Origin of the sequence: Peribacillus sedimenti (assembly GCF_046237635.1) — a bacterium.
Lineage (GTDB): Bacteria > Bacillota > Bacilli > Bacillales > DSM-1321 > Peribacillus > Peribacillus sedimenti.
On sequence record NZ_CP143547.1, the window covers coordinates 3047059 to 3104729 of the forward strand.

General features: G+C 39.3%; 58 protein-coding genes and 3 pseudogenes (1 of these 61 running past the window's edge). 20 read left to right on the plus strand and 41 right to left on the minus strand.

Annotated elements, in window-relative coordinates; genetic code table 11:
• Positions 1-1173: 1173 nt before the first annotated feature.
• The 5 genes from V1500_RS15055 to V1500_RS15075 are packed head-to-tail and all read right to left on the minus strand — an operon-like array spanning position 1174 to position 5740.
• On the minus strand, positions 1174-2190 hold the full coding sequence (locus V1500_RS15055) for an MFS transporter (RefSeq protein WP_409300430.1): 1017 nt from the start codon (positions 2188-2190) through the stop codon (positions 1174-1176).
• Between the two features lie 56 nt (positions 2191-2246).
• Positions 2247-3620, minus strand: coding sequence for an NAD(P)-binding domain-containing protein (locus V1500_RS15060; protein WP_409300432.1), 1374 nt, complete (start codon positions 3618-3620; stop codon positions 2247-2249).
• 17 nt (positions 3621-3637) lie between these two features.
• Positions 3638-4132 carry an arsinothricin resistance N-acetyltransferase ArsN1 family A gene (locus V1500_RS15065; RefSeq protein WP_409300434.1) on the minus strand — a complete coding sequence of 165 codons (495 nt, stop codon included), beginning with the start codon at positions 4130-4132 and terminating at the stop codon, positions 3638-3640.
• 15 nt (positions 4133-4147) lie between these two features.
• Positions 4148-4597, minus strand: a complete 450-nt coding sequence (locus V1500_RS15070) for a MarR family winged helix-turn-helix transcriptional regulator (protein ID WP_409300436.1) — start codon at positions 4595-4597, stop codon at positions 4148-4150.
• Positions 4598-4609: 12 nt separating this feature from the next.
• Entirely contained in the window at positions 4610-5740 is a 1131-nt protein-coding gene (locus tag V1500_RS15075) for an NAD(P)-binding domain-containing protein (RefSeq protein ID WP_409300438.1), read from the minus strand.
• A 455-nt stretch (positions 5741-6195) separates the two neighbouring features.
• Between V1500_RS15075 and V1500_RS15080 the strand changes: the two genes are divergently transcribed.
• A complete protein-coding gene (locus V1500_RS15080) occupies positions 6196-6642 on the plus strand; it encodes a YaiI/YqxD family protein (protein ID WP_409300440.1) in 447 nt (148 codons plus the stop codon).
• A 35-nt stretch (positions 6643-6677) separates the two neighbouring features.
• Positions 6678-6869 carry a hypothetical protein gene (locus V1500_RS15085; RefSeq protein WP_409300442.1) on the plus strand — a complete coding sequence of 64 codons (192 nt, stop codon included), beginning with the start codon at positions 6678-6680 and terminating at the stop codon, positions 6867-6869.
• A 408-nt stretch (positions 6870-7277) separates the two neighbouring features.
• Here V1500_RS15085 and V1500_RS15090 read toward each other — a convergent pair whose 3' ends face one another.
• The gene (locus V1500_RS15090; protein ID WP_409300444.1) at positions 7278-7706 is read right to left on the minus strand and encodes a hypothetical protein; all 429 of its coding nucleotides are present in this window, start codon (positions 7704-7706) and stop codon (positions 7278-7280) included.
• Positions 7707-9409: 1703 nt separating this feature from the next.
• Here V1500_RS15090 and V1500_RS15095 point away from each other — a divergent pair.
• On the plus strand, positions 9410-9517 hold the full coding sequence (locus V1500_RS15095; protein ID WP_409300446.1) for a YjcZ family sporulation protein: 108 nt from the start codon (positions 9410-9412) through the stop codon (positions 9515-9517).
• A gap of 192 nt (positions 9518-9709) precedes the next feature.
• On the opposite strand, the gene V1500_RS15100 is transcribed toward V1500_RS15095, so the two are convergent.
• From V1500_RS15100 to V1500_RS15135, 8 genes are all read right to left on the minus strand, one after another.
• Positions 9710-10126, minus strand: coding sequence for a hypothetical protein (locus tag V1500_RS15100; protein WP_409300448.1), 417 nt, complete (start codon positions 10124-10126; stop codon positions 9710-9712).
• A 198-nt stretch (positions 10127-10324) separates the two neighbouring features.
• Entirely contained in the window at positions 10325-10591 is a 267-nt protein-coding gene (locus V1500_RS15105) for a hypothetical protein (protein ID WP_409300450.1), read from the minus strand.
• Positions 10592-10653: 62 nt separating this feature from the next.
• The gene (locus V1500_RS15110) at positions 10654-10962 is read right to left on the minus strand and encodes a hypothetical protein (RefSeq protein WP_409300452.1); all 309 of its coding nucleotides are present in this window, start codon (positions 10960-10962) and stop codon (positions 10654-10656) included.
• Between the two features lie 370 nt (positions 10963-11332).
• Positions 11333-11755 carry a DUF1801 domain-containing protein gene (locus tag V1500_RS15115; RefSeq protein WP_409300454.1) on the minus strand — a complete coding sequence of 141 codons (423 nt, stop codon included), beginning with the start codon at positions 11753-11755 and terminating at the stop codon, positions 11333-11335.
• Positions 11756-12329: 574 nt separating this feature from the next.
• Positions 12330-13607: an OFA family MFS transporter gene (locus tag V1500_RS15120; protein WP_409300456.1), complete on the minus strand. Its 1278-nt coding sequence runs from the start codon at positions 13605-13607 to the stop codon at positions 12330-12332.
• Between the two features lie 66 nt (positions 13608-13673).
• Positions 13674-13856, minus strand: coding sequence for a transcriptional regulator (locus V1500_RS15125; RefSeq protein ID WP_409300458.1), 183 nt, complete (start codon positions 13854-13856; stop codon positions 13674-13676).
• Positions 13857-14237: 381 nt separating this feature from the next.
• Positions 14238-15764 (minus strand): aldehyde dehydrogenase family protein, encoded by a 1527-nt coding sequence (locus tag V1500_RS15130; RefSeq protein ID WP_409300460.1) that lies wholly within the window; start codon positions 15762-15764, stop codon positions 14238-14240.
• 13 nt (positions 15765-15777) lie between these two features.
• The gene (locus V1500_RS15135) at positions 15778-16953 is read right to left on the minus strand and encodes an LL-diaminopimelate aminotransferase (RefSeq protein WP_409306006.1); all 1176 of its coding nucleotides are present in this window, start codon (positions 16951-16953) and stop codon (positions 15778-15780) included.
• A gap of 738 nt (positions 16954-17691) precedes the next feature.
• Here V1500_RS15135 and V1500_RS15140 point away from each other — a divergent pair.
• Positions 17692-18231 (plus strand): HXXEE domain-containing protein, encoded by a 540-nt coding sequence (locus V1500_RS15140; RefSeq protein ID WP_409300462.1) that lies wholly within the window; start codon positions 17692-17694, stop codon positions 18229-18231.
• Positions 18232-18511: 280 nt separating this feature from the next.
• On the opposite strand, the gene V1500_RS15145 is transcribed toward V1500_RS15140, so the two are convergent.
• Both V1500_RS15145 and V1500_RS15150 read right to left on the minus strand, forming a co-directional pair.
• Positions 18512-19090 carry a TetR/AcrR family transcriptional regulator gene (locus V1500_RS15145; RefSeq protein ID WP_409300464.1) on the minus strand — a complete coding sequence of 193 codons (579 nt, stop codon included), beginning with the start codon at positions 19088-19090 and terminating at the stop codon, positions 18512-18514.
• Between the two features lie 330 nt (positions 19091-19420).
• Entirely contained in the window at positions 19421-19825 is a 405-nt protein-coding gene (locus V1500_RS15150) for a VOC family protein (protein ID WP_409300466.1), read from the minus strand.
• A gap of 649 nt (positions 19826-20474) precedes the next feature.
• Between V1500_RS15150 and V1500_RS15155 the strand changes: the two genes are divergently transcribed.
• Positions 20475-20714: a hypothetical protein gene (locus V1500_RS15155; RefSeq protein ID WP_409300468.1), complete on the plus strand. Its 240-nt coding sequence runs from the start codon at positions 20475-20477 to the stop codon at positions 20712-20714.
• Between the two features lie 425 nt (positions 20715-21139).
• A complete protein-coding gene (locus V1500_RS15160) occupies positions 21140-21277 on the plus strand; it encodes a DUF4083 domain-containing protein (protein WP_409306007.1) in 138 nt (45 codons plus the stop codon).
• A 113-nt stretch (positions 21278-21390) separates the two neighbouring features.
• Here the strand turns inward: V1500_RS15160 and V1500_RS15165 are convergent, their stop codons facing one another.
• The 9 genes from V1500_RS15165 to V1500_RS15205 all read right to left on the minus strand — a co-directional run bounded on the left by V1500_RS15165 (position 21391) and on the right by V1500_RS15205 (position 30252).
• Complete coding sequence (locus tag V1500_RS15165) at positions 21391-21591, minus strand: hypothetical protein (RefSeq protein ID WP_409300470.1); 201 nt, start codon at positions 21589-21591, stop codon at positions 21391-21393.
• A gap of 440 nt (positions 21592-22031) precedes the next feature.
• The gene (locus tag V1500_RS15170) at positions 22032-22808 is read right to left on the minus strand and encodes a nucleotidyltransferase domain-containing protein (RefSeq protein ID WP_409300472.1); all 777 of its coding nucleotides are present in this window, start codon (positions 22806-22808) and stop codon (positions 22032-22034) included.
• A 436-nt stretch (positions 22809-23244) separates the two neighbouring features.
• Positions 23245-23781 carry a type II toxin-antitoxin system HicB family antitoxin gene (locus V1500_RS15175; protein ID WP_409300474.1) on the minus strand — a complete coding sequence of 179 codons (537 nt, stop codon included), beginning with the start codon at positions 23779-23781 and terminating at the stop codon, positions 23245-23247.
• A gap of 694 nt (positions 23782-24475) precedes the next feature.
• Positions 24476-24943, minus strand: a complete 468-nt coding sequence (locus tag V1500_RS15180; RefSeq protein ID WP_409300476.1) for a DUF3291 domain-containing protein — start codon at positions 24941-24943, stop codon at positions 24476-24478.
• Positions 24944-25720: 777 nt separating this feature from the next.
• The gene (locus tag V1500_RS15185; RefSeq protein ID WP_409300478.1) at positions 25721-26848 is read right to left on the minus strand and encodes a right-handed parallel beta-helix repeat-containing protein; all 1128 of its coding nucleotides are present in this window, start codon (positions 26846-26848) and stop codon (positions 25721-25723) included.
• 372 nt (positions 26849-27220) lie between these two features.
• Positions 27221-28051: a glycerophosphodiester phosphodiesterase gene (locus V1500_RS15190; protein WP_409300480.1), complete on the minus strand. Its 831-nt coding sequence runs from the start codon at positions 28049-28051 to the stop codon at positions 27221-27223.
• A gap of 281 nt (positions 28052-28332) precedes the next feature.
• Positions 28333-28650, minus strand: coding sequence for a HupE/UreJ family protein (locus V1500_RS15195; RefSeq protein WP_409306008.1), 318 nt, complete (start codon positions 28648-28650; stop codon positions 28333-28335).
• A gap of 99 nt (positions 28651-28749) precedes the next feature.
• Complete coding sequence (locus V1500_RS15200; protein WP_409300482.1) at positions 28750-29715, minus strand: alpha/beta hydrolase; 966 nt, start codon at positions 29713-29715, stop codon at positions 28750-28752.
• An 18-nt stretch (positions 29716-29733) separates the two neighbouring features.
• Entirely contained in the window at positions 29734-30252 is a 519-nt protein-coding gene (locus V1500_RS15205) for a helix-turn-helix domain-containing protein (RefSeq protein ID WP_409300484.1), read from the minus strand.
• Between the two features lie 708 nt (positions 30253-30960).
• Here V1500_RS15205 and V1500_RS15210 point away from each other — a divergent pair.
• On the plus strand, positions 30961-31197 hold the full coding sequence (locus V1500_RS15210) for a hypothetical protein (RefSeq protein WP_409300486.1): 237 nt from the start codon (positions 30961-30963) through the stop codon (positions 31195-31197).
• Positions 31198-31476: 279 nt separating this feature from the next.
• Positions 31477-31755 carry an HU family DNA-binding protein gene (locus tag V1500_RS15215; RefSeq protein ID WP_409300488.1) on the plus strand — a complete coding sequence of 93 codons (279 nt, stop codon included), beginning with the start codon at positions 31477-31479 and terminating at the stop codon, positions 31753-31755.
• 393 nt (positions 31756-32148) lie between these two features.
• Here the strand turns inward: V1500_RS15215 and V1500_RS15220 are convergent, their stop codons facing one another.
• Together V1500_RS15220 and V1500_RS15225 are read right to left on the minus strand one after the other, a co-directional pair.
• Positions 32149-32652 (minus strand): GNAT family N-acetyltransferase, encoded by a 504-nt coding sequence (locus tag V1500_RS15220; protein WP_409300490.1) that lies wholly within the window; start codon positions 32650-32652, stop codon positions 32149-32151.
• Positions 32653-32895: 243 nt separating this feature from the next.
• On the minus strand, positions 32896-33213 hold the full coding sequence (locus V1500_RS15225) for a hypothetical protein (protein WP_409300491.1): 318 nt from the start codon (positions 33211-33213) through the stop codon (positions 32896-32898).
• 364 nt (positions 33214-33577) lie between these two features.
• On the opposite strand from V1500_RS15225, the gene V1500_RS15230 reads away from it, so the two are divergent.
• The 5 genes from V1500_RS15230 (at position 33578) to V1500_RS15250 (ending at position 38711) form a co-directional block, all read left to right on the plus strand.
• Positions 33578-33952, plus strand: coding sequence for a MerR family transcriptional regulator (locus V1500_RS15230; RefSeq protein ID WP_409300493.1), 375 nt, complete (start codon positions 33578-33580; stop codon positions 33950-33952).
• A gap of 47 nt (positions 33953-33999) precedes the next feature.
• On the plus strand, positions 34000-34761 hold the full coding sequence (locus V1500_RS15235) for an SDR family oxidoreductase (protein WP_409300495.1): 762 nt from the start codon (positions 34000-34002) through the stop codon (positions 34759-34761).
• Positions 34762-35312: 551 nt separating this feature from the next.
• On the plus strand, positions 35313-36530 hold the full coding sequence (locus V1500_RS15240) for an IS110 family transposase (RefSeq protein WP_409300497.1): 1218 nt from the start codon (positions 35313-35315) through the stop codon (positions 36528-36530).
• Between the two features lie 252 nt (positions 36531-36782).
• Positions 36783-37355 carry an MEDS domain-containing protein gene (locus V1500_RS15245; protein ID WP_409300499.1) on the plus strand — a complete coding sequence of 191 codons (573 nt, stop codon included), beginning with the start codon at positions 36783-36785 and terminating at the stop codon, positions 37353-37355.
• Positions 37356-37814: 459 nt separating this feature from the next.
• Positions 37815-38711: a PhzF family phenazine biosynthesis protein gene (locus V1500_RS15250; protein WP_409306009.1), complete on the plus strand. Its 897-nt coding sequence runs from the start codon at positions 37815-37817 to the stop codon at positions 38709-38711.
• A gap of 47 nt (positions 38712-38758) precedes the next feature.
• Here the strand turns inward: V1500_RS15250 and V1500_RS15255 are convergent, their stop codons facing one another.
• From V1500_RS15255 to V1500_RS15280, 6 genes are all read right to left on the minus strand, one after another.
• Positions 38759-39628 (minus strand): LysR family transcriptional regulator, encoded by an 870-nt coding sequence (locus V1500_RS15255; protein ID WP_409300501.1) that lies wholly within the window; start codon positions 39626-39628, stop codon positions 38759-38761.
• A 435-nt stretch (positions 39629-40063) separates the two neighbouring features.
• Entirely contained in the window at positions 40064-40537 is a 474-nt protein-coding gene (locus V1500_RS15260) for a GNAT family N-acetyltransferase (protein ID WP_409300503.1), read from the minus strand.
• Between the two features lie 192 nt (positions 40538-40729).
• On the minus strand, positions 40730-41224 hold the full coding sequence (locus V1500_RS15265) for a VOC family protein (RefSeq protein WP_409300505.1): 495 nt from the start codon (positions 41222-41224) through the stop codon (positions 40730-40732).
• 1278 nt (positions 41225-42502) lie between these two features.
• Positions 42503-43777 carry an IS110 family transposase gene (locus V1500_RS15270; RefSeq protein ID WP_409300507.1) on the minus strand — a complete coding sequence of 425 codons (1275 nt, stop codon included), beginning with the start codon at positions 43775-43777 and terminating at the stop codon, positions 42503-42505.
• 323 nt (positions 43778-44100) lie between these two features.
• Positions 44101-44397: a phospholipase gene (locus V1500_RS15275; RefSeq protein ID WP_409300509.1), complete on the minus strand. Its 297-nt coding sequence runs from the start codon at positions 44395-44397 to the stop codon at positions 44101-44103.
• Positions 44398-44572: 175 nt separating this feature from the next.
• Positions 44573-44845, minus strand: a complete 273-nt coding sequence (locus V1500_RS15280) for a hypothetical protein (RefSeq protein ID WP_409300511.1) — start codon at positions 44843-44845, stop codon at positions 44573-44575.
• Positions 44846-45428: 583 nt separating this feature from the next.
• On the opposite strand from V1500_RS15280, the gene V1500_RS15285 reads away from it, so the two are divergent.
• The 4 genes and pseudogenes from V1500_RS15285 (at position 45429) to V1500_RS15300 (ending at position 48957) form a co-directional block, all read left to right on the plus strand.
• On the plus strand, positions 45429-45593 hold the full coding sequence (locus tag V1500_RS15285; protein WP_409300513.1) for a hypothetical protein: 165 nt from the start codon (positions 45429-45431) through the stop codon (positions 45591-45593).
• Positions 45594-47085: 1492 nt separating this feature from the next.
• Positions 47086-47696, plus strand: a pseudogene (locus V1500_RS15290) (methyl-accepting chemotaxis protein).
• 586 nt (positions 47697-48282) lie between these two features.
• Entirely contained in the window at positions 48283-48480 is a 198-nt protein-coding gene (locus V1500_RS15295; protein ID WP_409300515.1) for a hypothetical protein, read from the plus strand.
• A 330-nt stretch (positions 48481-48810) separates the two neighbouring features.
• A complete protein-coding gene (locus tag V1500_RS15300; protein ID WP_409300517.1) occupies positions 48811-48957 on the plus strand; it encodes a Spo0E family sporulation regulatory protein-aspartic acid phosphatase in 147 nt (48 codons plus the stop codon).
• A gap of 196 nt (positions 48958-49153) precedes the next feature.
• On the opposite strand, the gene V1500_RS15305 is transcribed toward V1500_RS15300, so the two are convergent.
• The 5 genes and pseudogenes from V1500_RS15305 to V1500_RS15325 form a co-directional block, all read right to left on the minus strand.
• The gene (locus V1500_RS15305; protein WP_409300519.1) at positions 49154-49309 is read right to left on the minus strand and encodes a DUF3934 family protein; all 156 of its coding nucleotides are present in this window, start codon (positions 49307-49309) and stop codon (positions 49154-49156) included.
• 35 nt (positions 49310-49344) lie between these two features.
• A complete protein-coding gene (locus V1500_RS15310; protein WP_409300521.1) occupies positions 49345-49677 on the minus strand; it encodes a DUF3784 domain-containing protein in 333 nt (110 codons plus the stop codon).
• Positions 49678-49995: 318 nt separating this feature from the next.
• A complete protein-coding gene (locus V1500_RS15315; RefSeq protein WP_409300523.1) occupies positions 49996-50874 on the minus strand; it encodes a hypothetical protein in 879 nt (292 codons plus the stop codon).
• A 112-nt stretch (positions 50875-50986) separates the two neighbouring features.
• Positions 50987-51642 (minus strand): annotated as a pseudogene (locus tag V1500_RS15320) (HAD family hydrolase).
• Between the two features lie 140 nt (positions 51643-51782).
• A complete protein-coding gene (locus V1500_RS15325; protein WP_409300525.1) occupies positions 51783-52238 on the minus strand; it encodes a hypothetical protein in 456 nt (151 codons plus the stop codon).
• Positions 52239-52748: 510 nt separating this feature from the next.
• Here V1500_RS15325 and V1500_RS15330 point away from each other — a divergent pair.
• Both V1500_RS15330 and V1500_RS15335 read left to right on the plus strand, forming a co-directional pair.
• Positions 52749-53654, plus strand: coding sequence for a phosphatase PAP2 family protein (locus V1500_RS15330; protein WP_409300527.1), 906 nt, complete (start codon positions 52749-52751; stop codon positions 53652-53654).
• Between the two features lie 413 nt (positions 53655-54067).
• A complete protein-coding gene (locus V1500_RS15335) occupies positions 54068-54280 on the plus strand; it encodes a hypothetical protein (protein WP_409300528.1) in 213 nt (70 codons plus the stop codon).
• Between the two features lie 516 nt (positions 54281-54796).
• On the opposite strand, the gene V1500_RS15340 is transcribed toward V1500_RS15335, so the two are convergent.
• The 3 genes and pseudogenes from V1500_RS15340 to V1500_RS15350 all read right to left on the minus strand — a co-directional run bounded on the left by V1500_RS15340 (position 54797) and on the right by V1500_RS15350 (position 56517).
• Positions 54797-55372, minus strand: coding sequence for a dihydrofolate reductase family protein (locus V1500_RS15340; protein ID WP_409300529.1), 576 nt, complete (start codon positions 55370-55372; stop codon positions 54797-54799).
• 298 nt (positions 55373-55670) lie between these two features.
• Positions 55671-55785: pseudogene (locus V1500_RS15345) on the minus strand (damage-inducible protein DinB); the annotation flags it as partial.
• Between the two features lie 126 nt (positions 55786-55911).
• On the minus strand, positions 55912-56517 hold the full coding sequence (locus V1500_RS15350) for a dihydrofolate reductase family protein (RefSeq protein WP_409300531.1): 606 nt from the start codon (positions 56515-56517) through the stop codon (positions 55912-55914).
• A gap of 600 nt (positions 56518-57117) precedes the next feature.
• Between V1500_RS15350 and V1500_RS15355 the strand changes: the two genes are divergently transcribed.
• Positions 57118-57671: the 5' portion of a hypothetical protein gene (locus V1500_RS15355; protein WP_409300533.1), read on the plus strand. Its footprint extends 28 nt past the window's final position; the window shows 554 of its 582 coding nt (coding positions 1-554); the start codon lies at positions 57118-57120; the stop codon falls past the right edge of the window.

A 57671-nucleotide genomic window follows, 5' to 3' on the forward strand; every position in this document is an offset into this window, starting at 1 on the left:
GAAAAATAGCCTTTATGTCGAACATAGGAGATACAGGAGATTATCCAATGAAAAAGTTGAGTTATTTAAAAAAACACTAAATTGCAGTCGAGGTAATATGTTTTCATTAGAGATTCCTACTACAAAAGAAAATCAAAAAAAGATTGAAGAATTGATTAGGGTATTAGAAACAGAAAAAAGAATCAAATTAAGAGAATACGAACAGAGAGAATACTCCGTTTATTTACATGGAATAATTAAGTATGCATCTGAATAATGGGATGCTTTTTAATAGGATGAATCACCATCGGAATCTTCAAGTATACAGTAAACCAAGATGGCCATAAAATTAGGAGTTTTAGAAATTTTAAACCGTTATAATCCGCAGAGCCAATATATACCTTGATCATCTATTTTCCTAAATTAACCAGATCCATTACATAAAATACAAATTCCTTTTTAAAGTAAATGACCCTTTAGTTAAAGTAGGAAGAAAACATAGGATTACACAGAGCCTTTAAAATAAGTGTAGGTTAATGTTTTATTTATTTAGGTCTAAACCACTTGGGGAGGAAGTGAATCGATATGAACGATCAACAATCTGAAGAAATGATTAAGCAATTAGGAAGAATTGCGGATGCTTTAGAACGTATTTCACCGCCACACCCAAAAGACCCTGTTACAAAAGATTAGGAGAAATAAAAATATAAGTCGCTTCCTAAAGCGGATTTTTTTATATGCCTTGGTACGCAATAATGTTGATAATACATCAAAAACAACAACTTATATACGAGCTCTCTCTTCTTCAACTAACAAGAAAATCAACAATATCCTTTAACAGAGCCAAACAAAAAAAGCCGCAAGAAGCATCTCTGCATCCTAATCAAGGAACAATACCACCTTCCCCTCTTCGTATCGTGTTTTACCGATGTTATTAAAAGGAAGAACATAAACATGTAGTTGATGAAGAAAAATCATTTTTATATATGATGACTTCTTATCGATTTATTGCTATTTCCTTTAGCAGGCAGCATCCATACCAACATCAGCAAGAAGCAAATGAGAGATGCGACCCAAAACACATTTAAAAGCCCTATAGCTGCCTCCAACGAGTATCCTGCAATGGGCCCCAATGCGGCTCCCAAGTCGACAATCACCGTGAAGGCCGTCATGACAAAAATTTTGTTCGAGACCTTAGAGGCATATCCCGATGATAGTGATGATGGTTGTTAAACTGGATGAAACCAAGAGATGCACGAGTAGGACGGGTAACCAGATGATAAGCGGAAGATCTAATGGAATCACTGCGAGCAGGATAAATGCCAGTATGAGGAACCCCGTTAAGATTCGATTCTTATTTTCAGTGTTGTCCAGTGCCAGGCCCACTTTGGAGACAACATAAGGAGCAACTCCCCAGCGAATGGCCTGCATCACTCCAGCCAGTGTGGCGGCCCCAATTATAAAGCCAGATATAGTAACCCGGTCACTAAATTTCACCTGGATCACATGGCTAAGGTTCGCAGTCAACATCCCATCCAGCAACATGATGACAAGAAATGCAGTAGTAAATGTTTGAATGAGCTTTCGGTCCTTAAACACCCGAAAGTGAGTCAGCAAGGTAGGTGAGTTCACTGTGTTTACCTCTTGAACTAATGATTGCGGTAAATACTTATACAAGATAGGAATACTTGTGAAGGCTAGCATTCCAATGACCACACTGATGATGGTTACTCCGAACCAGTCCGCGAACAATCCGCCGATCAGCATCCCAAATAGGCTGCCTAGCCGGTAAAGGCCATTGTATGTTCCCATAAAACTTCCCCTGTCTGCATCGGTGGCAAGCTGTAAGATCAATAGATACGCCCCCAGTTTCAATAAAGACCAGGAAAAACCCCAAAGCGACCGCAGCAAGATCCAAATCTCAAAGTCTTTTACAAATCCATACCCGATGGTGGTGAGCCCGCTAAAAAGAATCGCAATCAAGATTCCCGTACGAAAGGGAATCTTTTTATAGATGAAACCGATGAGTGGATTCAAGGGCAGTCTCACAAACCGGTTAACAGAGAGCAGGACACCAACCTGGATGAGCGAAATGAGACCCACCTCTTTCCAATGGGTGGGCAGGACGATGTAAAGCATGGAATCCCCGGCCATGCATATCGCGGTAATGAGGGCCAAAGCGATCACAGGCTGTTTCTTTTTTCCCTTCATGCGTCACCTCTTTTTTAAAAGGCCAGACTGAAATAAGTCAGTCTGGCCATTGCTTGTTATCCGCAGCAGGAATTCTTTTTTATTTCCAACTTGATTGGCACCGGGCCGCCACAGCACGAGTTCACTACAGGGGCAGCTTCGATTTCCTGTGTATCAGGAACACAGCAGTTGGATGAGGAAAGGTTAGTTCTGCACACTCCCGTTTCCGGCAGTTCAAGCTGCACTTCTTTTGCAGCCGCAAAATCGCCTGTCAGATAAGCTACAACCGAACGAACCTGCTCGTAGCCGGTAGCAAGAAGGAACGTCGGAGCCCTTCCATAGCTTTTCATGCCAACTATATAAAAATTCTTCTCAGGTTGCCTCAGTTCTCCTTCTCCGTGAGGTCGCACGGTTCCACAGCTATGGAGGTTTGGATCAATCAGCGGGGCAAGAGCTTCCACGCTTTCCACGGCCGGATCCAGATTTAGACGGATTTCATTTAGGAAGGATGTATCAGGCCTGAACCCGGTGCTGACTACGATTTCATCGATACCTGTTATGTTTGATTCTTCGCCATTTAAATCGCCCAAGATGCGGATAGCACCGTCTTTGAGGCCCACACTGCTGATGTGGAAAGGAGTTAGGATATCCAGTTTCCTAGTCTCCACCAGCCTCTGGATGCGGATGCCAAGTTCCCCGCGTGCAGGAAGCCCGTCATTCTCCTGGCCGCCGTAAACCTCCGCGATATGGCTTTTCCGGAGCACCCAGTAGATTCTCATTTCTGGGTATTTCTCCTGTAAGGCCGCCAGATCCAGCAGGGCGTTGATCGCAGAGTGGCCGCCACCCACCACCATAACCGACTTGTTCCGGTACCTTTCTTCCTGTTCACCGACATTTGGGATACCGTAAAAAATCCTGCTCTGCAGTTTCCGCTCGGCGTTGGTCCAAAGACCGTTTGACATGATAGGATTCGGATTGGTCCAAGTGCCTGATGAATCTATCACGGCCTTTGCTTCGAATACCCGTGTGTCTCCATCCACTTCCATATACAGCTGGAACGGTACTTGGTCTCTATTTCCCGTTTTCAATTTATCGAGTGCTTTCCTTGCGACACCGACCACTTTCGCGTTTAGGGTTATATGTGCTTTTATTTCTGGCAGGTTGCTTAGAGGCAAAAGATATTCATCCACCATTTCTTTCCCTGTTGGTAGGTCGTCTGCTTTCGGTGATGACCAGCCTGATTGCTCCAGCAGTTCTTTAGCGGCTTTATCGATATTATACTGCCATGGCGAGAACATCCTGACATGCCCCCATTCTAACATGCTTGCTCCTACAGAACTGCCTGCTTCAAATAGGATAAACCTCTCGCCTTTCTTTATGAGATGGGCTGCAGCCGCTAACCCCACTGGGCCTGCCCCAATAATTGCAACCGGTAAATCTGTTTTCACCATTGTATTTACCCCCTTCGTTATAATAATTTCTCCATGGCCATGACATCCACAAATGTTCCATCCAACTTGCCCTGGTTTTTGAAAACGCCTACTTCTCTGTAACCCTGTTTTCGGTATAACCCTTGCCCCAGTTCATTAAAGGGGAATGTGAAGAGGACGATTTTAAGAAAATCATTTTCCTTTGCGAGCTTTTCAATTGCAGAGAGCAGTTTCCCGCCGATGCCTTTTCCCCTCGCTGTCCCTTTGATATAAACGGATAGGTCTGCAACACCTCGATATGCTTCCCGTACGCTGTATGGGTTCAGGGAAGCATATCCAAGGGGTTCACCATGTTGTTCCGCTACGATGATTTTGTATCGGTCGGTGTGAGAGGCAAACCAGTTGACCATATACTCCATGTCTTTCGTGTCAGTCTCTAACGTGGCGATCCGGTCTATGATGCCTTCGTTATAGATGGTAAGGATGCTTTTGATATCTTCAACTCTTGCCTCTCTAATCAAAATCCCGTCCATTGTCATTCCCCCAGGTTAAAAACTTCCATTCGTTTTAGTGCCACAGCAGATTGGTGACCTTGTCATGATTCCAGCCAGCTGCTTGATGGATCGCTGGATAATCTCCCTCTCAAAGTCGTTCATCTGAGAGAACAATTCTTCCAGATATCCATTGACCTGCCTGTCAATGCCTTTGGCCACCTTCTGGCCCTTTTCCGTAAGAGCCAGCACGCTCGCCCGTTTATCTTCCTTCGATGGCTGTTTCTCCACTAGTTCCATCTTGATGAGCGTCTGAATCTGTCTGGAGAAGGTGGCGATATCAACCCCTAACAAATCGGCTACTTGTTGCATCGTCGGGGTGCCGTTTGCCTGAATCTCATACAGGATATGACTTTGGATGGCGGATACATCCACCCCATCCACCGAGCAGCACACTTTGTTTAACAGTCCAAAACTTCTGGTGATAGCTTGGAAAGATTCTCTCATGATGATTCCTCCTTAATTCGTAACTAGGCTCTTCTCCATTTTTTGCATAATAGCCGGGATAATGGTAAATGCCGTTTTCCTCAACCCTAAGATGAAACGGAATGTAGGACCGTGGCTGTGTGAAGATAATGGTCCTGCAAAATATAATCCCGGCACACTGGATTCAAAGGATTCATTCAATTTCGGGAATTGTGTATATCCTTCTTCCCGTTCGATTAATGACAAGATATCATTTTTAAAGAATGGAGAATTGTCCATATTGATATGAAAACCGGTTGCAGCGATGAGGTGATCTACGTGCCTTACTGTACCGTCTGAGAGGGAAAGCTCTACTGTATCCCCCATCTCTTTCACACTTGTTACCTGCACATTCCCTGTTTCCGGGACGAGACCATCCACATACGGCTTTAAGAAATGAGCAACACTCCCAGGCGATTGCCCCCATGCTTGCTTCTTCATTTCTGTTGGGAGGGTATAAAAAACTTCACCAAGATCCCGCAGTTCGATTTCGTCCGCTACTCCGCCTGCGTAATTCGCACCATACCTTCTGTAGACCAACTCAACGTAAGCTCCATCCTTGTGCAACAGGCCGGCAGCTTCCCATGCACTCTGTCCGCTTCCAAGTACCACGACCTTCTTCCCTTTGAATTGGGAGAAGTCGGTATATCCGGTTGTATGGGATACCAAGTGCTCCGGGAACCCTCTCAAGAAGTCTGGAAGGTGCTTATAATGCTGTACGCCTGTTGCCACAATCACGTTTTTCCCCTGATGTATGTCTCCTGTTTCAGAGATCACTTTGTAGACGCCCTTTTTATAAGAGACACTGGTCACCAGTTCTGTGGTAAACGTGATGCCTGCTTTTTCAGCGAACCATGAGGCATACTGGACGAAAATGGGTCTTGGAAGTGGAGTAACAAGCTGCACTCCTGTTTCATCAGAAAACTTGTGGATCGTAAGTTCATCCTTTGCATCTGAAAAACTGACAAAATCATGCGGTGTACGGATGAACATATCCTGCGGCATGGTATTTTTCCAAAAATCCATCGGATAGCCAAAAATCTTGTATTGCAGGTTATTCGATACCGCATGGGCAGCCAGGGAAATACCGAATGGTCCTGAACCGATAATAATCACATCTAACATTTCAACCACATCCTTTTTGTTGAAAAATTCAAGTTAGTTTATCCTTTATTTATTATTTGTTAATTAATTTATAATCCTTTTAATTGATTTTTGCAAGTGATTTTTTAATAATTTTTTCCAATTAAAAAAGCCAACCACAATGGGTTAGCTAACGAAATACATTTACAAGTAGCACGGGAAGCCTCTTTCTTTCAAGAAGCCTGTACATTTATCCTTTTTCTATTACACCTATAAAATGTGTGACATTCTAATCAAGTATTTAGTTGTAAGTTATCTTTTGTTGGCAATTGAACGACCATTTGCCAACACAATTCTATAAAGTATAATATGAGGATAGAAAAATAGAGCAAAAGGAAGAACCCTTTATTATTTTTAAACAAAAGTCACCAGTCCCTTTTATAGTTGAACAAGATCAAGTTAAATAGTAAGTCGAACTTCTTAACAGGAGGGGAAAGATGAAAGTTTATGTGGATGCAGATGCTTGTCCGGTGAAAGATATTATTATTTCTGAAGCAAGCGATTTTGAAATTCAGGTTATCCTTGTTACAAGCTTTTCTCATTTTTCTAATGCAGAACAGCCATCAGGAGTGAAAACCATTTATGTTGATTCTGGAGCAGATGCTGCAGATTATCGGATTGTGAAGTTAGTGGAAAAAGGAGATATTATCGTTACGCAAGATTATGGTCTTGCGTCACTAGGTTTAGCAAAAGGAATTATCGTCCTCCACCATAAAGGATTTAGATATACAAATGAAAATATTGACCAATTATTACAAACACGTTATTTAAGTGCAATGGCTAGAAAAGGCGGACAGCGAACAAAGGGACCAAAGCCTTTTACAGCAGAAGACCGGGAGCAATTTAGGAATCTTTTTAAAGAGGTTATTTCTGTTAAAAATTAGGCAAAACTCAGAGATTTAGAAAGGAGATAAATATTTTGAAGTATTCAAAATCGCAAATGCAACAACTAATTAAGGAAAACAAAGAACTGCATACACGCTTTAAAGAACTAAAGGCTGAGCATGGTCTTGAAAAAAACAATGCCCTCAAGGCCTTGTACCATTCAGAAGTTGCGGATGGAGGAAAGTATCAGGTAGCTTACCAAGCACTTGATCAGCCCAAAAAGTAGACTCTTATTATCTTATTTACACTTAGTAAAAATCCTGTGATAAACGCTGGATGATATAAGTGGATTAAGTTAATGATCAAAATAGGAAGTAAGTTGCTGGGTAGTACAAGGAAAATGTGCAATAAAACATTTAGAGATCTGGATAATATCCAAGATCTATTTTATGGTAAAAAAAAGCAACAATCTATACGAAAACAGCCAAAAAAAAAAGATGAAAAACCTACCGTCGGTAGGTTTTCTTTTTACTGTAACGCCGAAATTTTGAAACACCAACTGAATATGCTAGGAATTTTCCATTAATATATCCACCCTGTATTTCATCGAATTGTCATATTCATTTCGACAAAATAGCTAAAAATCCCTGTTTTACCCTTAGCTAGCCTGCATGGCAGAAACCTATACAGCAGATTAACTGGGATGGACTCCTTTGCCGGTAATAAGGAAACAGGTCACAAATGCCACCAGCGCTACGAAAATCCCCATTTCCAATCCCAGATATGCCATGAAGAGATCATCACCCGGATAAGACGGCTTAATCGTGAAGTATCGGTAAACGAAAAGAAGTGCCATGACAAGATAAAAACTGCTTCCTATAAATGACATCTTCCGTTTATCTTTTTGGGTTCCCTGCCATTTAACCGTTAAATACGTCCACGCAAGCATACTGCCTGCCAGGCCTATGAAAGCAAGGGCAATAATAGGTATATTTATGTGAGAAAGTAATGACCCGACAATTGATCCAAACAGGATGAAGTTGATGCCGAACAATACAATTCCACATTGCCAGGGACGGTGGAACAGGCTGATGGCAGAAACTCCTGCACCCTTTGAATGCACCTGCCTGTTCACCTTTGAAACATTCCTTATAAAAAGCGAGACAATGATCAACGATAGCAAAAATGCTGCAAATAATACCTTTATAATAACGGTTATTGTAATCCCCCCATTTTTATATCAGAACTATAAAAACTATAATATTAATCTCCGGACGCCCCTCTTCTATTTCAAACAGAATATTTCCACAACTTTCCAATGCCTGATAACAGTATTATAACTCAAGATCCTGTTTACCCAGAAGCTTCTTATCTATTAGTCGCCCAATATTATGTTTAAAGCTTTAATCTGTATAGATATGAAATAATCTTTTTTATGTCAAACTGCTATGATATCTTCATGTTGCTTAAATATCTCATCACCTGTAAAAATAAAAAAAGAAAAAGCCGCCTATAAAAGCAGCTCCGAATGTTAAACTCAGTCCTTCATTCAAAAAGAAATCGATTTTTCATGATCAGGCTAGCTATATCTCGGAGTCCAATAATTGACTACTCCTGTTTGATGTCCATTGTAAAGGTGGTTAACTTCACAGCCACAATTACCAGTCCTGCAAAGTCGATTTACATATATTATGCCTCTCTGCCGTTCCTCATTTAGTCTGATTAGGTCGTCCACGGATAGGCCTGGAACTCTGCTTAAAGGAACTGTACAATTACATTCATTCCTTACTGTCCTGCTAGAGTGCGGATTTTGAAGCCTGCTTTGCCGCTCTTGCTGGAATGTGATCAAGTCACGTATGCCGGTGAATTGACTTAATCGATTATTTACACATTCGCGGAAAACACAGCAATGACACATATCTTTATCTCTCCTTTCTCTCATATTAGATTATAATATGAGAAGAAAGATATGCAGACACGGCTTGTATCATATAATTTATGAAACGAAAAGACCACATTTGGAAATGCACTCTCTGGAAATAGTTAAAACTTCTTTTAATTTCTATTCAGGTTGCTTGCCGCTATAAAAATTCTATATATACTCTTTAATTGGCCATCCCTGGAATTTCGATACAAACTAAAAAACCTGCTTTGGTCTTCAGACCACGAAATCGAAAGTTCATAGAGCATCTTGCAGGGAAAGCGATTATATGATAGCTAAGTTTTACCATGATAAATACTTATATACTAATAATGGCTTCTATGATAAGGTTGCATTACGCTTATTATTATAAGGGAGCGTTTTTGACTTTTCTTAGTCCCTTCTCTCTATCAAATGGAAGGGGGTTAAGATGTTTAAAGAAAGCACTAGATGCATGCTAAGCACCGTTAAGCAGTATTCCGCTTCTGACATTTCACTAGTTTTCAACGACCTTAACAATTTGCCGGTGCTTTCTGTCTGTTACAAAAACTTTTGCTTTGAAATAACAAACGTCAGAAACTTAATGATCACATCTTGCAATGATATAAATTCCACCATTTTGTTTATTGAAAAAGAACTTCAAATCAATGCTCGATAAACCTCTAAATAGTTAGGGGTTTTTTGTTGCTGTACCTCCTTTCCCAAACAAGGTTTTATAAAGTCCCGCAAAATAATATTTGGCACTCAATGTCCCGATATTATTTCAGCAATGCTGGCACATTCTTGTAACTTCCCTTGCTTAGTATATAAATTGGATAAATTTTTATATAAAGGGTTGATAAGCCCTGTCCCTTGCCTTGCTTGTACATAAGATAAACTAAGAATACGGCAAAGGGGTGAAAGTTATGTCAAACGGTGGAAATGGTGGATATGGCAACAGCTTTGCTCTAATCGTTGTATTATTCATTTTATTAATTATTATTGGCTGCTCTTGCTTCATGGGCGGTTACTAATAACCAGAATAAAACAAGCCTATGAGGAACCGTCAAAACTTCTTCGTAGGCTTTTTCATTATTGTTACCATCCAGACACCGAACTGATTTCCGCTTTCGGTGGAAATACGATTGTGTTTACAAAATACCTGTCAATGTCGATGTGTGGTCGTTCTGTTTGGGCGGCTTATCCTCCCCCCAAGAAGCTGCTTTCTAATCCCAAACATAAGAGGAATACTCCCTGAAGGTTTCCTTGCAGCAATCATTATTTAAGATAAGCATCTGTTTCAGCGCACTTGCGACATTCTTGATTCCACCCATCATATCATTCCTGGCATCTATTACATGCCAGCGGCCTTGTTTGAGCTGCGCCTTGAAATTGGCAGCGGAAGGGTCAACGATGGCGCCCTTTTTCAGTATGCCATTCACAAATCTCTTAAGGTCCTGGCTGTGTAGTCGTATTGTTGTTCGTAAATAAAAATGCGATCCGTAGATGTATAATGCCTCTAATATTCGTTCTTTAAGGACCCTGCAGGACTGTCCGATGAACCAGGCGAAAAAAATGGCACGGCCGCGTCCAGATGCGACCGTGCCTGGCGATTCTCCTGGTTTCCATGCAAGAGAATCCATTCACAATAGATGTATATAAAATATAACATGCGGCAAGGTAAACTGAAATAGATTAATTGCAGTGTTAAGAATATTTAATATTTACCCGAGGAGGCTGTCTTTTGCACTTTCACAGTTATCCTCCCTATAAGATTCATATATTTTATTATTACGTGCCCGGCTTAATAGAATAAGAAAATGCCATCCTGCATGCGGCTTTCATTTCCTTTCTTCCATTCCTCCAACTTGATCTTTCTTTTCGATCTTAGACTTCGCTTTTTCGATATCAAAGTGCTCCTCAATCCTGATCAGTGTATCGATTAGCTCATTATCTGCTTCTTGCGAAATAGTTTCTAATCGTTTTAGGATTCTTTCCGTTGCCTGCACGCTCATGCCATGATCCTCTTTTGTTGCTGTAATATATAATTTCAGACTATTTACTTCCTCCAATATTTTTCTCATTAAGTCAAACAGCTCTCGATTCATACGCACCACTCCTTAGCGACCCATTATTAGCCTTGACCATAAAAAAACAGATAAAGGGGGATTTAAACTCCAGTATCTGTAATGGCTTCATGTAATTTTGCTAATAATTGATCTTGTTCACTCTCGTTTAAACTGGAAAATTCCCAAAATATTCGCTTACAAAAAATGAGTTTCCCATAACTTCCCAACACGTTTGGCCGCAAATGTAGTGATATGGCATCTTCGTTAAATAACACAACAATATTTTGACCTAATTCAGCAAAGTCAACTGCACCCATTAGTTCCGCTTCCAATGCCAATTGGCTGTTTTCAACAGATGTTTTTTCAATGAATGGACCATCTATGACAATGCAATTTATATAGTCCGTCATACAAAAATCATCATCCATTTCACTTTAAGTCTATTCTTTATACCCATTCTAGGCCGAAAGGAAAACTCATTACCGATTAGAAAAAAATGTAAATTTTATATTGTTATAATTTCTTCTGCCATAAACTTCCTCCTTGGGGAAACAAAACAAAACCACCAACAAAGGCAGCTCCGAATTCTTACTCAAGATTATGATGGCAGATAGGTATTCAAGGCTTTTTGCGGAAGCCTCTTAAAATTCTACCCCTCATATACTCCCTTCAAAATATTTAGGTTAATTTTTTTCATATGTAATATAATCTTTTCGCATTACAGAGTTAAACTGCAGGTTTATCACTGGTGAAATTACTGCTGCGTAAGCCGAAGAATTTTTATGTACTCGGATAAAGTTTATTTAAATAAGCTACCGATTGCTGTATTAATTTCTTTAAAACTTCAACATCGATATCTGCAACTTTGTTGATGTATACACACCCTTTCCCAGTTGTATGCTTCCCAAAATTCAGTAATAATTCATCACGCTGTGGCTCATAAGGCGCCAGATATAAGCTGATTTTAGCCTTTCTTGGTGAAAAACCGACAAGCGGAGCATCCCCTTCATGGCCGCTCTTATATCTATAATGATAGGACCCAAACCCTATAATACTGCTGCCCCACAATTTCGCCTGGAAGCCGGTTGTTTGAGTGAAAATATCTAATAATGTATAAGCATCCCCCCTCTTTTTTGGGTTTTCGATTTTTTCAATAAATTCTATAACACTGTGGTCATTTTCTTTGGTTTTTAATTCGTACATATCGCTAGCCACCCTTCTTTACTATCCTTTTCTTCATTATTACCTTCAAACCCTTCATCAATGTCGAGCAAAAAATCCCCCATCCGTAAAGATCAGGCTGATGTAGCCACTTCTACCTCGATAATGGCCTTAAAGAAGAATCTTAGACCGGTTCAATAAGGTCCAGGTGGCGAGTATGGGCTGCTATGGACTATGTAAAATAGTCCGGGATAATTAAGTTAATACACCCGGTTTTCTAAAAAAGTACGGAACAATACAATAAAAAATATCTCAAACTTAATAGACCATTAAGAGAGTGCCATTTTAGTTCAATTCATTTCTTTTGTTGACAAGTGATTGTTATACTAAGCAACGGATCATTCATGTTAACATGGAACCAATTGCGTAAGCTGTTGCAGATTAGTATTGTTACTAAGTCTATTGCGTCAATTTTTTCAAAAAAAAAGCAAACATACCGGTAAGCACGGAATGTTCGCTTTTAAAAATTGTGGTTGTTCTTTATATGATTACAAAAGACGATAAATTGTCCCTTATTCCTACACGGTTTCCAATGATTTTGTATATCTTGGAATGATTAACCCGCCTTGGTATAAGCTGAAGCAGTCCCATTTTGCGTGTTGAGTTTGCGTAGTCTGCTAATATCTTTACGAATAAGAAGGGAAACAATCAATGCTACAACAAATAATCCTGCAAAGAAAGTCAAACTTGTTGCATAGCTGCCTGTAGTATCTTTTATCCATGCTGCAAACATTGGACCCGCCAAACCAGCTGCCGCCCAGGCGGTAAGGATGTAGCCATGGATGGCACCAAGCTGTTTTGTTCCGAAGATGTCACCGATATATGCCGGGATGGATGAAAAACCGCCACCGTACATTGTGTAAACGACTGCTAGCATAACTTGGAACAATAACGCATGTGTTGTATGAGGTAACACAGCAAACAACACGATTTGAGTTGCAAAGAAGATCGTATACGTATTCGGTCTGCCGATGTAATCGGAAATGGAAGCCCATCCAATACGGCCAAAGCCATTGAACAACCCCATTACCCCGACAAGTGCCGCAGCTCCTGCTGTTGTCAGCCCAATGCTTTCCTGTGCCAACGGTTTTGCAGCAGAAAGAATTGCAATTCCGCAAGTTACATTGATAAATAACATGATCCACAAATAATAGAATCTTTTAGTCTTAATTGCTTCATTTGCAGTTAACTGGGCTAAATCTTCTTTTAAAGCCTTCTTTCCTGATTTAGCTTTTTCCTTAAACCCTTCTGGTACCCATCCTTCAGCAGGTTTCTCTAAATATAAAGAAGATAATGTCATGATGATAAAATACGCTGAGCCTAAAATAAAGAATGTATTACCTGTACCAACAGACTTAATTAATGAATCCATGATTGGACTTGCGATGGCTGCAGCAAAACCAAACCCCATGATGGCAAGTCCAGTTGCCAGTCCGCGACGGTCAGGGAACCATTTCACCAGGGTGGAAACAGGCGCAATGTACCCTACTCCCAATCCAATTCCACCGAGTACCCCGTATGTAATATACAATAATGGCAAAGAACCAAGGTTTACAGCCAGTCCAGACCCAATGATCCCAGCCCCGAAGAAACCGGCTGCCAAGAGACCAGCTTTTCTCGGGCCATGCTTTTCAACGAAGTGTCCAAGGAATGCCGCTGATAAACCTAGAAATAAAATCGCTAGACTGAATGTGAACTGCACTTGTTTAGTAGTCCAGCCAAATTCATTAATTAGTGGATTGGTAAAATTGCTCCACGCATAAACGGAGCCAATGGAAATATGAATGCCAACTGCAGATAATGCAATCAGCCAACGGTTTTTTGTCTTACTCAAAACTATGAACCTCCAGTTAGTAAAAATATGTGAGAATAATAAAATGAAAACTATAGTAAACTTTTATTACCATACCGATGAAGTTGCGCGATGTACTACTTTTGCAAAAACTCCATAAATATATCCGCATTTATCACAGTAGGCAACATTGAACCATGGGTCTTTTGTCTCAGTCGCCTCTTCACTGTCCTTAGAAACAATGTGCTCAATCCCCGTTACTTGACACTCTGGACATTTAGGTTCTGTCATATAAATTCGCCTCCTTTCTTTTATTTTCGACAATTCCAGAATAATATTAACACTTTGTGAAAAAAATGTATACGTAATCATTTCCTCTTTTGTAAATCGAAGTATTAATGTACACAGTAAGACCATCTGGTTATTTTTTACCACAGAAGAAAAGTTGCTGCAGCCTATGTTTTCTTAAATGCAGTACATTAGAACTGTGTTTAGTTTTTTTCACCCTGAATAGTCCCCTTGTTGACAAGGGGACCATACATGCTTTTTTATGAACTTGTTTCTTCATTTTTAGTCTATTTGCTTTAACATTGGGACGCCCCTGATGATTCATTACCCCACAATCAATGTATTCCTCTTCGTATTTATCCTGGCAAACTATGAAACAAGCTACTATTTATTATCGATCTGCGCCCGCTGCAGTGTACCGCTGTAATCAACATAGATGGATTTCCATTCTGTATAAACATCCAGAGCAGCAACGCCGGAATCACGGTGGCCATTTCCAGTTCCCTTTGTTCCGCCGAAAGGAAGATGAATCTCGGCCCCGGTAGTACCAGCGTTAACATAGACAATACCGGTATCAAGATCTCTCATCGCCTGGAATACCCTGTTGACATCTCGTGAGAAGATGGAGCTCGATAGTCCGAATTCCACACTATTATTTATTTCAATCGCTTCCTCCAAGGTCTTAACAGCGATGATGGATGTAACCGGCCCAAATATTTCTTCCTTCGCAATCGTCATATCAGGAGATACATCGGTGAAGATCGTCGGCGCATAATAATTTCCTTTTTCGAACCCGTCTTCTGCGAGAATTTTGCCTCCGCAGAGCAGCTTTGCCCCTTCTTTTACACCGGTTTTAACATATTCATCGATTTGTTGTAAGGCAGATTGGTTAATGACAGGACCTATATTCACTTCCTCATCCAAGCCGTCTCCAATCTTCAATTCCGCAACTCGCTCTAAAAGCTTGGTTTCCAGCTGCTCCTTCACAGCTTCGTGAACAATCACACGGCTGCAGGCTGTACATCTTTGGCCCGCTGTCCCGAACGCACTCCAGATGATGCCGTCAACGGCAAGGTCGATGTCTGCATCCTCAAGCACTGTGACGGCATTCTTCCCCCCCATCTCAAGTGATGTCCGCTTTAACAGGCTTCCTGCACGTTCATTGATTTTGCGCCCGACTTCATTAGAACCTGTAAATGATACCAAATCCACGTCAGGATGCTCAACGATTGCATTCCCTACCTCTCCGCCGCTTCCAAATACAACATTAAGCAGCCCTTTCGGCAGGCCAGCTTCTTCATAGATCTTTGCAAATTCCGCAGCCATGAAAGGCGTTTCCGTAGCCGGTTTCCAGACAACTGCATTACCTGCAACAAGTGCGGGGAGCGATTTCCATGAGGCAATCGCTATCGGGAAATTCCATGGCGTGATCAGTCCGGCAACGCCAACAGGTACGCGTACACTCATGGCAAACTTGTTCCTAAGCTCTGACGGGACAGTGTCGCCAAACAGCCTGCGTCCCTCTCCCGCCATATAGTACGCCATATCGATTGCTTCCTGGACTTCGCCGCGAGCCTCACTGATCACTTTCCCCATCTCACTTGTGAGAATATGCGAGAGGTCTTCTTTTTTCTCCTTTAAAAGTCTTGCTACTTCGTAAAGAACATCCGCTCTTTCCGGAGCCGGAACAAGCCGCCAGGACTTTTGAGCCTGCTTGGCAGCGAGCACGGCTTTTTCTATATCTTCCTTCGTGGACTGAGGCACTTCCCCCAGAACTTCACCGGTCGCTGGATTTATATTGACCGTGAACCTTTCTGAAACAGACGGTACCCAATCTCCCGCAATATAATTTAAATACCTCTTCGCTTTCACATTTGCCTTATTTTCCTCTTGGATCGTTTGCTGATTCATTTGTATTCCCCTCTCACTTGGCACTGATTTTAATATTATTTTTTATTCGATTAACCGCTTCATATAAGACATCATTAGGCAAGGAAAGGGATATTCTGAAATACCCCTCTCCGGAAGGGCCAAATGCATTGCCAGGCGTGACTATAACTCCCGTTTGTTCGAGGACAGCATCTGCAAATTCAGAAGAAGTATAGCGTTCAGGTGTTGGTGCCCATATAAAAAACGATCCCAATGGAGCTTCAGCATGGATATCGATTGCTTTTAGCCCTTCCAGCATAAACCTCATCCGCTCCCAATAAATTTCATTTTGTGCTTTTATGCAGTTTTGATCACTATTTAAAGCGTGCGCGGCAGCCAGTTGTATGGGAGTGAACTGACCGGTATCCGTATTGCTTTTATAAACGGATAAAGCCTTGATCACTTCCTTGTTTCCGACTGCATATCCAATCCGGAAACCTGTCATACTGTAGGTTTTTGATAAGGAACCAAATTCAACTGCAACTTCCTTTGCTCCTTCTGCTTGCATAATGCTTGGAGCCTTGTACCCCTGGAATGTCACCATATTGTAAGCTGCATCATGTGCAATCACAATTTGGTGTGAGGAAGCGAACGCCACAGCCTCTTTGAAAAATCCAAGATCCACAGCGGCCGCAGTCGGATTGCCTGGAAAGTTTAAAAACATGAGCGTTGCGGCATGCTTTACATCTTCTGGAATCTCCGTAAACAAGGGCTGAAATTGGTTTTCCTTCAATAATGGCATACCGTGGACTTGTCCCTGGGCGAGATAGGCTGCCATCCGGTAAGGAGGGTACCCAGGGTCAGGGAGTAATACATAATCCCCCGGATCAATAATTGTCGGAACAATATGTGCGATTCCTTCTTTGGAACCGATTAAAGCAAGAATTTCCGTATCAGGATCCAAATCCACATTGAACTGCCTTTGGTAAAAGTCAGATACTGCTTTTCTAAACTCCGGATGCCCTAAAAAACTTGGATATTTCAAGTTTTTGGGATTGCCGCTTTCTTCTATTAATTTATCTACAATATGCTGCGGAGTTGGCAAATCCGGGTCACCGATACCCAAGTCAATCACATCTATGCCATCTGCTATCATCCTTGCTTTTTTTCTCGCAAACTCAGCAAACATATATGGAGGTATTTGATTCATTTTGCTGGATTGGAAACGCAAATCCACCTCACCCCCTTTATTAACAAATTTGCGCCTTATGTACACTGTATAATTTTCGGAAAATTTATACTATGTGGCTTTTATACAAACATAAAAGTTAATCGGTCAAACTATTTTGTTTACTTTAAACAAACGAAAGAAATACGCATGTTCAATATGGATCACAAAACCCTGCGAGGAAAATATTGACAAAGAAACAGAGCTGTTTATAATTGAGTATATACTCAAATATTGCCAAAAGACCTCTATACATTTGAAAGCTAAACTGTTCTTGTTTAAAAATATTTTGAAACTATGCACTTTATTTTTTGCATATTTTTGAGTAATTACTTAACAAGAGGTACCATGAATGATTTTGCATCAAAATATGGGGCCGCGTGGGCAATGGTTACAGTGGCAACTTCGGGTACAGGTTTTCAGTTTATTAAAATGCTGACAAAACAAGGTATCATATTGACGTTTTGACTGTTTGTCCGGGAGCAATGAAGACTGGTTCCAAGGAGCGACCTGGTGTCCTCAATAATTGCGCATTGGACCGTGAGCTTGTGGCAAGAACGCCAATGGAAGCACTTGGCCATAAAGTGACGAGACCGTGCCGGGATTTCCAAACCTCTTATTATATAAAGCTGTTGGCCAATTTCATCCGGGAAGTTTCGATTAGTGGTATTTCAAAAGGTCATAAAAGGATTTTAAGTAAAGAATTGAGTATGAAATCTGAATTAGAGAGGCGATGGAATTATGAATCAACCATTATTCGATGTCCAAACCCTTATCTGGCTGTTACCCATCATGTTTATCCTGCATGACTTTGAAGAAATTATCATGTACGAATCATGGATGAAAAAGAACTCAGGCAAAATGATTAGTAAACTTCCTAAAAAACTTGCAAATCAGATAAGCAAACATTTTTCCATGACAACTGCTCAAATGGCAGCAGCTGTTTTGCTGATCTTCTTAATCATCAGCAGTGCCGCTTTATTGGCCAACCAATATGTTAACGATAAGCCGTTAGCTAATATTCACGTTTTTACAGTTATCATCTTGACTTTTTTCCTTCACGTATTTACACATGTTGGCCAGTCCATTTTCTTTCGTTCAGTAACTCCTGGCGTAATCACTTCCATATTCATCGTTCTTCCATACAGCTTGATCACTCTATATGCCCTGTTAAGCGTTGATATCATAGATTGGAAAACAATTTTAAAATGTTTACCCTTTGTTTTGCTAGTGGTTCCTATAGTTTTGCTGGCACATTGGTTTGGCAAAAAGATTGCATAGAGATCAACTAACCCTCGGGTATCTTCTCTACCTCACGGTATTTTCATTTTTAAGAACTAAAAAATAAATATATATGTAATCTTGTTAAACCTTCGAATTAAAACACACAGCAGCTCTTCATTATTTAGATTTTTTGTACAATAAAAATGTACTGCAATCCAGATAATGTTTTGCGTTTTGAGCCATTATAATGTTTTGTTGCCGGAGCTTGGACGAGCTGACGTAAATATTTTACAACTGTTGCGTATTTACACAAAATAAAAAAATACCTAATTCATCATTAAGTATTTTTCAAACCATTTATAACTAATGTTGCGAGATTTTTTATATATTCTCCATCATCAAAATCCTTAGCGTCTCTATCTCTGGTTAATCCATATGTCAATATGCTTGACAGAAACATTTCCCCTCCCATTTTAATCTGGGAACTCGAAATTGACGAAGAAACCAATTTTTCCAACAAATCAGCACTCTTTTGAGACATTGAATCCAGCAATTCGGTTACTGTACTTTGAACATTTTGGTTTCTTCTCATTTCCGGTGACCAAATAAAAAACAAGAAATTTTTGTTACTATACAGAAATTCTAAATAAAGGAGTCCAAATTGAGTTAGAGCTTCCAAAGGGTTTAGGTGGGAAAATTTCTTAAAGGTCTCCTGCATAGAGCCTACAAAGGATAATCTTTTCGTAAGCTGTGTCAATAATTCATTTTTATCTTTAAAATAATAAAAAATAAGGCCTTCTGCTACACCGCTTCTATTAGCAATTTCTTTTGTTGTCGTTGCATTAAATCCTCTTTCGATGAATAATTCGAAAGCAGCCTTCAGTATTTTTTCGCGTTTGGCATTCAGACAAATCATCTCCGCATATCATTGAGTATATACTCAATTATAGTTGAATGGAATTTACATTCAAGTACCTTCCAGTTGAACATTTTCAATAATATTAAATGCCAGCACAGCCGCATAATAAAAAATATTGTATATTTTACTCCAGTGATTGTATATAATGCAGTCTTTCAGAATGAGCTCATTTATCACTGGTTTTCTTTCATGGCTCTTCTAATAGGAATTTCTATGGTGCCGAAGCAAAAAAAAACGGCCTAAAAACAGCCGAGAAACATTCTTATTTATGATGATGGTGAATAAAATCGGCACAACTTAGCATATCTGACAGCTTGAAAAACAGAATTACTGGTTCATATCCATATACATAACTTCCCAATAATGCCCGTCCAAATCGTGATAGCTCCGATAATACATAAAACCTTCGTCATGCGGCTCGCTTGCTTCCCTGCCGCCAGCCGCCACCGCCTTATCCACTACTTCATCCACTTGTTCCCTGTTTTCAGCGGATAATGCAACAATCACTCCTGTCGTTTTGGACGTGTCAGGCAACTCTCTTTTCGTAAATGATTGAAAGAAGGGTTCGACCAATAACATGGCATAAATATTTTCGCCGATAATCATGCAGGCTGCATTTTCGTCCGTGAATTGAGGATTGAATTCATATCCGATTTGCTTGTAAAATTCCATAGACTTGTTTAGGTCTTTCACTGGCAGATTGACAAAGATTTGGCTTGATTGAACTCCCATTTTTTGCCACCTCCAATTTTTCTTTATCTTATCACCCTCCCATATGCCTGTCAAACTTCATAATGCAACTATTTATTTTCTTTTCCTTTCCTTTAATCCAGCTTTAGCACCCTCATTTTCTCTGACTTCCAATGGTAAAAGTTTTTGTATCAAAACGGTTATCGATACATTGTTTTGTTTGATCAGCACATTGTCAGTATTGCCAACGATTATTTTTCTTTTTGAAAGAATACTTGTCAAAGAATAAGCACGAAAACGGAAAGATGCTTTAACAGTTAAACATCCATGATCGAAAACTGCCAGGTTACAGAACTCGGCATTTCTGCTTTCAACGAGTCACTTGGGGCGTAAAGGCAGCTCCGGCCATCAGTTTAGCGACCGTTAAACACTCAAGCGAAAGGCTGTACTTCTGTTTTGCTAATTTAAGGTCTGGTCTATGTTTCTGTATTATTCGCTTCATTCAAACGAGACACAAGCTGCTGCCCCAGATTCCGGATTTATATCAGGTCCACCTTTACTGATTTCCATGTTTTAACAGGAAATCACAGAGCATTGTATGTTATGATTAACATGATAAAAATAAATTACTTTGGGTTCTTTTAGACTTTTCTTAGTCACTTCCCTTGTATGGAAGGGAGAGTAGAACGGAATGTCAGCAGAGCACTTAAAAAAAATGTTAAAAACATTAAGTGAGTACCCTAACAGCGAGATCACTCTAACATTCAACAACAGGTATGAGGTACCCATATTGTCTGTGAACTATCTAAAACTCGGGTTTCACCTTACTTATTTGAATAACCAAACTGTGGAAACATACTATGATATTGAAACAACCGTGACAGCCATAAATATAGCAATTGAAAATAATTTACAAACAACCTCTAAATAATGCAGAGGTTTTATTTTGTCCTTAACTTCTTCCTGCAGTAAATCATGAGTCCTTCTTCAGCACTGCTCTTACTCCATTCCTATTAAGCAACGCAGATGTAACACTGCCGTCTTTAGTTATTCCTCTCAGTATTAATCTCTCTGATTCTAGAAAAGGAAAACATTTACACGATCCCCCTTTTATTTATACATGCTCTAATATCAGCCCGCAATAATAACCCCCCCTCATCTGAAAGGAAGCGAATGCATTAAAACGCATGGAATGATCGCTTTATATGCTTCCCATAAATTAATTATAGATTTTCTTACTTGGTGGATGTAAAATTTAAACAATTCCTGTAAAATAGTGTGGACTATAGCATTCGGGGTGACAAATTGACAAATATAACCAGTTACAACATCGGAGATATGATTTTTCAAATACTTATGCTGGCGTTTTATGTATTAATAATCATAGGGATCGTACGGTTTATCCGCTCTAAAAATAAACAGGAAAAACAACTTAAAAATATAGAGAATAAGATTGATCTTTTAATGGATCAGATTAAAAAGGATAAGAACTAGCAGTATTTTATGGCGTTTGTTCATTTAGAGGGTTTAAGTTATGTAAACTATAAAACTTAACAGAAAAAGCCACTGTTTTTCGAATTACAGTGGCTTTAAAACAGTTTTTAGCTTTAAGAGCTCTTAATTAATCTCATGCCAAAGGTTAGTATCTCATTACTGTTTTTGAGAATAAATCCATAATTATTTTTATGGTCGATCACTATATTTTCATCCAGATGGCCAATAGCCTGATCGTCTATTAGGATTGTAATTTCACCGATAATAAATGACTGTTCATTTTTTACCTGCTCAACCTGAGCAAGTTCGTACACATACGTGGCACCTCAACCAGTAGTTCGAATTTCATTAATCCTAACGATTGGTTCTGAACCAAGTGCATTTATTAGCTGCCGATTTGCTGCTTCGGTTACATTCACTTTCATCTTATCACCTCCAAATAAATTTACCCTTCCCTAACTAAATTCAATCGAGCAAATAAGGATAATCTTTACACTTTTTTATTATTTCATTAACATGCCCCTGCTCGGGAAAGACTTGGAAACCATAGTTTGTTCCCTCATTTTATAAAAAAGCTAATAAACTTAAAAATCTTCCAAATGAAATTCCTTCAGGAAAATATCACTTGGATCAAGTTGTTAATATGAAACATTCTCATAAACCTCCTCACGTATGGCAACAGATGAGAAGAGTTTCTTTTGCAATCTAGTTTACAAAGCTTCTGTTTTTTCAGAGGCACCTTATAAATCATACATTATATTGCCATTTCTATTATCGTTCTTATTTTTTCCTCTTTATCATCTATATCAACCAACTTACTTAGACTCTTATTTAGACGAAGGAACTCAGGCAGGAAACTCATCATTGTTTTCATAACTTCATTAGCGTCCCGATTGCACTCCCATGCCTCCAATAAGGATAATTGCCATTCATCGAGCTTACTTCTTGCGCCCTCGATTTTAGACCACACACCATACGCACCATCCAGATGTTCTTCTTTTTCCATATACCAGCCTGCAACAATCAACCAGCGTATCCGATCTAAGTTAGACAGTGCATAATATATTTCGCCTCTCATAACAGCTCGGTAGGTTTCGTGTATAAAGGCAAGAACTTTTCCTCTCCAAAATACTATCTCTTCAGAAGAAGGATTATAGACTATAAGAGATGCTTCCTTTATAATGTCGGTAATCACTTTATGCGGATCATAAAGGACCCTGCATCCTTTTAACCAGATGGAAGGAACAACTTCTTCAGGTGCATGATACCAGCTGTCAACTTTGACAAAGGAATCATAATGGGTAACTACTACGGGTGACAAAGGATTGGAATCTTCATAAAATAAAGCCTCTCCCCATTTTCTTGATCTTTCCCGTTTTTCCTTGATAAAGTTAGCGATCTTCTCATGATTTACGATGATGTGTAAATCAATATCGGAATAGTGATCAAAGTTTCCTTTAGCCAAAGAGCCAGCTTGATAAATCGCCAGTACATCATCATCCATTGTTAAATCTTTTAATGCATTTTCCAAAAGTGCGTCCCTGCGTTTTGATAATGATAGATCTCTTTCTATGTGTCTACTTACAAATCCCACACACAAACACCAGCTCCTTATCTTTTTGAAACTACTAATAAACTACAAATATTCTATATGTAAAAAAATAATCCTTCTTCTTATTATCCGGTCAGCCTGGCTAAGTGACGCGATCTTTTTCATTTTCTGGCATGGTAACAGGCATCCTTGTGGAAATGAGTAGTATCAGGGTTATATATAATAGATTGGCTCTGTTAAACGTCAATGGTGATTTTTAAGCGAAATAAGGACCCCCTAGGGTCCTTATGCTATCCTTAGCCCCCGTTAGTCGAAGTGAGTTTCTTCACAAACTTCCATCCATAATAGTAAACATTTTCACACTTATGTTTACGCTTAAAAAGAAGGGACCGTCAAATGACCATTCCTTCTTTAACTAACCACCACGCTTAAGAATTTCATTTTCAACAAATTGGTTAAATTTCTCTTCGGCTTCAGAATGTAGTTTGACGGTGAAAAGTAAATTATCATCAGAATGTTCCTCTTCTGAATAGTCCTCATAAAAAATGTCCCACATTCCTTGATCATTTTTAAATCCAATTGCTTCTATAAACTCATCATTTTCTTCGACGTAATAGCCAATATGCCAATGACGACCTTTTAAATGCTCCTGTATTTCTTCGGCATATGGTTCAAATGATGTCTCTACATTGATTAATTCCATCCCTTGAGAAAGGTTATTGCTTGGAATAGGAATAGGTTCAGGGAGTTCTTCATTATCATATATGATTCCTGCCAAAGAGTAAGCTAAATCCCTTTCTGCTTTTTTTATCGCTATACGTCTTGTTTTTCCTCGTGTTAAAGGATAATCCCACCCCGATTCAGGAAAAATCGTTGGGAAATAAACACAAAACATTTCTTCATCTTCCTGTTGTATGAATGCTGGATAAATTACTTTTCCGAAATTGATCACAGTGATACATCCTTTTCACTTTATTATAAGCAATTTACTCTTCTTAAATATAACTAACTTAATAGGTTGATGTGAAAATTCAGAAGAAATTGTTTACCTTTCATCCTTTTTACTACTCAATTTTTTTGCATTTATAGTAACGTTGTTTATTAGAGTAAACAATATTCTCTTCAACTCCCTCAGTATGAGTAGCGTAGGCCTGCGTGTTTTTTTATGGTATTTGGTGACACCCAAAAAAACTCGCCGGACGTAACGGCGAGTCTTCCCTTATCGTTCACCAAATAGATCATATGTATGTTCACTGCGAAATCCTTTTCACTCGACTCCCAGGTCTTTCACGCTCACTTCTTCCATTTTAAAAACGCGGACTTCCTCGTTTTCTTTTTGTGAAATGCACGTATCCACGATGGTTTGTCTGACCTGCTCCAGGCTGTCACAAAAAAAAGAAGGTCGAAAATATGAACTTGGGAACGACATGTTAGTGGTCTTAACTCTTTTTCTTTTAACTTCTGTCAGAGCCTTAATTTCTTCGCCCGAGAAGCAAATAAAGCAGCTACATTTCTTCAATTCTCACTATTTCGTTACCCATTATTCCCCTTACTGAAATCAGAATTCAACAGTGGAGGGAAACAATAAAAACAGGGGTAATTTGGCAGCGTATTCTGATTTAACATGTGACCAAGAGAACCCCCTGCTAATTAAACAATAACCGCTCTCCTTTGTAATCAAATGCATGCTTGTAATCAAATGAAAAAGGAGTTGGTCCATGTTGAATATAATTCTTATATCTCTTGGAAGCCTCCTCCCAGGATACATCCTCCATTTTATCCGTCCACCATACCACATATGAAGGGTGTTTGCCTTTGTGAGGCTCAATCCATTTATCCCTATCTCGTAAAGCTCGCATATGTTTACCTGAGTAAGTAAAGCTTCGCAAAGACTCAAGGTTTTTCCATACTGTTAGTGTAAGAATAGGGTAACCATCTCCGTTGTTCACTTCCTCCGGTAATGGCACTCCTTCTGGTGAAAACTCTTCTAAAAGATTCCCTGATATAGCAGCCTGTCTTAATACTTGGTATCCCACTTCAAAAAACTCACGAGAGGCAGGATGTTCATATGGATGTTTCAATCGCCCAACAGTATAGCTTACAACAAAAGCCATAAGCATCTCTCCATTTTTGGTTTTTACCCACATATATTCAAGAAAAACTGGATTCATTCCTGTAAAACGAGGCCTCTCTAACTTGTTTAAAAAAGAGGGGTTTTCGTGAATGCTATTATCGGCATGATTAATTCCTAGTTGAAATATGAACAGCTAGGCTGGTTTTGTTGAGATTCGTAAACGGCTAAGCTGCTGTTTTTCTTTCTGCTGGCGGGCAGTTGAACAACCAAAAATTGATTGCTTTAAAGATGACAATTAGGGAAGTCTGACCCGTCCTCTGCCACAAAAATCATCCATATACCACCGATTTTTTCCGCTCCGAAGAATTGGTTTGTTGTTTTTCTTCTGGAGCTTGCCAGACATCGCTTTTGCTAACTTGTTCTTCTACATGACGTTCAAGGATTTGATATTCTTCTTCCATCAATCCCGTATGCGAAATATCGTCGGTGACCACCACTTTAATGTTCTGGCCTGCTCGGTTTCTCTTTTCATCACCTGGGTGGCTCTTTACAATCCCTCCTCACTGCTCTGTTAGTTTTTTAATGACGAGCTCTTGGAGTACTTAACCAAGGACTCCTTAATAAGAACCAAGCAACATGGACAACTAATGCTAAATAAGATCCATAAGTCAACTGAATCATTGAATACACACCCTTTACAATTAGTCACATTGACAAGATACCATAACTCCAGCTAATCCGCCCATTCGCCCAAGGCCTCTCGGACACGCATACAAAAACGCACGCTACTATAGCGTGCGTAGGAAGGTTATTCATCCTAGTTATCATCTGACGAATAATCTTGAAGCTCGATTGCTGCCCTTCTATGGTTGGTAATCTTGTTTTCTTTGAACTCATTATTCTTTACACCATTCAGGGCGTGAATCCCAAATTCATAGTTCTTGTCGATATCATTGCCTTTAATGGTATTTTCAGAGCTGTAATTCAAGAAGATTCCACTGCCAAAGTTGTTAGTAGGGTCTGTCTCTGCCTTCGAACCATTTCCCACAATCATATTGTCCATTACGACCGTTTTTTTTGCGTTCCCTAAAAACACGCCGCCTTCTTTATTGTTTCGAATCGTATTATTTTCCGCACGAATGGTGTCACTGTTCACATACACAAAGGCCAATCCATATCCATCATTGTTTTCCATTACATTATGTGTAATCGTGACATGTTCCAGGATCTTGTCATATGGTGCATCACGTTCGAGATCGATCCCATGACTCGGACCAGTGCCATGAGTATTCTTAAATACACTGTTTTTCACGGAGATGTTCCGTCCGGCCACAATCGATAATCCTTGCCTGCGGTTATTATCCGCTGTTATTTTTTCTATTTTGATTCCATCCGGAACCTTTCCATCTGGGCTGCTGATCTCGATGCCATCTCCCCAAAAGTTTTTGAAGATCATGTTTGATATTTCTACGTTTGTGGCATGCCCATAGATTTGGATGCCATGGCCCCATTCCCCATTTGTGCCATCATGTTCGGTTCTGTCTCCAATCAACGTTCCTCCGGACAGTTTTACTTTATTCACATTCCCAAGTAAGAATATTCTATGTATACTTTTATTATTAGGACTAAGCTGTATGATCGCCTTATCTGCTAGTTTCACGTGCACATTACTTTTCATTATTAAGGCAGTACCGTGCGTATTAACCTCCACTTCATATGTGCCGGCAGGTATATAGACAATCCCTCCGCCCGATTTGGATACTTGATCGATTGCCTTTTGGATGGCTTGGGTGTCTAATTTTCCATCATTAGGGATGGCCCCTACTTTTGTCACATTGGTGGTGAAAGTATTGGAATTCTTTGAAGGGACAGCCGCACTGAGTAGAGCCAGACCCAACGTCGAATAAAGCAGAAAGCGATACTTCTTCCATGTCTTCTTCAACAAACCTATTTCCTCCTTTCTATAGGAAAATGCTTCCTTTAGCAATGGATTTCTTAAGCGATTCGAGAAATAAGGAAGTTTAACTCGAGGAAAGGGAATAGTTTATCATTCCTCAAGAAATGTTCTATATATAATACTAAATGTTCTTATTAAAAGATTCAATAATTTCTTAATGGAACAGTGATTTTACGAAAATACCGCACCGTATTGGGGTCGTGGACCATGTTTCACTCTTGTAAACAAAAAGCTATCCGTGGTTGGATAGCTTCTTTAAATTCGCATACATCATAAGGGCTAGATGAGGTTATGCTGAAATGCAAACATATATTGCTCATTGCAAACCGTAAATTTATACTTCGCCCCGCATGAGGTTCGTTAATTAGTTTTTCTTGGATCTACATAATCCGGGTAATCGGTTATGATTGCATCCACATCCATATCCAGAAGAAAATTTGCTGCTGCTTGGCTGCGAACTGTCCAGGAAGACATTTTCATTCCAAGCGAGTGAACTTCATTTACCAATTCTTCCGTAACTATTCCAGAGCTCGGATTAAAATAATCAGCATACAAAGCAAAGTCAGTTAAGGCCTGCTTTGTGGTATCTGCTTTAGAAGAAGTCAGTACACCAATGGGAACCTTCGGAAGAAGGGAATCCATCTTCTTCATTGAGTCGAAGTTAAATGATTGGATGATGATTTTTTCATTTTGAGGATGGTCAAGATTTCGTTCAATTAGTTCCTGTGCCACGCTTTCTTCAATTCCAGGATAGAGTTCTGGTGACTTTAACTCTATTAAAATACCAACTTTTCCATGATACAGGTCTAGTATTTCATCAAAAGTTGGTATTTTTTCTCCTGCAAATTGTTCTCCCTTGAAGCTGCCTGCATCAAGCGATCGTAATTGTTCAGAAGTTAAATCCTTTACATACCCGCTACCCTCTGTGGTTCGGTCTACTTTCGTATCATGAATAACCACCAACTCGCCGTCCTTGCTTCGTTGAACGTCAATCTCAATATAGTCTGCCTTCATGTCTACTGCTTTGTCAAAAGCAGCAATTGTGTTTTCCGGTGCATACCCGGATGCCCCGCGATGGGCTACATTATCCACTTTCCTTAACTCGCCTGCTGACTCTGCAGCAAAAGTCTGGCTAATCGGACTGGATAAAAGGGTTAGTACAAAGCCTGTACCAAGTAAAGTTTTCTTCATCCTCTCATCTCCCTTGTCGAATTGTGACAAGTTTATTGTATTTGAGAAACATTGAGCTATTATGTGATTGATATATTGGTTGTGTAACAAAATGTAAAGAAAATTCGATATTTTCGTCCTATTTTCATTTACAAAACCACGGAAAGCAAGTTCAACACACAAAAACGCCACCTTATTCGACAAGTTGACAAACATGCCTCTGCTTAAGAAATTCGGACTCAATTTCGTTGTGTTCCCGGCAAAAAAAAGCCTGCTATATGCAGACTTGTTTAATCGCATTGTTATACATAAGAAGGAATCCTCAGCAGGCCAGCTTCGTATAATTCTAAATTTGACGCGTTACCCAAAGAGTACTCTTCATTGTAAAAAAGCACGCATCCTTTCAATTCTTGGTGCTTATTCGTGTTAAAACGCACGTTGAATGAACCAAGCCAGGCCCATTGCAACGACTGCGGCAGATTTCCCGGGAGTACCCATTTGAACGAATGCAATTTTTTGATATACAGGAGAACTGGAAACACAAGTGATACGATGACGAACTGCCCTACTTCGATCCCGACGTTAAAGGACAGGAGCGAAGTAAACCATATAGCTGGTATCCAATTTCATTTCTGACACGAGGCCTGCGAATCCAAAGCATGGATCAGTCCGAAACCAAAAGCAATCCAGGGCTGTTGTTTTGATGTGGCCTTTTCCGTTTATCCCGCAATCTCATGCTCCAGGGCCTGAAAATTGTCATGCAGCCAGGCTTTGATATCCTTCAATGCTTCCGGATGCAGGGGACGCTTTGCGATTTCTTTAAAGCGTTTCCCAGATTTCAAAATGCTCCTCTCTTCATACTGGACCCTCAGTCCATGCTCCATTTGGGGAATGATCCGATACTCCGTCTTTCCTTTCGCAAGGGTGGAAAGCTCGGACAGCACATCCCCGTCTGCTAATGGATCCCGGTCCCCCACCAGGGCAAGAATCGGACAGTCGATGTCTTGCAATGCTTCCCTTGTGTCGCAGGCAGCGTGCTCCCTGTACCATTTTGCTGGCTGTCTGAAGAACAACTGGACCTTGATGATGTCCTCCTGGCTGCGTATGCATCTGTCTATGAATTTAGCTGCCTGCTTTTCCCCTTTTTCAGCAACCTTCAGCTTTCGAAGGATGGGACCTAGGAAAGGCTTTGTAAAAAGTTCCTCATTCATGATCCGACGCTGCTTTTCCAATGCCTGCATCAGGTTGTCGACCCCGCCTGACAGGAACAGGACTCCTCCAACCTTCATCGATGAAGCGACCTTTGTGGCGATAATCACCCCTTCGCTGTGACCTGCCAGTATGATCTTCTCCGGGTCTACGTTTGGGTGGGACCTAAGGAACTCGACCGCCGTGATGGCGTCCTCCGTCAGGTCGCTCAGTCCCGCCGAAAGCCAGTCCTCTTGATTCCGCCTGCCTGTCCCATGCTTATCGTATCTCAAGGTGATGAATCCGAGCCCTGTTATGTACTGGGCCAAATCCTTATACAGATTGGTCTGGAATTTCCCTTTCGAGCCGTTGCCGTCCCGATCAAGAGGCCCAGAGCCTGCAATCAAGAGGACGGCCGGGGATGTCCCTTCAAGATTAGGCATCCCTAATGTCCCGTAGATCTTATGCTTACCTCCAAAATTGATTTCTTTTTCCATATGAAACACCTCCATTTTTTATTTGTTTTCCGGAATGACGATCGTCGCCAGGTTCCTTGCTGTCCGTTCCTTCGAAGGTTCATTCTGCATGGCCTCTCCGATCAGCTTGCCTATGTTACGGGCAAGTTCCAAAAATTCCACGTCCGTCAGGTGCATCCTAGCCACCCGGTAAGAGACCCCATCCCGGACCAAGTCATAATCCGTCTCTAGATACCGCTCGTAGTCCCCCATTAATTGGGCGAGGAAGGAAAAGAACAGATCCATGTGCTGCTCTTTGGTGACATGCTCCAGGCCGTGATTCGACGGCTGTTTTAGGGCGTATACTTTCTCGGTCATCCCTCTTGCCTGGTTTTCCTGCACCACTTCGATGAGGCCTGCTTCCAGGAGTTTGTTCAAGTGGCGGTACAGGGTCGCCTGCGGCACATCCTTGATGTGGTCCATCAGGTTGAAGGCAGTCCGTCTCTTCCCTCCCACAAGCGACTGAATGATTTTCATGCGTACTGGATGCAGAATGAGCTTGGTTTTGTTGACATTCATATCATCACCCCTATTCTGTATAGTTTATTATCAAAAATGAGAATATTGCTCCAAAAAAATTTGCTGTATGTCTGAGACCCGATTTTCTCTATTATCAGTTTTGATAATAATGAAAAATTCCTCTTTTGTCAATTTGTTTTTCCATTTTTTTCTTAAATTTTATAAGGTGTATGCTTCATGTCGGAACGGTACCGGATGACCCCACGCGGGAAAGTCATGAACTATATCACCCGGATCTTCTTCCACAAGCCGCTCAGTCGGAAAGTTTTCCTGCTATTCTCTTTAGAATTTGTGCCGTAGTTTCCTCCAATTGAGAGAAATTCGAAGAATCGAAGGACTAATGGCCTCTAGCAAATGGAACGATATCAGAAACTATACAATGTTCTTTCCAAAAATAGAATTCTGCATCTTTTCTAGGACCGCCCATTTTAGTACCTTCTTGAATAAAGATTGATTAAATAAACAAACAATATGAATGTTCATGTTCGTTGACATGAAAACCCCGTAGAATCGACAATAAAAAAAGCCTTCGGTTGCCGGAGGCTTTTGACGTTTCATTCATTTTCCAGTAGACATTCAGGACCCGAACACTAATCAGGCTACTTTCTTTGGCCATTTGACGCACAAAAATCAACCAATTGGGCGGATTTCACATTATAACAAAGGGGATAATGGATGAAAGTATTATAAAGCGAGTACAGGAGAAAGTTGGCGAACGCCTTAGATATTCAGGAAATTGATATTCTTCAACACAAGCAGTTTGGAGGGGCGGCGGCCGTCTTTTTGGCCGCAGTAGAGTTGGACGATGTTGTTCTAAGCGTTGCTCATCAATATGCTTCTTCTGTTCCTCGAGCTCAGCACTCTTGGCATATGCCATTGCGTCCACCTTTCGGATGGGGACTAACTAGAAGTGAGGCAGTGAAGAATGTCCTAAGCGAATTTTAATTATTATAAAAAATCGTCCTGAATCATTTTGATCAGGGCGATTTTGTTTTTTTTTTCTTGTTCAACTAACCTTCCACTTTAGCAAAACAAGAAAAGCTGCCCAAAAAGGAACTCCTGATCTTCAGCTCTTGCCCCCGTTAGTTAAACAAGAATGTTAAGAAGAAGGATGAATCGCCGAAAAAAGTATGGAATTTGTTTTAAAGTTGCGAACTTATGTACCCTATGGTAAAACTAAGGTAAGCCATGAGGATAATTTTGTATTTTGAGGAGTGTTTTTTAGTGAATAAAACAGAATTCATTAATCAAGTAGCCAAAACCGCAGAACTCTCACAGAAGGATGCATCAAAAGCAGTTGATGCAGTTTTCGATAACATTTCTGAAGCATTAAAAAATGGTGATAAGGTTCAATTGATCGGGTTCGGCAACTTTGAGGTTCGTGAACGTGCAGCACGTACCGGTAGAAATCCACAAACTGGTGAAGAAATTCAGATAGCCGCTGGAAAGGTCCCTGCTTTTAAGGCTGGTAAGGCACTAAAAGATGCAGTAGCTGGAAAGTGAATTTTTTAAAAGTAATCAACAAAATGTCGATATCATATAAAGTATCGGCATTTTGTTTTTATAACGCCATGCTCCGTTAGTTTTAGAGGCCTTCTCTGCACGATGATCTCTAGCCTATTCGCTTTTCAGTTTCTTCACCTTCATTCATCCAACAAACCATAAGACAATCTCTCCTTATACATCCTCAACTGCAGTTACAAAATAAAGCTGCGTCATCAGCCGTTGTGTTTTCTACTAACGCCCCCTATCGTTCAAGTACATTGTTTCACAAACTTGTTTATAGTTAGGCTCTGTTAAATTTTAATGTTGATAAAGCGAATAATTTATAGGAAACCATCATAATATGGGCTTCCTTTATTCTTGTTTAAATTACGCACTCTGTCAGAATAAAAATTAAATTTTTAAAACCATTAAATCTTCATCAAAATACTCCCCGTTAAATTTTAGAGCATTCTTTTCAACTCCATAAATTTGGAATCCAAGAGACTTGTATAGATTCTTTGCGGGTTCATTATGGGATACCACTGTTAAATTAATTTGTTCCAAACCGATGCAATCTTTTGCCTTTCTTATCAGTTCAAGCAGGAGTGATTTTCCTAAACCTTGTCCTCGCATTTCTGGCTTCACAAACAACCCATAAACATTCCCTTTGTGGGCTGTTTTAAGACCACTTTCACGCATAAAAGTAACAATTCCAACTAATGAATTTCTATTCCCAAAAGCCCCCAAAACAAATTTGTCATCATTTGGTTTTAATCGTTCTACTACCGTTTCAAGAGTGAATTTAACCTCTCTCTCATAAGTTGAGCCAAATGCTTCCGTGTTGATTTTTAATGCACTCAAACGCAATTCTTGGTATAACCGAGCATCAGACTCATTTAAAATTCGGATAGTCATTGGCTTTTCCTACTTTCCTTTTGTCTTCTTTAGTTACAATTATCGGTTCAACTGACCCGAAATTTGACCGACGTCTATCATAAGTTTCTGTCATTTCAAATACAAATGATGTTAACAGAAGCTCTTAACTTCTTCATAAGAACATTAATACTTCTAATCTTATTTTACAGTAATTAGTCATTGCTCTTGTGATTTCTTCTTGAACAAACCTGCTCCGTTTGTTTAAGAAGGAATATTGGCTATTTATTCGCCACGAAATACATTTATCATATAAAGGTATGGGACAAATATTTGACAATGATCCATAGTTCTTGAAGCTAATATATTGTGGGGAAGTTCCATCCAATTAGAAGCGATATGATTGAGTAGTTTTGGCACATTGCCTTCAGATGTTTCTTCAATATTAAGTAAAGCCTCATACATTTGTTCAATCTTCCAATATTTCTCTACGGAGATAATTGACGTTTTTACTTCATATGCAGCAGCAAAATTCTTAAAGTTAACTACAAGATGATTAGCGTCTACTGAACCATCCGCCTCAATAAATAAAGTAATTTTCATATGTCGGTCTCCTTTGGTGACAAAAAGTTGGCTCAAGCCTTGTTCAGTTAACCTGTCCCTTTAGCGAAACAAGAAAAGCTGCGCAAAAAGCAGCTCCTGTTCTTCAACTCTAGCCCCCGTTAGTTTACGTTCACCTTTTCACATTTTTGTTTATAGTGAGGAATTATTGACGATTTAACTGTTGTGGTTCACATTATTATCTCAATTTAAAGAAATGTTGTTTTCCTTTGATTTACCTTTTGTGACGAAAAGTCTGAATTCATTAACTGGTACAGAATTCAAAATTTTTTTGTTGACTTAAACCACGGTTTAAGTTGTATCATAATCCTGTTGACAAGGAAAGATAAAATTTGGAGGTCTCCCGATGAAATATTGTTCAATTAGCGAAGCTGCAGCAAAATTCAATATTACAGAATCAACGTTACGATATTATGAAAAAAAGGGACTGCTGCCACTAATTGAGCGGGATGAGGCAGGTAGGCGGTTATTTTCGGAAGATCAAATTTCACTCCTTGAAACCGTTATTTGTTTGAAAAATACGCACATGCCCATTAGTGGTATTAAGCAATATATTGATTGGGTTGTAGAAGGAGACAAAACCATTGAACTCCGGCTTGAAATGATGAGGAAACACAAGCAGTCAGTGCTAGATGAAATTTCGTTAATGACAGAATCTTTAAAGAGGATTGACTTAAAAATTACACGTTATACAAAACGACCTGTTCCAGAAAAAGTATAAATTAGTTTTTATTAAGTGAAGAGAATAATTGGAAAAGAGGAACTAAAATGAAACTATCAGGAAATACAATACTTATTACAGGTGGAAGTGCTGGGATAGGATTAGCTTTTGCAGAACGCTTTATAAAGGCGGGAAATAAAGTTATCGTTACTGGTCGACGTGAAAATGCACTTCAAAATGCAAAAGAAAAATTCCCAGACCTTATTACTCATGTAAGTGATTTGAGCACTGAATCTGAGCGTATATCATTGTTTGATTGGGTAACTGAGAACTATCCAGAAGTGAATGTGTTAGTGAACAATGCAGGGATTCAACAACGCTTTAATGTTTTAAAAGCAGATGCGAAGAACAATTGGAATTACTTCAATAAAGAAATCACAACAAACATTGAAGCTCCTTTCCATCTGTCTATACTATTTGCTACATTTTTCTCTACAAAAGAAGAAGCGACTATCATTAACGTCACTTCTGGGTTAGCTTTTACTCCGTTTGCCATTGCTCCGATCTATTCAGCAACGAAAGCGGCACTTCATTCATTTACAATGAGTTTACGACACCAGCTTTCTGATTCATCTGTAGAAGTAATTGAAGTTGCTCCTCCAGCAGCGAATACTGATTTAGGCGGAGCAGGGCTGCATACTCATGGAGAGCCGTTAGATGATTTCGCAGATGGGATTTTTAAAGGATTGGAAGAGGGTAAACAAGAAATTGGATATGGAACTTCAATAGAACGACTGCGCATGTCACGAGATAAAGTCGATGAACACGTAGAAAATATGTACAATGCAATGAAAAATACAATTGAATAACTAGCCTTTCTTCATGTTGGACATGAAGGGCAAAAAACTCGCTAAAGTAGCGAGTTTTATTTATTCCATTGCTTATTAAACTCCCTCAGTATGATTCGATTTTCTCCCAAATGCTCGCTCATTCGCAGGATTTCAATCTCCTTGCTCTTAAGTCACAAAACTGTCTCTTTTTTTGTTTTAGGGGGTAAAAAAGAAGTCATATTTCTTTACTGTCGTTCAACTAACCTCCCCTTTAGCGAAATAAGAAAAGCTGCCCAAAAAGCAGCTTCTGATCTTCAGCTCTTGCCCCCGTTAGCCCTCCATGAATCGCAAAACCGGCGATTCACCACAGAGAATGAAAATGGCTCCAAACCGTCGATACTGTTCTTAGGCTGGATGAGGAAGGTCGATGAACTATGGTGCCATAGAGCCCATCCGTTAGTCTGACTCCAACGACCACGGTGCACCACCGACTGTCGCTCCCCTTCCGGGGAAGCACTTATGGTAGATTAATCCTAATTCTGGTTGCTGCACCAGCCTCTATTTTAACTAGCCAAGAAAGGAAAAGTTCAATGGATGTAATCATTGAAAGAGCTTGCGGGCTGGATGTACATAAGGACAATATTACTGCCTGCATCATGACATCTGAAGGAAAGGAGGTTCGCACGTTTTCTACTAAAACAATCTTCCTCTTGGATCTAATCGATTGGATTAAGGAACAAAAGTGCAGTCACGTTGCGATGGAAAGTACAAGTGTTTACTGGAAACCAGTCGTCAATCTGTTGGAAGCTGAAGGTATTGAATTTCTCGTGGTCAATGCCCAACATATGAAATCTCTTCCCGGTCGTAAGACCGACGTGAAAGATGCCGAATGGATTGCCCAATTACTAAGACACGGATTGTTAAAGGCAAGCTTTATCCCGAACAGGACACAACGGGAGCTTAGGGAACTAGTCCGTTATCGCCGAAGCATTATCGAAGAACGTGCCCGGCAACACAATCGGATTCAAAAGGTGCTTGAAGGAGCGAACATCAAACTTGGTTCTGTCGTTTCGGACATCATGGGTGTTTCGGCAAAGGACATGCTTCATGCTATCGCAAACGGTGAAGACGACCCTGAGAAACTATCAAATTTGGCACGCCGTACAATGAAAAAGAAGAAAGATGAACTTGAGCTGGCTCTTCGAGGCTATGTAAACCCACATCAGCGATTAATGCTTAAAACAATTTTGACTCATATTGATTTCCTCACTGAACAGATCGAGATAATCGACAAGGAAATTGCCGAGAGGGTAAGCGAATATCAGGAAGATATCGAACGGCTTGACTCCATTCCTGGGATAGCCACAAGGATGGCTGAACAAATACTCGCTGAAATTGGTACTAATGTGGGTTCGCAGTTTCCTAGTGCTGCACATTTATGTTCCTGGGCAGCCTTGGTTCCTGGCCACAATGAAAGTGCTGGAAAGCGGAAATCTGCAAGAGCCAAAAAAGGTAACAAGTATCTCCGTTCTGCCTTAACTGAAGCAGCCCAATCAGTAAGGGGTTCGAAGAACTATCTCGGTGCCCTATACAGGCGGACAGCCGGACGAAAAGGAAAGAAACGTGCAGCCATTGTAGTCGCACATGCGATGTTGCGTATCGCGTATTACCTTCTCACCCGAAAAGAAATGTATGTTGATTTGGGTGAGGACTACTTTGACAAGCAAAGACAAGTTTCAATCGTACGGCATTCGGTTCGGAGACTGGAGAACTTAGGATATACAGTGACCATTTCGGAAGCATCCTAGTCTTTCAATAATCGATTCAGGAATCAGACGCTCTCCTTTTTAAAAAACTGATTGAGCTGCGTCTATTTAAGTATGGCCATTTTCCTGAAGTTACAGAATTTAATTTTCATGGTAGTTTAAGTGAGCATAATATAACTGCTTATCAAATGGGCATTCTTGGTTAGGATAATAGTGCCCTGAATGGGGTATTTATATGTATTGTCGCTTAATACACACTTAACTGCATTTAAAATATTTATAGGAGTTGGATTTATGAAAAATCATAGTATTATGGGCTATTCGAAAAGCAACAAACCAGATGGAGCACATATTTTCTATTCGTTTGATACCACTGAGAAATATATAGAAAATGCCCTGCTGTTTATAGAGAAAGGAATTCAAGAAGGAGAGAGGGTCATATTTATAGAAAATGACAGACTATTCCCTTTGATACAAAAAAAAATCCCATCAACAATCAGGTTAAACGATTCAGACAAAATTCATCATATTAATAATTATGATTTTTACTACTCTAGTGGCGATTTTCACCCTAAATCAATTAATAAATATTTCGCAGCAGTAGTCTCACCTTATGTTGAAAAAAATATCCCTATTCGAACATGGGCTCATGTTGAATGGGGAAATCACCAGGAAATCGCTCGTATAATTGAGGAATTTGAAACTGAAGCTCAAGTAAATGTTTCAGCAAAAAAATCCATTTCAGTTTGTGCGTATGAAAGTGATAGGATAACTCCCGAAATAAAAAACTCCTTAATGAAAAGTCACGGTTATTATATGACTGACAATAATATAAACCCAACAAATTCACATGTAGTCCAAATATAACATTGTATAAGACCGCGTATTCTTCAGCGGTCCTTTTTTATTCCAAATCAAATGTTGATTTATCCTCATTTAGGGACACTCGACTTTCTACCACATTTTGGTTTTCCTTCTTTAACCAACCTGCCCCTTTAGCTCAATAAGAGGTATTTAATAAAAACAGCCGTTAATCCTTCCCATATCAACGCCCCCATTAGTTAAAGTACAAAACTTCACAAGCTGCAACTTATAAAAGTGTAATGTTAGTTTATTTTTTTAGAAAAAAGCCATTGGAATTCGGATTGCTCTATTACTTTCTGAACTGTTACCATAAATTATGAAACGGTTCCCCAAAATAAATCTAAATGAGCTTAGTATGCATTAGTGTTTCCGATTTATTTAATCAAAAATATTCATTTTACTAATGCATCATCAAGGCATAGTATGGAGGTATCAAAAAATATTTGAAAAGGAGTTAATATGATGAGAGAAATAAGAGTTTATCATGTTGATGCATTTACAACAGAAAAATTTGGAGGTAATACAGCAGGTGTCGTGTTAGATGCAGAAAAATTAAGTGAACATGAGATGCAAAGTATTGCAAAAGAATTAAATTTACCCGAATCCGTATTTTTACTGCCTTCAAATAATGAGGACATTGATTATAAAGTGAAATACTTTACTCCGGCTGAAGAAATCAACTTTTGCGGGCATGCAACTGTTGGGTTAACCTGGCTTTTGGCAACTGAGTTTGGCCTAGCAGAGAAAAAAGGAGGGATTGTATTAGAAACGAATATAGGTAAAATACCGGTTGTATGGCATAAAGAAAATGGAAACATAATTAATGTGGAGATGACACAAGTTACTCCAAAAACGCAAGTTTTCGAAATTGACCTGAAAGAGCTTAGTCAGTTGATTGGCGTCAAAACTGAAAGCATCGACCTAACCTATCCAGTCAAATTAGCGAATACCGGAAACTGGCATTTGCTTGTTCCTATTAAAAATCAAATGTCCATTGACAATGCTATGCCAGACTTCGCGGCTTTAGGGAGGCATAATAAAGAACATAATATCAGCACGACACATCTTTATACTTTTAATACCTCGAAAGAATGTGATTTATATACCAGAGATTTCGCACCGGGAATTGGCATACCTGAGGATCCCGTAACGGGGGCAGCAAACGGAGCATTAGCTGGTTTCCTCTATTTAGAAAGTGTTTTACCTCAAAGTGAGACGACACACCTTAAAATAGCTCAAGGGGATGCGATTGGAAGACCTGGAATGCTTTACGTGACTGTCATTCCGAATGACTTAGAACCAGTCATTAAGGTAGCAGGAGCAGCAACCATTACCATTCGCGGGATCTTAACGATATAAACATAACAGCTTGAATGAAGGACTTTCTTAAGGACTTCTTATTCAAGCTAGTCTTGTTTAAATTGTTCTTTTATAGTCCCGATAAATTTGTTTATGGAAGGTGCCGCTTGCTTAATGGATTTTAACGCTATACCTATTTCACGAAACAAACCCGTTTCAAGAGGAATCCCTTTCATGTTTGGAATATTTTTCGGTATGACCATTTCTGGAATAATCGTGATCCCTAGCCCTTCTTGAACCATAGAAATGATTGTATTGTTATCTTCTATTTCAAAAATAACATTAGGATGTACATTATTTTCTCTAAGCAGCCTCTTTATTAAAATATCACAACCTGCTTTTGGCATAATAAATGATTCATCATGAATTGATTCGACTTTAACTGGTTTCAGTGTGTTGAATCGATGATTTTCAGGTACTAAAACAAATAATTCGTCTTTTAGTAATGGAATGGTATCAAATTCTCTAACTGGAAGCGCTAAAAAACCAATATCAACCGTTCCTGAAGTGAGCCAATCTTTGATATCGTCGTAGCCACCTTCATATAACTCTATCTGGATGCCAGGATATTTATTTATGAAGTTATGAATGAGACCTGGAAGAAATCTAGACGAAAAACTGGGGAAAGTCCCGATTTTAATCTTTCCTACTTCGATTCCTTGTATAAGTGCCGCTTCCTGCTCAAGCAATTTTGCATGATGAATGAGCTGACGAATATGCGATAAAACTCGCTCTCCCGCATCAGTTAAAGATATTCCATTCCGATTACGCCGAAGCAATACGATTCCTAATTCTGTTTCAAGTGTTGAAACGTTATGACTAACTCCTGATTGAGACAACCCTAGTTTTTCGCCGGCTTTTGTAAAGCTGCCGCTTTCAACAACCGCTAAAAAAACTTCGTACTGAAAAATAGTCAATATCATCCCCCCATTCATTCCTATAGTAAACTTTATTTTGGACTTTACTGCATTTAGTTTTTTTGTTTGCAGCCCATCTATCGCCCAAGAAATCGGTAGGATATTCCACTATAAACTGAATCTATTTTAATAATATAGAAATAAAGATATCTTGAGTATACTAGATGAACCTTTTGTTTTCCTTGAAGGTTATTCATTTAACCAACATCATTTACTTATGGTAGGGTTCACGGCTATTGATGCTAAATTAATTCTTAACTATCTGCCTCGAGTGCTACACGAAAGTTAAAAACCACTCTTCAACTAAACTGCCCCTTTAGCGAAACAAGAAAAGCTGCCCAAAAAGCAGCTCCTGATCATCAGCTCAAGCCTCCGTTAGCTCAATAAGAGGATTTAATAAAAAAGGCCGTCAATCCTTCTTGGATCAACGCACCGTTAGTTAAACAAAAACTTTTTCATAGGTAAAAACCTTAACCCCTGAACTTCCTGTTCTTCATCGGTTTTCTGAAATCCTAGTTTTTCATAAGCTTTTATACCATAAGGAGAGGAATTAACTGTAATAAAATCTAAATCCGGACATTGCTTTAGTATTTTATTAACAGCAGTAGCTAGTAAGGACTTTGCAATGCCACGATTTTGATATCTACCATCAACATAAAGCATTGAGATGTGCCTATAATCACTAATTTCCATTACTCCAGCCATAAAATTGTCCACAGAAGCTATTAAAACAAAATGATTTTCTCTGCTTCGCTTTTCGATAGCAGCAGGTTCGTTTATTCTCTTAAAAGTAAAGATACCTTCTTTAGAGTAATCAGGAGCTATAAAGTTATTAAAAACTCTGTGAACAAATTGAGAAACTTCCTTTACCTCTTCCAGATTCATTTGACGAATCAATATTTTAGTCATTCCATCACCTAATTTAATTTTAGTCTTTTATATTTCTGAAGGGGTCATGACCAGTCCTGCATCCTGGATTGTTGATTTCCGGCCAAAAGAAAAGCCCTATCAAGCATAAGGCGGTAAATTCTGAACTAATGTTTTCCGTTATCAATGACTCGTGGTACGGTCATCTCCCTGTCTGTAACGGCAAAGGGCACTTCATCCCTCATACGCTTGCATCAAAGTTTTTATGTCAATTTTACTCTTCGTTTGGAGCAATGCTTTCATAACTCTTTCTGATTTTTCTGGATCTGGGTCGCTTACCATCTCGGTTAGAGTGGAAGGAATAATTTGCCACGACACTCCGTACTTATCTTTTAACCAACCGCAGTTTTGAGCCTTTTCATCTCCGCCTTCGGAGAGTTTATCCCAAAAATAATCCAATTCATCTTGATCTTCACAGTTCACGATAAATGATATTGCCTCTGTGAATTTGAAATACGGACCGCCATTCAAGGCTACAAATTTTTGCCCATCCAATTGAAATTCCACCGTCATTACTGTTCCTTCTTGTATCCCGTGATTATTTTTGCCATGGTGAGTGATTCTTCCTATCTTCGAATTTTTAAAAATAGAAGTGTACAACTCTGCCGCCTGTTCGGCTTGTGTATCGAACCACAAGTTTGGCGTGATTTTTTGGATTTTGTTATTCATAATTTTTTCCTCCTAACTATTCAAGCGTTTAGCAGGTTTATACACAATACAGTTTAGATCCTTTTCTTTTCTTTTCAGTTAACCGTATTTAACCTTTACTGAGGTTTTTCGCATATTCTTTTTATTCATATTCTCTCCCCCAACGGTCAAGAAAGAATTTTCTCTACAAGACTTTTATTCTATATAGAGAAAAATTCACCTGCATATTTATTGAACTAATGGTCCTTTTGTGACATAAAAGCCTAGCTTATCTTATGGAACTAATGTGCCCCGTTAGCTTAATGAGAGGAATTCAATAAAAAAGCCTTAATCCTTCTTGGATCAGCGCCCCCTTTAGTTTAAGTACATTACTTCACAAATTATTTCATTAACACTTCTCTATCGCTGCATTCACATCTATAACAGTTTTGCTCGGCTAATCTGCTCATGTAACAGCGATACTCGACAAATAGCACCTATGTACTATATAAGGTTTCTGTGGTATGGTTATCGTAACTTAATTATTCGGGGTCCTTTTTGACTTTTCTTAGTCACCTTCCCTTTATGATGGAAAGGAGGCTAAGACGAAATGTCTTTAGACCACATAAAAAATATGCTAAGCACTATAAAGCAGTATCCTAATACTGAAATTTCATTATTGTTCAACGACTACAACAGTCAACCGTTCTTGTCCGTTTGCTACAAGAACTTTTGTTTTGAAGTAACAAATTTGAAAAACCTTGTGATTAATACTTGTAATGATATAGAATCTGCAATTTTATTTATTGAAAAAGAACTTAATGCTAACGTACAGAAAACCTCTATTGACTAGGTTTTTTTTTGTCTCAAATACGTTTTACGGCACTCTCTGTGATTGCTTCTTCAACTCCCTCAGTATGATTCGATTTTCTCCCAAATGCTCGCTCATTCGCAGGATTTCAAACTCCTTGGTCTTAGGTCACCTTTTGTTCGAAGTAAGTTTGGGCCAACTTGGCTACGTGAAGGCATGGTTAAATAAAGGAGTTGGAAAACCACTCCATAATTTGCCATATGATGTACTACTCCACGCCGCCCCTGGAGGCTTTCCCTCCCATGTCTCAACGGGTCTAAGTTGCCCTGTCATTCCTTCGTCATGCCTTTCCAAGGGGTGGAGGCCAGTTATGCTAACCTAATGGGTCCGTGCCCTTTTGTTGAAGAAATCTGGTGCTCCGTACATATTTGAAATCCTGCGAATGAGCCAACATTTGAAAATCTATTGCTTGGTTTAGGTGTGTTCTCTCCGAGAACGTAAGAGTTGTATTACGCTGCGATGTCTTTTATGGGCTGCACTTTATGGGCATAATACACTTCGTTCTTACGTGCTATTCCAACAAAGATCCTGGCCAGCTTGCCAATCAATTTCATGATGGATTTCATTTTTTTCATTTTCTTCACTTTGACATTATGGGCATGTATCGCCTTAAATTCTGGATTGTTCATCACAAGGCTCATAGTGGCTAAGTAAAGGAAACGCCGCAGCCTTGACCTTCCACGCTTGGATATGACGGTCTGGCCTTTCCACTTTCCCGAACTCGCTTCCACCAGGTGGAGTCCCGCATGGCGAAGCAGTGAGTTGCCATGCGAGAAACCACTTAAATCCCCAGCTTCACCCAGGATGCCAGCCAGGGAGATCTCGCTAATCCCTTTAATCATAAGCAGCTTTCTTGCGAAAGGAATCGAGTCCAATACCTCCTTGACGGCCTGTTCCACCCTATCCATTTGTTGGACCGCAAGATCATATTCCTCCAATAATTGCTCAAGGTGGAATCTATAAGCACTAAGGGCCTGCCTTGTACCAACAGAGTTCATGGCCACCTGGACAAGCAATTGGGCTTTCTTCATTCCAGGCTGCCTCTTCATGACGGATCTCCACCCCATGACGATCTGTTCCGGCGTCATGGAACGCAGTTCCATCGGCAATGGGAATAGCCTGAGGGTAGCGATCGCTCCCTTGGCCGTTATATCTTTAAATACCTGCCTGAGTTCAGGAAAAACGATGTCCACCCAACGGTTTAATTGATTAATAGAGCTGACCAGCCGTTTGACAATCACATCCCTGTTCGACATTAGCACCCTGAGTTGCTCAAATGATTCCGAAGTGTTTCTCACAAAAGCATAATATCCGTTCTTCACCATATCAGCTATTACAAGGGCATCTTTCCTGTCACTCTTTGATTGGGTATTATCTCGGTTTTCCTTGTTCCTCTTCACTAAATGCGGATTCACGGTTACTACTTCGATATCTTGTTTCATCAGCCATTTGGAAAGGTTGATCCAGTAATGGCCCGTAGGTTCCATACCGACTGTAGCCGCCTCGAGTTTATGTATTCTTTTAATCTCGTGTATCCAGTTTAATAATATCGAAAATCCACCTTCATTATTTTCAAAGGTGATGGGTTCTCCCACTATAATCCCACGATAGTTCACGGCTCTCGCTACGTGAAAGTGTTGTGCAATATCCACGCCAATAATCAGATGCTTATCAGTAATTCTTTCTATTAGTTGATTTTGTTTGTCCTGCATTTTAAACTTCATATAAGGGGTTCCTCCTAAGATGTTGAGTTTGAGTCGAGTCTTACTCATCTATCTTACTGAGGGCCCCTATTTTTATCAAAGTTCAAAATAACGATCTACAGGAATGCTAACCTGCCCCTCGCAAATAAAAAAAAGCTCCAAAAATGGCAGCTTTGGCTTCAACACTTGCATCGTATGTTCTTTATATTATTGATTTTCCATAGCAAATACATTTTTGTATAAAATAAAATATTAACTTAGGAAAAAATTAACCAACTTGAGATAATGTTTTAGGGAAACTGGGGGAAATTCTCTGGGACGGAGGATAAAAATTATTCGTTACTTTATTCTTTCTTAATTAGAGAACATGTGAATAACACTTGGATTCTCATGTAAAAATAAATTAAAGCAGCAACAAATCCTTTTCTACTATAAAAATTCACTTTAGTGCGAAGACAATTAATTAGGTTACGATCGCACTGACAGCGACTTTCCTGTTGATAACATTGATCATGAGATTTGCAGCAATCATCTACATCGTTAATTGGATCTTCAGGTCCGCTGCATCCTGGTCCACACCATTTATATCGCGGAAATATGCATCGACAAAATAGTGTTTTTCTACCTATCGTTCTAGCCAAATTCTTACCTCCTTCAAGCTAATAATATTAAAATATTAAAAATTAGCTTAAAAGGTCTATCTCATTGCCTATAATTTCAAAAAATACAAAGCACCTAGCACTTGTTTCTACATTTTAATTTGTTGAACTAGCCTGCCCCTTAAGTTCAATAAAATAAGCCGCCTATAAGACGACTTCAATCCTTTGGTTGATTTCTGACTTGCGAATCTGCCTTAGTTATTCTGTACTTTGCTCGTTCTAAATCAAAATTCTGCTCGATTCTTATGAGTGTATCAATTAATTCATTATCTGCTTCTTGTGCAATCCGCTCTAACCTTTTAAGGATTCTCTCGGTTGCCTGCAAATTGATTCCATCATTACGTATTGTCATCGTTTGTAAAAGATATGATTTTATCCGTTCAATGTCTCTTAGTGTATCTGTCAATAACTTAAATAGCTCCTTATCCACTACCCTCCCACCTTTTTTGCTCTGGACTGTATGATTTCCTTTACCCACGACGACAGTGGCATATGCAGAGTGACTGAAACATCCATTAGTTCCCATTATCTTTGGAACATATCCTATAATCGTTAAAACAGGCGTCTTATTGAAATTATACTAGGTGTCTTATTAAACTACCCTGTCCCTTTAATTGAAGAAGGAAAAGCTGGCCATAAAAACAGCTCCGAATTAAGAAACAGGCTCGAACTGCCCAGTTTAATTTCATTGCTATAAAAAATCAACAGTGTTAGTCTTGACACACATAGGGTTATTTTTCCTATGTAAAGGAGAGTACGCTATGGTAAGTGACAAAGCTGTTCGCTTCCTATTTATGCGAGAACTTGGACGTTTACGAATTGATTTTAACAATTGTAACGATGCCCTAGTCCGTGACAACATTTACCAAGATATTCTCTTGCTTAGAAATGCATTAGTTTTGACTGCTATTAAATAGCAGTCTTTTTTAGGACAATATCATAGTGCTATGTTGAACTAATAGTGATAGTCTTAGTTCAACATAGTGTATTTGTTATGTAAAGGAGGGGGCACTATGGCTGAAAAAGGAAACTCCATCAATGGAAATATCGTCTTTTACAATGGTAAAAAATATACTATTATTCACAAATACGAATCCGGTTATTGCGAGATACGAGAGACTGGAGTACATAACACTGAATTAATTCACATATCAGAATTAAAATTTATTACGAACTAATGTAGTGGTTAACTAACTTGGTTAACCTTTTTCCTTTTTACTAAGCAGTTAGTGAAAGCAAGAAAAGCCGATTAAATGGAAGCTCGCTCTTCATCTTCCTACGAATGGGGATATAGTTCGCTTTTAACGCGGCCGATCCTTCTTGTACTAACCTGTCCCTTATTGGAACAAGAAAAAACCTTACTCCCATATTGTAGTAAAGCACTTGTCATTATAATAAATAGCTTTTCTCAGATGTTTCTTGTCGGAGTATACAGCTCTTCTTTTACATTAGAAGATAGAGCTACTTCCTCAAATGAAATGGTTCCTGCTTCTTTTCCTTTCTTAAATGCATTTCTCAGCCTATAAATGTAATACAGAAAAAGGATGCCAAAGCAGCCCTACATTTTTCAAATAACTCACTCGTTTGTAAAAATTCTTCCCCAATTAATAACCTGCCTAATTTCTTACCTTCTATTTTTTGATAATACTTTTTCTTCCTGGTTATATTATAAAATCTTGAATTAAAATATTTAATTATGTTAAGAGACCAAACCAAATGACGATATATGTAAAGTGATTGGTTCTTTGGTCTTGCTTATCATAAAAAAATATAAAAAAGGGGAAATATTCCATGCAAGTTTCTGTTTATGAAAAATTGAGCTCCAAAATCCTTACTTTTACATTAATTGGCTTATTGCTATCCTGTGTCCCTATTTTTTTGGCCGTGGCCCTTTTTAATTTATTTACATGGAAAACATTCTCTATTTTAACCTTAATGGTACCAGCTTTAGTTGGTCTTGTTTATCTTGTATATAAAAAGACACATAACCATCTAAAAGGAAAATATTATATATCAGCCATGTGCTTTTTCATTGATCTAGTATTTTTATGGCATATACCTTCAGGCGAAATCTGGGGAGCCTTACCTTTATACATGATTCTTTCATTAATTTACTTAAATGGGAATGTCATCATACTTGCAACCGGCTATGCGGTTGTCGTGAACACCATTTACTTGATTTTCAACCCTTTTTATCAAGGTAAAGAGCTCTTTGACTATATAGTTATGTACATACTTATTGTCATGCTTGGTGTAGTCGCTTATTGCATTACCTCAATGGGGAAGCGAATGCTGCTTGATGTAAAAGAAAATGAAAGCAAGGTAACAAACCTTCTCTATGAAATTGCAACCTCTGTCGAGAAAATTAAGCAATTTGGAAAAAATTTAAATGAAAATGTAGCCCAAACCACAGAAATTTCAAAAGAAATTTCTGCAGGGTACATGGAAACGGCAAAGGGGATCGAGATGCAAGCATCTGGAATTATAGATATTAACGAAAAAGTCTCGGGAACAAATGAATTTATTATCGGTGTATCGGAACATTCTAATGATTTAAAAGAGCTATCGATCTCTACCTCTAACGTTACCAATCAAGGAAATGAAATGCTACTAACCTTGCAAAGAGATCTCTACAATGTATATAACATTCAAGAAGAAACCGTTCATTTAATGACTGCCCTTGAAGAAAAAACACAAAGTATAAGCAAAATATTAAACGCAATTGACGGGATTGCGGTTCAAACGAATCTGTTAGCATTGAATGCTTCTATTGAAGCAGCAAGAGCCGGTGAATACGGCAAAGCTTTGCTGTTGTCGCGGAAGAAATTCGGCAGCTGGCTGGAAGTGCCGGTTCATCCGCAAAAGATATAGCCCTTATTTTACAAGACATACAAAAGCAAACCACTGCAGTTTCTTCTCAAATTAAAAAAGGAAATGAAGCTATAGAGGAGAGCCAAAAGGCTGCGGAGTCTTCCAATGGCATGTTCCATATTATCACGGATAATATGAAGAATGTTATGAATAAAGCAACAGAAATTCAGGAAATGTTGAGTAACCTAGAAGCAACATCACAGGCTATCGGCCATGAAGTCAATAATATCTCTAGCGTAACAGAAGAATCAAGTGCTTCTATCGAACAAATGAGTGCATCGCTTCATTTGCAAACAGAACGAATCGAAGCAATCAGTTCAAGCTTTAATGATTTGGAACAAATGATTGTTATATTGAATGAACTCACCCAGACAGATGAAACAGATGCAGAAAATACTAGTGTCCACTAAGGCACTGGTATTTCTTCAACTAACGCACAGTTACTTGCAATAAGACAAACTAGTCTTGCAACTGGCTACATACCGAGAGCATTGAAAGGAGTTCATTTTTATTGTTAAAAATATAATCTGGTTGAATATAAACTCGATGGTCTGATAATTTGGTAACCACTGTACTCCACCAATTGTTTGTACATTTGCTGTTATACCAGCGATATCAGCAATTTTGGTCATCGTGAGAAGGATATCTATCAGAATTAAACCTCTCACTTTCTTATGCGAACAACCTTGGGAATATGGGATCGAAACGAATTGGCAACGATAAAAAATTAGTCATTTAGCGATAAACTTGTGACTAATTTTTATAGAAATTAACCTTCTGACAGGTCTTCTTCCACTAACCTGCCCCATTAGCCCACAGAAGCTGTTTTCCTTTTGTTGCCTCAAGCAAATAGTATTAACTACATTATTCACGTTGGGCTGTACGATTAATTTCTATTAGTTAGGGTAAAGAACAGTAACCTTTAAAAAGAAAATACCTAACGCCGACATTTCTTTGTTCTTATTAGAAAAGGAGAGGTTGGTGGGAGGTGATTTTTTGAGGAAGGTTATAGGGGTAAACAGTTTAATCACTTACCTTGATTCGGCAGGCTACTCGCTTTCCGAAGAAAAGATCCAGGAGTTGATTCTAAAGAAAAGCATCCCGCATCAGCGGCCTCTTTCTAACATAATTGTTTTTCATTTAGATCATATTGATTCCTGGATTGAACAGCAACGATCACACACAAATGACTAAGCCCTACTTTCCGTAGGGCTTTATCATGTCCGTTCAAGATTTCCATAAAAACACAATAGCGTTTTTATTCCAGGGCTTCCCATGCTTGCTGGACTGATCCAAAGGTGCGGATTCCATTATATATAATAAAGGTCAGGTTTTCGGAGATTGTGAATGTGCAGATGATAAACTGAACTGGAATAAATATGACAATTTTGATTTATTTCTTACATTTATACAATAAACAGATTTTGTCGATAAAATGGTATTATGTTTTTATCCATAAATGTAGGGTGGGATCTATTTGGATGAACCATTATTATGTGACATGATAAAGTCAGTAGAGAACAAATGATAGAACTAGGACTAGGACTAAAACAAGGAATTACTCCCCCTGAAACAGTTGAGTTGAGTCAACAATTAGATCATTTATTGAATATTTATCATAACTTAGAAACGTATTATACGAATACTGCAGATAAAAAGCCACCGCATTAAGAGCAAGAGATATAAGGTAAAACAGTCCCTTATATAGGAAGAGGGTCCTTTTTTCCTCCTTCAAAGTGAATGTACTTCAACTAACCTGCCCCGTTTGTTCAAGTAGATATTGAACAAACGCATTAATCGATGCTGGTCGATGCACACATAAGCTATGTAACGAAAGGGTTTATCTAAAAATCTTTAAATCCTCACTTTAATTTTGAGGGTCGTTTGTACTATCACTATGTTTAATACCTTTGCTTTTATAGGGCTTGGCACTCTTTGCCTTATTTTTACTTGCTTGCCAACGATTCCAGCCCTTCTTTCCAGTTCCTCTTCCTGTTCCGCCTTTACCCTTAGCTTTACTCATAATATCAACTCCACTATGTTTGTCAGTTTAAGCAGCTATTTTCTAAATCGATTTCCTGTATTAACGTATATCAGGGTAACCACGATTATTCCGATAAATAAAATGACACCAATAGCAAATAACCATTTTAGTTCATACACATCACTTAGGATCCAAAATACCATACTGAATGATAAAGCGAACATCGTTTTTCCCATAAACTTACATAATGCAACCGTATCATATTTATCTTTTTCTTCTTGGGGTAATGTATTAAATCCAGCAATCAAAAAAGAGCCATTACCATTTGATAAAATTATTCCTAAGACAACGAATATTATTATGACAATAATTGCTCCACTAATATTAACCCTCCTTAACCCCTTCACCTTTTACTACCATTTAATTATATTATGGTTTCGTATTTAAACTAACCTGCCCCTTCAGTGAAACAAGAAAAAGAGCTTTCGAGATGCAGCTCTTTTTATCCTCTATTTTTCAAACCGTTTTAATAATTCTATTATTTCTTTATTTTGCTCATTTGATTTTGGTTAATTTAGTTTCGATAGAAAAGCGGGTAATCATTATTGCAACAACGCTAAAACCCACTCCCCCCTTCACCCCCTATATCTTGTTATGCTCTTGCTCCAATTAGTTGAAGAAATATGTCGATACAAGTAAAGCCCTCAAATCAAAGATGGATTAATTTAAATATCTTCTGACAACCTTTTGGCTTCATCCGTAAGTTCCAAATTGTTCATAGCATCAATTATTATTTCGTGCAGTCCTTGGTGGTCTTGCAATACATAATTAAGCTGAATGTCCCTAAATAATCCAAGTCTTGAGGTAACTGGTGATGAATAAAGGTATTCCTGCAACAACTCCAAATCAGGATCTGTGGCTTTTTGAATCGGGAATGGTATGTGTTTTTCGCCTTGAGGAAGTGGAGTAATTACGCCAAGTCCATCCTGTGTTTGGATACTTACTTTTATTTTCCGCTCCTGTTCGACGTTTTTAACGTAACGATATGGATCGTTAATATCAGGTATCCTGAGATTCTCTAATAAAAACTTTGTGACATAATTTCGGACTAATTTATCATTTTCAGATGGTTGATATGGGGAGTTAGCGGAATCTTCCACCCATTTTTCTTTAGCTATTAAATACTTCTCTTCACTATCAAACTCGTTATAGAAAAGTTCACCGTCAGTCATATTGATTCTCAAAAACTCTCTAAGATTATTAGCAACTATTCGAGTTGGACGTTCAAAATCCATTGGACAAACGCAAACAATTGGGGATTCCTCAAGATCAGTTACAGACCCATAATCAGTAAGGAACCCATAATGAACACCGTCTATACCAATATTTCCAAATACGACCACATCACTAGGTGTGTTAAAATATCTGAAGTCCTCAAGTGAAAGGTAAAAATTAAGACCAAGGTAAAAATGTTCTGGGTCACCCAGAACATTTTGTAGGTCAATTAATCTTTGGAGTGTAGGTGGTGCCTTATATTTACCAAAATTTAGCCCCATTGATTTAGCTCCTTGTATATTTTTCATAATTTTACATATTACCTTCAATAAAAAACATTCCTTATTGCGCCAAACTGCCTCTTTAGTCAAATATAGTTATGCTTTAGACAGATTGTTAGGAAGAACTCATATAATTACCCTAACTTTTTTATTTGCCGGATTAAATTCCAAGGAGTAAAGGTAATTCCATCAAATCATCTATAATAAAATCTGTATTAACATTGCTCCATTGAATGTCCTTTTTCCAAATTCCTTTCATCCCTACTCTTTGAGCAGCCTTCACGTCATTTTCATGATGATCGCCAATATAAACACTTTGATTTGGCAAAACGTTAAGTTGATTCAACGCCCGTAAAAAAATATTGGGGTCAGGTTTTTTTAGCCCTTCCCATTCCGAGACCAGAATGGCTTTAAAATACTTTTCAATTCCTAACGCCTTTATATTATCCATTTGAAATTGCCCAATTCCATTCGTAATCATCCCCAGGATTAACTGATTATTCCTTAGTGCCTCTAACAATTCAAAGAGGTTGGGAAAGGGGGCGCAATGATCTTTAAATCGGCTTATATAATCTTGAAGGAAGTCTCCCCAAGTTAATCTTTAATCTCAAATTCCTCGGTTAGTTGTTGATATACTTTATCCTTCCAAACGTAGCCACGATTATCTAGTTCTATAAATCTTGTAATGTATTTCTCTTTTGGGGTATGGTTAAGCCACTTATTTAATCTAACATATTGGTAATTAATAAATTCCCTTACCGATTCGTCCCTATTTAACAAAGTCCCATCTAAATCAAAGATGACAGCCTTAACCATATAAACCCCGACTCCCTGGAACACATTTTTTTACTTTTATTCTATACAAATAATCAATATACCTTCTTAAGCTAACCCGCCTCTTTAGTTGAGTAAGGAAAAGGAACTGACTCAAAACAGCTCCGGTTATGCCTTGTTAGCTAAATATTGTAGTGTGGATGTTGTAAGGAGATAATCAAATCATTGAGTTGTTCTGTTTCATCATTATTCCAATCATTTCGTTTAACTGTTCTAAGCACTTTTCTGGAAACAGAAAGTAAACTCTCTCTTAGCTCCACAATATTACATACTGCTCTAAACTCTATTTTGCTTCTGGTCGAACAAAAGAGCATCTCTGCATTCTTGGTATCGATCTTTTTTGCCAGAACTACGGGGCTGCCGTCCATAAAGTCAAACTCGTAACTACTGCCTACTTCTGATACGATTAATCCTTTAATTGATTTAATCCACCAAGATAGAATTATTATTACAAAATCCGACCACCCATATTCAGGAAAGTAGCGATAGTAATCAACAACAAAATATATATTACCTAGTATGTTATTCTGATTTTCTAATGAGTCCAAATCAACCTCTGCTATGATGCTTTGTTCCAAAATAAATCATCCTCTATACCATGATAGCTTTTAAATATGGTACCGACTAATGTTTTTCCTTGTTTAACTATACTGCCCCTTTAGTGTAATAACGTTAGGGCTCTGTTTAATTTTAATGTTGATAATGATAAAAAATAAGGGAAATTCTCATAATTTTGGGTGTCCTCTTGCTTATTATGGTACATATCCAATAGTATCGTACGGCTACTTGGATAACACTTTTTATTGTGACACAAACTGTTAAGTGCCTTAAACCAAATGGATGAACTTTGAATAAAGGGGTTATCTTGTAGCCATAGCACCTTTTCTAATAAATTTATTTATTTATTACTATTCCCACTGATGAAACGGTTTAAGCTATTCTATATGATCTTTATTCTTTATAAGCAAATAAGTGATTAGCTATTGCTAGACTTCGCCCTTTTTCATTATAATAAATAACTTGTCCTATACCTTAAAGATGGAATTATAATATTATATGGAAACTCACTTAAGGGGGTTTCTAAATTTATGAAATTCAAGTATCCGCGATGGTCTCGATTGCCCTATAATGGAGAGGAAAACCCTCCTACAAATCCTGAAGAGCCGTTGGCAGGATCATGGCCGCTCTTTTTTCTGAAAAGGGACAAACACGGCTGGTTCACAGACATGGACGGGAAAGCGTTGCCACCGGTTAAGGCTCCGAAAACCATCGATTGGCAAGCAGAATTGAAGGCTGTACAACAAACTGCGGCAACATTGACACCTCAGCAAAAGCAGATTGCCGTCTATTGGGGCACAGGTGCGGTAACCAAGCAATGGACACCTATCATTGACCGGTTAATCGACACATACACCATATTCAGGGTAGGCATTCCGCCCATTTCCATCTCAAGCCCGCGAGCTGCACGGATCCTCGCTGTTACACACGCTGCCATCCAGGATGCACTGGTCGTTTGCTGGGCCGTGAAATACCGCTACGATGTAGCTCGTCCAGTTCAGCAGGATCCAAATTTCATACCTCTTCTTTGTACCCCACGTCACCCCACCTATATTTCCGGACATTCCATTGTTTCAGGGGCGGCCGCCGAAGTACTGAGCTATTTCTTCCCGGCTGAATCCGATCGCCTGAGGGAATTGGCTTTCGAGAGTGGTATTTCCCGTTTATATGCCGGTGTTCATTTCCCCATCGATATCAGCGAAGGGTTTAGGATTGGCAAAGCAATCGGACAGGCCGTCATTAATACAATCAAGGATCAGAAGGACGCTGCTGGCCAGCCTGTGGACGTACCATTCACAGAGGATCTCGATGCCGAGCTTCCTCCTCCTCCATATCGGCAACTTATCCCGTTTGATTTTAAGGATGATTGTGAATCTGCCTCAAGAGGAATCGGTCTGTGGGAAAGAGTGAAAGAATATTTCCGGAACATAATTTGATAAATTTTATATGTATTAGCACCAGCGACTTTGCCGGTGTTATTATTTTTTTGCTCTGTTATCGTTTGTTGTTGATTTTAGGAGCAAATAAATAAGGTAACCAAGATTATTCCGATAAATAAAATGAGACCAATAGCAAATAACCATTTTAGTTCATACACATCACTTAGGATCCAAAATACCATCCTCAATGATAAAGCGAACATCGTTTTCCCCATAAACTTACATAATGCAACCGTATCATATTTATATTATGGTTTCGTATTTAAACTAACCTGCCCTGTTAGCACAATAAGGAAAAGCTGCAGAAAAGCAACTTTGGATTTTCATCTCTCGAGCTGTCCTTGCAGCCCTCAGTATTTTCTTTCTAGTAGTCTACAAAAATTTTCAAGCCTATTCCATCTGAGACAGTGATGGCCTTTCATGAAGCTGCTGACACTGGAGAAATAGAAGAATCAAAGAAATATGTTGCAAAAGATATCCTTTCAGCTTTCGAGGCTAGGAGAATGTGGACAGACCCATATGAAGAATATATTCATTGGCACAGGGAAAAGTTTGAATCCATCAAAATTGAAAAAGAACAAATTGTCGGAGATACAGCCACAGTGACAACGTGGAACACTTAAAAGAAGAAAGAGCAGAAAAGGAAGAATACACTCTAATCAACGAAGACGGAGCCTGGAAATTCGCGGAAGAAGAATGGTTTCAATGTCATTGGGACAGTTCATGATGTTCGCAGCAGCAGCGGAGCCCAAGAAGGGATGACACATACAAAAGTCAGATTACTTTATTTGTGCTAATGAAAACGACTACCCGCTGCAAGAGAGTAGTCGCTCGAATTTCTACTGTATTAAGACTAGGTCAATTACTGTGAATGAACAGATAGGCATCCGTACGGCTCTTTTTATATACCCGCTATATTGAAAGTAAACCTATATACGTGAAAAACGACGCAGGAAATTTGCACCCGCACCATTTAGTTTTTCGCTTTATAAAATGCTCTGTTAAACGACACTGTTGATTTTTTCAAAAAAAGGCTATGTTAAATGCTGATGTTGATTTTTACGATAAGAAAACCGCCTCGTTCAGGAGGCGGCTTATTGAGCGATCGTAAGCGTCGTAGTCTGCTTTAGAAGAAAAGGTCATCTAACCGTCTGGTAAACGAGGGCTATGGCTCCAGAATCAAATGTCTTGTTTTCGATAAGTTTAAGAGTGACCTTCTCCTTGAGACCTTGGAATAACGGCAACCCGCTGCCAATCAGAACGGGAGAAACCGATATTTTATACTCATCTATTAATTCAAGCTGCATAAGGTAGTGTGCTAACCTAGGACTGCCGAGGATGACCATATCCTTGCCTGGCTGCTGTTTGAGGTTTTTGATCTCTTCCTCTACATCTTCTTTCACCAGTCGGGAATTGTTCCATTCGACTTTCTCCAGCGTCGTGGAAAAAACGATTTTGGCTGTCTTTTCGATCCACTCGGCATGATACCGTTCATGCTGCGACGCTGAAGGGTCCGATGGCACAGATGTCCAGTAACTGTGCATCATCTGATAAGTCCCACGTCCCCATATGACAGTGTCGGCAGTACTTAGAATATCTTTCGAGTGTTTCTCTAAGTCAGCATCGTAGGAAACCCAGCCAATGTCCATTTCACCGTTCGGACCCTCTACAAAACCGTCAAGCGATGCGTGCAGAAATAGAACAAGTTTTCTCATTTTTAGTCTCCTTTGTTCATGAGGGGTTGGGATTGCTAACCTATTAACAATTATAAGCAGAAAGCCGAAGTTGTCATTCGTGTCGGTCACTGAAAACTGTCATGATTTCACCAACATGTTTTTCTTATTCGATGCTGTATTCTCATATTCCTTGCTGTCTAAGTAACGAAACCAAGCCAAATAATGTTGAATATTTAGTTGCAACGCCGTAAAAAGATTCATCCACTTTTTTAGGGCGATGCCACATAGAGCATGGCATCCGTTAATGAACAGAAACTAATAAATTAATATCTATGAATTATTTTTTCGAATGAGAGGAAAGCCCCCGATCGATAAGGTTTGCAGAAACAGGGCTTTCTTCCCAATTCTCTTTCCCAAATTGATAATTGTCCTATATGGTGAATTTCGTAAGCGGCATATCTATACCTTCTCCAATTATCGTTACAATTGTTCAATCTGGCAGGGTATCTATAAATAATTAATTTTCCAAACTATATAAGTTGAACTAGAAACATCCCCTAATAGTCGTCCGCGGCATCCTACCCCATGTGGCGGAAAGTCGGTTTTCCCGCAGCCTCGTAGCGCAATAGTACCGAGCCGCTCGGGAACGTTCTGGATTCAAGCAATTGCAGGGCCGTCGGGATCGTTCCAGAATCGAAGAGCCGTTTTCCCTTTCCGAGCAATACCGGAAACTGCCAGATGTTCATGCGGTCAATCAGCTCATGATGCAGCAATGTTTGAATCAGGTCGCTGCTGCCGGCGACGTGCACCTCGGCATACCTCTCCTTCAGCAATGGCACACTTGTGGTCACATCAGCATCGAGCAGCTTTGAGTTGTTCCAATCGACGCTCGTTAAGGTGCGGGATGCGACATATTTCGGCTTCTCGTTCAACAGCTTGGTGAATGGGTTGCTGGCCGGAGCCTGCTGCCAATAGGGCGCGAAGATTTCGTATGTTTTGCGACCGAGCAACAGTGCGTCGAGCCTCGCATAATCAGCCGCGAGCAATTGTCCGGACTCCGCATCGATATACGGTGCCTGCCACCCGCCATAGCCGAAACCACCCTCGCAATCTTCATCGTGCCCTCCCGGAGCTTGAATAACGCCATCCAACGTCAGGAACATATGCACAACCAGTTTTCCCACGTTCCTTTTCATCCTTTCAAAATATTTACTTTAGGAATATTAAAAAATCTCATTTAGTATCACAATTTCAACAGACAAAGTATAAATTCCTTGTTCAACTAAACTGCCCCGTTAGCACAATAAGAGGTATTAAATAAAAAAGGTCGTTAATCCTTTTGGATCAACGCCCCCGTTAGTTATGAAAATCAGTGGTTTATTCTAAGACAAATTTTTGTCACTATTGGTGTTTGCGGAGCTGTTAATTGACAGGCTTTTTCTTAATTGTGTTAAAGGGGCAGGTTAAAGGGCCCCTATTAATCAAAAATCAAACTCGAAACTGGAGTAATGCATCTAAAACTTTGTCAATTGCCCTCGTTTTGTCGATGCCTCTTATTTTTCGTTCCGCACTTTTCTTCAGACCCCGCAGTTTGTGCGTGGAAATGTGTTCAGGAAACCATAGACCGGGAGTCCTGGTTTGTTTCACTCCGTATGATAGAGCAAAAAGCATGTAACTATATGTACTAAATGAAGGAATCAAGTCTGATAGATTCTGTTGTGCGTAATATTGCACGGTGATATGCTTGACTGGCAATGCCCAAACAAAACCAAGGAGATGGTAAAGTGAAGAAGGTTTTTAGTCTGCTGGTCGCCGCCATTTTTGTCCTGTCCCTTGCTTCTGCTGCCGGTGCACATGGGGATTCCCACTATGAACATGACAATAAATATAGCCCCTGGGTGAAGAAAGAATTGAAGAGGGTCAAGGAAGCAACGAAGAAGTATAGGAACGTAAACAAGGCATTGGCCGACGGTTTCGTCAATACGAAGGAATATGTATATGTAAAAGGTTTAGGCGGAATGGGAGTGCACTTCGTCAGGCCTGACCGGGCATCAGATGGAGTAGTCAGTGCCACTAAACCTGAAGCCTTGCTCTATATGCCTCTTAAAGGCGGGGGTTACCAATTGATCGGCGTGGAATACATCGTCCCGGCCGCTGCAACAAAAATCCATCCTGTACTCTTTGGCCGTAAGTTCGACGGGCCGATGCTGAACCATGATCTAGAGCCGATAGCACACACATTAAAAGAAAAACAGAAAAAATTAGCAAAAAATAATCATTATGACCTCCATGTTTGGCTTTATAAACATAATCCGGCTGGCCTCTTTGCACAATTCAA

What these genes read in the sequence shown, in the direction of transcription:
- V1500_RS15265 (WP_409300505.1), bottom strand. Translation starts at nt 41,224, where the DNA reads ATGAATAACAAAATCCAAAAAATCACGCCAAACTTGTGGTTCGATACA.
- V1500_RS15125 (WP_409300458.1), bottom strand. Translation starts at nt 13,856, where the DNA reads ATGACAGAACCTAAATGTCCAGAGTGTCAAGTAACGGGGATTGAGCAC.
- V1500_RS15250 (WP_409306009.1), top strand. Translation starts at nt 37,815, where the DNA reads ATGAGAGAAATAAGAGTTTATCATGTTGATGCATTTACAACAGAAAAA.
- V1500_RS15245 (WP_409300499.1), top strand. Translation starts at nt 36,783, where the DNA reads ATGAAAAATCATAGTATTATGGGCTATTCGAAAAGCAACAAACCAGAT.
- V1500_RS15330 (WP_409300527.1), top strand. Translation starts at nt 52,749, where the DNA reads ATGAAATTCAAGTATCCGCGATGGTCTCGATTGCCCTATAATGGAGAG.
- V1500_RS15335 (WP_409300528.1), top strand. Translation starts at nt 54,068, where the DNA reads ATGGCCTTTCATGAAGCTGCTGACACTGGAGAAATAGAAGAATCAAAG.
- V1500_RS15100 (WP_409300448.1), bottom strand. Translation starts at nt 10,126, where the DNA reads ATGGATTCTCTTGCATGGAAACCAGGAGAATCGCCAGGCACGGTCGCA.
- V1500_RS15225 (WP_409300491.1), bottom strand. Translation starts at nt 33,213, where the DNA reads ATGAAAATTACTTTATTTATTGAGGCGGATGGTTCAGTAGACGCTAAT.
- V1500_RS15075 (WP_409300438.1), bottom strand. Translation starts at nt 5,740, where the DNA reads ATGTTAGATGTGATTATTATCGGTTCAGGACCATTCGGTATTTCCCTG.
- V1500_RS15130 (WP_409300460.1), bottom strand. Translation starts at nt 15,764, where the DNA reads ATGAATCAGCAAACGATCCAAGAGGAAAATAAGGCAAATGTGAAAGCG.
- V1500_RS15340 (WP_409300529.1), bottom strand. Translation starts at nt 55,372, where the DNA reads ATGAGAAAACTTGTTCTATTTCTGCACGCATCGCTTGACGGTTTTGTA.
- V1500_RS15055 (WP_409300430.1), bottom strand. Translation starts at nt 2,190, where the DNA reads ATGAAGGGAAAAAAGAAACAGCCTGTGATCGCTTTGGCCCTCATTACC.
- V1500_RS15300 (WP_409300517.1), top strand. Translation starts at nt 48,811, where the DNA reads ATGATAGAACTAGGACTAGGACTAAAACAAGGAATTACTCCCCCTGAA.
- V1500_RS15105 (WP_409300450.1), bottom strand. Translation starts at nt 10,591, where the DNA reads ATGAATCGAGAGCTGTTTGACTTAATGAGAAAAATATTGGAGGAAGTA.
- V1500_RS15240 (WP_409300497.1), top strand. Translation starts at nt 35,313, where the DNA reads ATGGATGTAATCATTGAAAGAGCTTGCGGGCTGGATGTACATAAGGAC.
- V1500_RS15160 (WP_409306007.1), top strand. Translation starts at nt 21,140, where the DNA reads ATGCTGGCGTTTTATGTATTAATAATCATAGGGATCGTACGGTTTATC.
- V1500_RS15235 (WP_409300495.1), top strand. Translation starts at nt 34,000, where the DNA reads ATGAAACTATCAGGAAATACAATACTTATTACAGGTGGAAGTGCTGGG.
- V1500_RS15080 (WP_409300440.1), top strand. Translation starts at nt 6,196, where the DNA reads ATGAAAGTTTATGTGGATGCAGATGCTTGTCCGGTGAAAGATATTATT.
- V1500_RS15140 (WP_409300462.1), top strand. Translation starts at nt 17,692, where the DNA reads ATGAATCAACCATTATTCGATGTCCAAACCCTTATCTGGCTGTTACCC.
- V1500_RS15155 (WP_409300468.1), top strand. Translation starts at nt 20,475, where the DNA reads ATGTCAGCAGAGCACTTAAAAAAAATGTTAAAAACATTAAGTGAGTAC.
- V1500_RS15060 (WP_409300432.1), bottom strand. Translation starts at nt 3,620, where the DNA reads ATGGTGAAAACAGATTTACCGGTTGCAATTATTGGGGCAGGCCCAGTG.
- V1500_RS15230 (WP_409300493.1), top strand. Translation starts at nt 33,578, where the DNA reads ATGAAATATTGTTCAATTAGCGAAGCTGCAGCAAAATTCAATATTACA.
- V1500_RS15260 (WP_409300503.1), bottom strand. Translation starts at nt 40,537, where the DNA reads ATGACTAAAATATTGATTCGTCAAATGAATCTGGAAGAGGTAAAGGAA.
- V1500_RS15305 (WP_409300519.1), bottom strand. Translation starts at nt 49,309, where the DNA reads ATGAGTAAAGCTAAGGGTAAAGGCGGAACAGGAAGAGGAACTGGAAAG.
- V1500_RS15145 (WP_409300464.1), bottom strand. Translation starts at nt 19,090, where the DNA reads ATGATTTGTCTGAATGCCAAACGCGAAAAAATACTGAAGGCTGCTTTC.
- V1500_RS15110 (WP_409300452.1), bottom strand. Translation starts at nt 10,962, where the DNA reads ATGACGGACTATATAAATTGCATTGTCATAGATGGTCCATTCATTGAA.
- V1500_RS15115 (WP_409300454.1), bottom strand. Translation starts at nt 11,755, where the DNA reads ATGTACGAATTAAAAACCAAAGAAAATGACCACAGTGTTATAGAATTT.
- V1500_RS15065 (WP_409300434.1), bottom strand. Translation starts at nt 4,132, where the DNA reads ATGGACGGGATTTTGATTAGAGAGGCAAGAGTTGAAGATATCAAAAGC.
- V1500_RS15270 (WP_409300507.1), bottom strand. Translation starts at nt 43,777, where the DNA reads ATGAAGTTTAAAATGCAGGACAAACAAAATCAACTAATAGAAAGAATT.
- V1500_RS15150 (WP_409300466.1), bottom strand. Translation starts at nt 19,825, where the DNA reads ATGGGAGTTCAATCAAGCCAAATCTTTGTCAATCTGCCAGTGAAAGAC.
- V1500_RS15180 (WP_409300476.1), bottom strand. Translation starts at nt 24,943, where the DNA reads ATGGCTTTTGTTGTAAGCTATACTGTTGGGCGATTGAAACATCCATAT.
- V1500_RS15220 (WP_409300490.1), bottom strand. Translation starts at nt 32,652, where the DNA reads ATGACTATCCGAATTTTAAATGAGTCTGATGCTCGGTTATACCAAGAA.
- V1500_RS15205 (WP_409300484.1), bottom strand. Translation starts at nt 30,252, where the DNA reads ATGAATGTCAACAAAACCAAGCTCATTCTGCATCCAGTACGCATGAAA.
- V1500_RS15190 (WP_409300480.1), bottom strand. Translation starts at nt 28,051, where the DNA reads ATGAAGAAAACTTTACTTGGTACAGGCTTTGTACTAACCCTTTTATCC.
- V1500_RS15285 (WP_409300513.1), top strand. Translation starts at nt 45,429, where the DNA reads ATGGCTGAAAAAGGAAACTCCATCAATGGAAATATCGTCTTTTACAAT.
- V1500_RS15200 (WP_409300482.1), bottom strand. Translation starts at nt 29,715, where the DNA reads ATGGAAAAAGAAATCAATTTTGGAGGTAAGCATAAGATCTACGGGACA.
- V1500_RS15070 (WP_409300436.1), bottom strand. Translation starts at nt 4,597, where the DNA reads ATGAGAGAATCTTTCCAAGCTATCACCAGAAGTTTTGGACTGTTAAAC.
- V1500_RS15095 (WP_409300446.1), top strand. Translation starts at nt 9,410, where the DNA reads ATGTCAAACGGTGGAAATGGTGGATATGGCAACAGCTTTGCTCTAATC.